This window comes from Desulforhopalus vacuolatus (genome assembly GCF_016918505.1).
GTDB classification, from domain to species: domain Bacteria; phylum Desulfobacterota; class Desulfobulbia; order Desulfobulbales; family Desulfocapsaceae; genus Desulforhopalus; species Desulforhopalus vacuolatus.
In genome coordinates this window covers 1-57,671 of the sequence record NZ_JAFFPZ010000018.1, presented here as the reverse complement: position 1 = coordinate 57,671, position 57,671 = coordinate 1, and the positions used below count along the sequence as shown (strand labels likewise).

38 protein-coding genes and 1 pseudogene (1 of these 39 running past the window's edge) are annotated in these 57,671 nt (G+C 46.3%); 5 read left to right on the top strand and 34 right to left on the bottom strand.

Annotation, left to right across the window (positions count from 1 at the left end):
- The 20 genes and pseudogenes from cas10 to JWG39_RS11310 all read right to left on the bottom strand — a co-directional run.
- A protein-coding gene (gene cas10, locus JWG39_RS11410; protein WP_205219534.1) for a type III-B CRISPR-associated protein Cas10/Cmr2 crosses the window boundary here: on the bottom strand, positions 1-160 show its 5' end (the start). It extends 1,649 nt beyond the left edge of the window; the window shows 160 of its 1,809 coding nt (coding positions 1-160); its start codon is at positions 158-160; its stop codon lies off the left edge, out of view.
- Positions 157-1,425 carry a type III-B CRISPR module RAMP protein Cmr1 gene (cmr1, locus tag JWG39_RS11405; protein ID WP_205219533.1) on the bottom strand — a complete coding sequence of 423 codons (1,269 nt, stop codon included), beginning with the start codon at positions 1,423-1,425 and terminating at the stop codon, positions 157-159. Before cmr1 ends, cas10 begins: the two co-directional genes overlap by 4 nt.
- Before the next feature lie 347 nt (positions 1,426-1,772).
- On the bottom strand, positions 1,773-1,961 hold the full coding sequence (locus JWG39_RS11400; RefSeq protein WP_205219532.1) for a hypothetical protein: 189 nt from the start codon (positions 1,959-1,961) through the stop codon (positions 1,773-1,775).
- Positions 1,962-2,115: 154 nt separating this feature from the next.
- Positions 2,116-2,991 carry a CRISPR system precrRNA processing endoribonuclease RAMP protein Cas6 gene (gene cas6, locus JWG39_RS11395; RefSeq protein WP_205219531.1) on the bottom strand — a complete coding sequence of 292 codons (876 nt, stop codon included), beginning with the start codon at positions 2,989-2,991 and terminating at the stop codon, positions 2,116-2,118.
- A gap of 609 nt (positions 2,992-3,600) precedes the next feature.
- On the bottom strand, positions 3,601-3,942 hold the full coding sequence (locus tag JWG39_RS11390; protein ID WP_205219530.1) for a DUF6951 family protein: 342 nt from the start codon (positions 3,940-3,942) through the stop codon (positions 3,601-3,603).
- Between the two features lie 76 nt (positions 3,943-4,018).
- Positions 4,019-4,873 (bottom strand): pyrrolysine--tRNA(Pyl) ligase large subunit, encoded by an 855-nt coding sequence (gene pylSc, locus JWG39_RS11385; RefSeq protein WP_205219529.1) that lies wholly within the window; start codon positions 4,871-4,873, stop codon positions 4,019-4,021.
- 49 nt (positions 4,874-4,922) lie between these two features.
- Positions 4,923-5,780, bottom strand: a complete 858-nt coding sequence (gene pylD / locus JWG39_RS11380; RefSeq protein ID WP_205219528.1) for a 3-methylornithyl-N6-L-lysine dehydrogenase PylD — start codon at positions 5,778-5,780, stop codon at positions 4,923-4,925.
- Position 5,781: 1 nt separating this feature from the next.
- Entirely contained in the window at positions 5,782-6,969 is a 1,188-nt protein-coding gene (gene pylC, locus JWG39_RS11375; protein ID WP_205219527.1) for a 3-methylornithine--L-lysine ligase PylC, read from the bottom strand.
- Entirely contained in the window at positions 6,903-8,027 is a 1,125-nt protein-coding gene (pylB, locus tag JWG39_RS11370) for a methylornithine synthase PylB (protein ID WP_205219526.1), read from the bottom strand. Before pylB ends, pylC begins: the two co-directional genes overlap by 67 nt.
- A 42-nt stretch (positions 8,028-8,069) precedes the next feature.
- The gene (gene pylSn, locus JWG39_RS17100) at positions 8,070-8,411 is read right to left on the bottom strand and encodes a pyrrolysine--tRNA(Pyl) ligase small subunit (protein ID WP_439099713.1); all 342 of its coding nucleotides are present in this window, start codon (positions 8,409-8,411) and stop codon (positions 8,070-8,072) included.
- A gap of 426 nt (positions 8,412-8,837) precedes the next feature.
- Entirely contained in the window at positions 8,838-9,572 is a 735-nt protein-coding gene (locus JWG39_RS11360) for a sulfite exporter TauE/SafE family protein (protein ID WP_205219525.1), read from the bottom strand.
- 361 nt (positions 9,573-9,933) lie between these two features.
- Positions 9,934-11,127, bottom strand: a complete 1,194-nt coding sequence (gene serC, locus JWG39_RS11355; protein ID WP_205219524.1) for a 3-phosphoserine/phosphohydroxythreonine transaminase — start codon at positions 11,125-11,127, stop codon at positions 9,934-9,936.
- A 176-nt stretch (positions 11,128-11,303) separates the two neighbouring features.
- Complete coding sequence (locus tag JWG39_RS11350; RefSeq protein WP_205219523.1) at positions 11,304-13,172, bottom strand: ASKHA domain-containing protein; 1,869 nt, start codon at positions 13,170-13,172, stop codon at positions 11,304-11,306.
- Positions 13,162-13,932: a DUF1638 domain-containing protein gene (locus tag JWG39_RS11345; RefSeq protein ID WP_205219522.1), complete on the bottom strand. Its 771-nt coding sequence runs from the start codon at positions 13,930-13,932 to the stop codon at positions 13,162-13,164. Before JWG39_RS11345 ends, JWG39_RS11350 begins: the two co-directional genes overlap by 11 nt.
- A gap of 10 nt (positions 13,933-13,942) precedes the next feature.
- Positions 13,943-14,581 (bottom strand): corrinoid protein, encoded by a 639-nt coding sequence (locus tag JWG39_RS11340; protein WP_205219521.1) that lies wholly within the window; start codon positions 14,579-14,581, stop codon positions 13,943-13,945.
- 13 nt (positions 14,582-14,594) lie between these two features.
- Positions 14,595-15,524: a CobW family GTP-binding protein gene (locus JWG39_RS11335; RefSeq protein WP_205219520.1), complete on the bottom strand. Its 930-nt coding sequence runs from the start codon at positions 15,522-15,524 to the stop codon at positions 14,595-14,597.
- Between the two features lie 3 nt (positions 15,525-15,527).
- On the bottom strand, positions 15,528-16,874 hold the full coding sequence (locus JWG39_RS11330; protein ID WP_205219519.1) for a uroporphyrinogen decarboxylase family protein: 1,347 nt from the start codon (positions 16,872-16,874) through the stop codon (positions 15,528-15,530).
- A 416-nt stretch (positions 16,875-17,290) separates the two neighbouring features.
- A pseudogene (gene mttB / locus JWG39_RS16565) lies at positions 17,291-18,775 on the bottom strand ([trimethylamine--corrinoid protein] Co-methyltransferase).
- A 105-nt stretch (positions 18,776-18,880) separates the two neighbouring features.
- Positions 18,881-20,488: a BCCT family transporter gene (locus JWG39_RS11315; RefSeq protein ID WP_205219517.1), complete on the bottom strand. Its 1,608-nt coding sequence runs from the start codon at positions 20,486-20,488 to the stop codon at positions 18,881-18,883.
- 11 nt (positions 20,489-20,499) lie between these two features.
- Entirely contained in the window at positions 20,500-21,963 is a 1,464-nt protein-coding gene (locus JWG39_RS11310) for a trimethylamine methyltransferase family protein (protein ID WP_205219516.1), read from the bottom strand.
- Between the two features lie 254 nt (positions 21,964-22,217).
- On the opposite strand from JWG39_RS11310, the gene JWG39_RS11305 reads away from it, so the two are divergent.
- Positions 22,218-22,442: a hypothetical protein gene (locus JWG39_RS11305; protein ID WP_205219515.1), complete on the top strand. Its 225-nt coding sequence runs from the start codon at positions 22,218-22,220 to the stop codon at positions 22,440-22,442.
- Between the two features lie 174 nt (positions 22,443-22,616).
- Here JWG39_RS11305 and JWG39_RS11300 read toward each other — a convergent pair whose 3' ends face one another.
- The 14 genes from JWG39_RS11300 to JWG39_RS11235 form a co-directional block, all read right to left on the bottom strand.
- Positions 22,617-24,002 carry a sigma-54-dependent transcriptional regulator gene (locus tag JWG39_RS11300; RefSeq protein WP_205219514.1) on the bottom strand — a complete coding sequence of 462 codons (1,386 nt, stop codon included), beginning with the start codon at positions 24,000-24,002 and terminating at the stop codon, positions 22,617-22,619.
- Positions 23,999-26,590, bottom strand: a complete 2,592-nt coding sequence (locus tag JWG39_RS11295) for an ATP-binding protein (protein ID WP_205219513.1) — start codon at positions 26,588-26,590, stop codon at positions 23,999-24,001. Before JWG39_RS11295 ends, JWG39_RS11300 begins: the two co-directional genes overlap by 4 nt.
- A gap of 211 nt (positions 26,591-26,801) precedes the next feature.
- Positions 26,802-29,633, bottom strand: coding sequence for an FAD-binding and (Fe-S)-binding domain-containing protein (locus JWG39_RS11290; protein ID WP_205219512.1), 2,832 nt, complete (start codon positions 29,631-29,633; stop codon positions 26,802-26,804).
- Between the two features lie 635 nt (positions 29,634-30,268).
- Positions 30,269-32,395 carry an EAL domain-containing protein gene (locus JWG39_RS11285; protein ID WP_205219511.1) on the bottom strand — a complete coding sequence of 709 codons (2,127 nt, stop codon included), beginning with the start codon at positions 32,393-32,395 and terminating at the stop codon, positions 30,269-30,271.
- Positions 32,382-35,270 (bottom strand): response regulator, encoded by a 2,889-nt coding sequence (locus JWG39_RS11280; RefSeq protein WP_240192106.1) that lies wholly within the window; start codon positions 35,268-35,270, stop codon positions 32,382-32,384. Before JWG39_RS11280 ends, JWG39_RS11285 begins: the two co-directional genes overlap by 14 nt.
- Positions 35,271-35,281: 11 nt before the next feature.
- Positions 35,282-35,854 (bottom strand): TOL_0243 family YfiR-like periplasmic protein, encoded by a 573-nt coding sequence (locus tag JWG39_RS11275; protein WP_205219509.1) that lies wholly within the window; start codon positions 35,852-35,854, stop codon positions 35,282-35,284.
- Between the two features lie 9 nt (positions 35,855-35,863).
- Positions 35,864-37,897, bottom strand: a complete 2,034-nt coding sequence (locus tag JWG39_RS11270; protein ID WP_205219508.1) for a TonB-dependent receptor plug domain-containing protein — start codon at positions 37,895-37,897, stop codon at positions 35,864-35,866.
- A gap of 265 nt (positions 37,898-38,162) precedes the next feature.
- Positions 38,163-38,342 (bottom strand): hypothetical protein, encoded by a 180-nt coding sequence (locus JWG39_RS11265; protein ID WP_205219507.1) that lies wholly within the window; start codon positions 38,340-38,342, stop codon positions 38,163-38,165.
- Complete coding sequence (locus tag JWG39_RS11260; RefSeq protein WP_205219506.1) at positions 38,339-39,064, bottom strand: DUF6088 family protein; 726 nt, start codon at positions 39,062-39,064, stop codon at positions 38,339-38,341. Before JWG39_RS11260 ends, JWG39_RS11265 begins: the two co-directional genes overlap by 4 nt.
- Before the next feature lie 599 nt (positions 39,065-39,663).
- The gene (locus JWG39_RS11255) at positions 39,664-40,644 is read right to left on the bottom strand and encodes a calcium/sodium antiporter (RefSeq protein ID WP_205219505.1); all 981 of its coding nucleotides are present in this window, start codon (positions 40,642-40,644) and stop codon (positions 39,664-39,666) included.
- Between the two features lie 191 nt (positions 40,645-40,835).
- Positions 40,836-43,553 carry a phospholipase D-like domain-containing anti-phage protein gene (locus JWG39_RS11250; RefSeq protein WP_205219504.1) on the bottom strand — a complete coding sequence of 906 codons (2,718 nt, stop codon included), beginning with the start codon at positions 43,551-43,553 and terminating at the stop codon, positions 40,836-40,838.
- A gap of 3 nt (positions 43,554-43,556) precedes the next feature.
- Positions 43,557-46,571 (bottom strand): anti-phage-associated DUF1156 domain-containing protein, encoded by a 3,015-nt coding sequence (locus tag JWG39_RS11245; RefSeq protein WP_205219503.1) that lies wholly within the window; start codon positions 46,569-46,571, stop codon positions 43,557-43,559.
- A complete protein-coding gene (locus tag JWG39_RS11240) occupies positions 46,571-47,161 on the bottom strand; it encodes an anti-phage-associated DUF3780 domain-containing protein (RefSeq protein WP_205219502.1) in 591 nt (196 codons plus the stop codon). The genes JWG39_RS11245 and JWG39_RS11240 overlap by 1 nt, the downstream gene beginning before the upstream one ends.
- Complete coding sequence (locus JWG39_RS11235) at positions 47,161-50,226, bottom strand: anti-phage-associated DUF499 domain-containing protein (RefSeq protein WP_205219501.1); 3,066 nt, start codon at positions 50,224-50,226, stop codon at positions 47,161-47,163. The genes JWG39_RS11240 and JWG39_RS11235 overlap by 1 nt, the downstream gene beginning before the upstream one ends.
- A gap of 1,257 nt (positions 50,227-51,483) precedes the next feature.
- On the opposite strand from JWG39_RS11235, the gene JWG39_RS11230 reads away from it, so the two are divergent.
- The 4 genes from JWG39_RS11230 to JWG39_RS11215 all read left to right on the top strand — a co-directional run bounded on the left by JWG39_RS11230 (position 51,484) and on the right by JWG39_RS11215 (position 57,533).
- Positions 51,484-51,978 (top strand): PAS domain-containing protein, encoded by a 495-nt coding sequence (locus tag JWG39_RS11230; RefSeq protein ID WP_205219500.1) that lies wholly within the window; start codon positions 51,484-51,486, stop codon positions 51,976-51,978.
- A 344-nt stretch (positions 51,979-52,322) separates the two neighbouring features.
- A complete protein-coding gene (locus JWG39_RS11225; protein WP_205219499.1) occupies positions 52,323-53,504 on the top strand; it encodes an ATP-binding protein in 1,182 nt (393 codons plus the stop codon).
- Positions 53,505-53,532: 28 nt separating this feature from the next.
- The gene (locus tag JWG39_RS11220; protein ID WP_205219498.1) at positions 53,533-56,628 is read left to right on the top strand and encodes a chemotaxis protein CheB; all 3,096 of its coding nucleotides are present in this window, start codon (positions 53,533-53,535) and stop codon (positions 56,626-56,628) included.
- A complete protein-coding gene (locus JWG39_RS11215) occupies positions 56,625-57,533 on the top strand; it encodes an ATPase domain-containing protein (RefSeq protein ID WP_205219497.1) in 909 nt (302 codons plus the stop codon). Before JWG39_RS11220 ends, JWG39_RS11215 begins: the two co-directional genes overlap by 4 nt.
- The last annotated feature ends 138 nt before the right edge of the window (positions 57,534-57,671 follow it).

Genomic DNA, 57,671 nt, shown 5'->3' with positions numbered 1-57,671 from the left:
GATCACAACCTGCGTCGGAAAGGTATTTCGCCACGGCCTTGGAGAGTTCTGAAAGGAGCCAGGAGCCATACCAGAGGTCGCGAAGTTTACGGGCGGAGGCAATAAACTCCTGCACTGGACCAACGGAAATGGAGAGCAGATACTGTTGTTTTTCTCTCATGATTTGGCCTCCTTTACTCCGAGTGCCTTAAAGAGGGCATCATAGGGGTTTTCACCTCTTTCCCGCTCTTTTTTTGCACCCTTCTGCAACCTGTGATTGCACCAGTTTCTCGGGTGTGCATCCTGTGGAATTGCTGAATGTAAAGATTGATTCTGAAACAGTTCCAGATCTGGGATTGTACTGTTGAGCAACAGGCAGACGTTTATATAATTATCTCCACTCAATCTAATAATTTTGAGTATCACGGGAGATGGCCAGCGCGTGCGCGTTTTCCCGCCAACAGGACGCACCTCAAAAGTCCCCTCTGGATCCCCCTTGTTGTCCTTGAATTTATACAGAACAGGCAAACCATAAGCGGCTCGGGGGAAGTATGGCTTTTCAAAGTGAGGTAAATGCTTGTCATATTTCTTTGTAAGAAGTCGAATCCCATCAGCATCTGCCCAGCTCGTTCTGCCAAATTTTTTCTCTTTTGCATCATCCTGACGGAAATTCTTATACTTTTCCAAATACTCTTTCCATATTTTTACAGGATCACTGCCATAGCCAGGAGAGAAAGCAAAACGTCCCTGTGCCAGTAATGGCACGGGAGATTGACCGAAGGCAGGAGAGTTGACAGAAGAACATTTCTCAACAAATTGCCCTATTGCCTCTCCGTCTGAAAATTCTTTCATCACCTCTTCACAGTAAAGAGAACCACAGCCCCGTGTTGTCCGCGCGCCAATACCACCGAAGAGAAGCCACAGTTTCACGCTCATCTCAACCTCCTTTTGCATCTCCTGTGGACAACGGATTTCCAATGAGAAAGAGCAGGATGTAATCAAGGTAAAGGATGGAATCAAAGTAGAGGAGTTTTTATCTTTCTGTCCCTGCAGGGGAAAAAGGACATAACCTGGGAAGTTTTTATAGTCCATCATCCCTTTCTCATCCCTTTCCAGCCTCTTATTGACACTATCAACTTCGGTAATGTTCAAGATAACAGAAGAGGCCTTCCCCTCATTAGAATCCAGGGTAACTGCTCCTCCCCAGATGGCAGCTTCACGCTGCATCAATTCTTCCGGGCTGTTCACCTGCTGCATTGTCCGCCACCAGAAACGCAATTGTCCTTTGACGGAAGGAGTTCGAATTGGATTTGTTTCATCTGGACAAAAACTTTTGACGCCGCCACCCATGACAGGTGTGAGAAGCTGAATTCGATACGGCAGGACAGATTTTTTCTCTCCTGCAAAGGAATTCGGGGCAGGAATTGGAGGGTGTTTTCGTGACATTTTCATCTCCTTGTATGTAATAACTCACCATTCGCGTAAACTGAAAAAATATTCGAAATTACTCAGCTTTCTGAAAAGGAGAGGCTGAATTCAAGTGACATCCACCCCAATTAGTTTCTCACATACGTCATAAGGTGTTTTGAAATTCAGGCATTTTTCGGGCCTGCGGTTAAACCTGTATCTCGCCTTAACAACTTTGTTTCACAGTGATGTCAGTCAGCTTCTGTCTCTTGGGAAAGTATTGCCGTAACAAGCATATCTGCGTCAACATTGACTGCCCCGAACTGTTTTTAAATTCACCAATACAAAGTGGAAATGGATTTATATTCGGAAAACCGCCTGTTTTGTTACCATTTGCACAAGAAAACATGGACATTTTTTGGGCGATCACGAGGGACAAGCAGGATGATAAAATTGATCTCATTGTGGAAACGTTCGTTGTGGGATGAGACGCCCAAATTGAACTTCACCTTGAACCAGGCCTGGAGAAGATTGACGTTGGAGAGGACCAGGGTCATACTAACGCTGCCATTCATGTTCCCTCCCGGTTGTTATGAAAAAGGCTTAACCCCGTTTACAGACCGGGACCTCCCATGACAGTATTTCTTTTTTCCCGTCTTCCGTCCTTCCCGTTTTAATTTTGATTAACTCTTTGTTCTTAAATGTTTTTTCCATGTATTTTCAAAAAGATTACCCCTGTTCTACAATATATTTACCAAAACCAAAGCTGGTTTTACCGCCCACATGGCACCATTCCCCCAGAACGAGATAGGGCCAGAACGGCTCAAAATTTCCGTTATATGTGATATGCCCCTGCAGTCCACTAAATTTCATCCACTGTTTCTGACGGGTGGAATATCTGTTCAATTCCTGCAGAGTGCAGTGGTCCTGATGAAGAGGGATATCCTGTGCCAGGGCGAGCAGTTCCTGCTTATACTTCGGTTCAATAACCGGTCCGTATCCATAAAATACGCCAAGGCTGTTCAGTCGACCGATAATCCTGGCAAACAAGGTGCTGAATGTTGGGGGGGTTAAAAGGATTCTGTCTGCGTTTTTGAGTCGCAACGGGGTTATAAAATGAAACCGCATCTGCTCGCAGCCTGTGTATTCTCTGGAAGCGCCAATAGCCTCACCGGTGAGCAACGCATTCTGCCCGCTACCGCCTGACTGTTGCGGAGGTACTGCTGAGGCAATGCTTAATACGGAAAATTTTCCCCGTCTTTTTCCCAGGCCCATTTCTCCACCGAGGTATTTAAGTGCGTCCAGACAGATGGGGAAGTAGTTGGCCGTATCTCCAATCAGATTCAACTCAAATGAAAATTCATGGCCGGGGATGTATTGACTGGTTGTTTCCAGTGGCGGTAAAAAAAAGTATGGATTGGGACCTGACTGGATTTGGCAGAAACGCTGGTAATAGTATGGTGAGATTTTCTTTAAGGCAAAGCCAAAACCGCCGTGAAGGACAGCACCTTTAAATTTCGGCAGAGGTATTTCTTCAGATGCTCTGCAGCAAATTCGATACTTGGCAAGGCTCAGGTTGCTGATATGCGCGTTGGAGTTTGACAATGAATTTTTACCTGGCTTCATGGAAAAGATCAGAAAAAAACAACACTGCATTCTCGTTAGTATTACTAAAATTTATGAAATCAGCCAGTGTTTTTTATTCTTCCTGTCAGAATGTAATTCATTGACGCAATGGTTTGTTTAAAGCGGGAGGAGTACAGGAAGTGAGCTGCCGGTATGATTTCGTCACTACAATTTGACCGAAAATTACCATGCACAGGTCCCAGAATTATTAAGAGCAGATATAACCGGGATTGGTCCTTCTTAAACGGGGGGAAGGCACAAATTAAGAGGAATTCTATTATAACTGGCAAAAGGGAGGAAAATTCCACACGTATCTGCCACGGCATGGCAAACACGCGGGAAAGGAGGAAAACGAGCCGGAGTGGCTTTTTATTCCTGACCGCAGAGACATTGCAGAACGTCTTGCGAGAGTGAATGAGAGGAAGTGAATTGGGACGGGCGGAGAACCTTGGCGCTGAACAATGGCAGCGAAATCACATTTTTTACTGACCAGAAAACGAAACTGCGTGGATATCTTTTTTGGCGATTACGAATGAGTAATAATTCGTGTTTATCCTCCGACAAAGCGAGGAACGAGACGTCGAGATATCAATCAATAAATGTTATGGCCGCATCTTTGGGCAGTGCCAGACCGACACTTACCTCCAAAGCCTTTAAAATTCCAGCTATAACAGGACACGACACATGGGGAATCATGTTCAGGCTCACATCCAATACCTGGGAATTAAGGGTTCCTGTTTCTCTGTCTTTAAAGAGTTCTGTCATTACATTCAACTCTTTTCCCCCCAGGATCTGATCAATTTTCTTCCAGTTCGGGCATTCAGTATCTAATCTGAAAGATGCCTTGTAATCCGTTAAGTCTTCAGCATGGACTATAGTGTTGAATCCACAAATACCAGCGGATATTTTTACGTTAACAGTTTTATGCATGACACATCTCTTCTTTATGTTTTTGTTGATGCTATCTGATTTGTCAGTCTCAGAGACAGTTCCACAGAGGGAAAAACTATATTTTCAGGTAAATGCCATTAAGATATGAGCTGTTTTTACTCCAGCGGCCAATGGAATCACCATCATTGAGGAGCATCAACAGCCGCTCCATACCGATGCCAAAGCCAACCCAGGTATCATGAATACCCCACTCATGATCCAGGGGATGCGGTCCCATGGCACCGGACGCAATTTCAACATCGTGAGGTCCGCCCACCATATCTACGGTGGTACCATACACTTCAGATTCTTCTAACTCGAACTTGAAAGACGAGAAACCGGCACTCTTCATCACCAGACTTCCCAACTCCCGCAGTCTCGTCTCACGCTCCTCCTCTGGCAACCCCATTTCTACAAGGTTGAGCATGGTAAACTCAGAAGAATGGCTGGCACCGTCACTCTCCTTTCTAAAACAGGAACCTATCTCGAAGAAGCGGATGGGACGCTGCTTCAACCGACTGAAATCCTGCATCAGACTATACAGACTCGGAGCCAGCATGGGCCGCAGACACTTCTTTTTATCTATCCAGAACACCTGTTTATGCAGAGGGTGGTCCATGGTAATAGTCATTTTCTCAAGAGCTTTTGCTGAAATCACTGTAGAAGTCTGCACCTTGACAAAACCCTCTGCAATAAGGCTGTCACTCACCCGGTTGCACAGCTCATCAAGTACGGTTCTTCCTCCTGCAGTCAGCAGCTTTTCAAGATCTGTTTTCGCCTCTTTGACGAGTTTTTTTTCAACATCCTGATACACTCTGTCTCTCTCAGCTGTAGAACTGAATTCACGCTGAAGCAGCTCGTCATCGCTGCCAAGTTGTTTCAGCCGTTGCTGCTGAGTTATACTCCAGACGGCACTCTTATCGTCACTCATAGTCGTTTTATCTCACAATTGTAAAGGGGGGCATCGAACAGCGTGTATTTCAAGAGATTCTGTACTTGAGAAGGCTTACCGCCATGGAGGCAACACCCAGTTCAAGCTTGTCATGGATCACCCGCGTATCAAGAAAACGAAAGCTTTCCGCAGTGATCCCGGGCGGCACACCGGGGATGACCAGGTAAGATGTCTCAGAAAGCTGGTTCTCACAGATCAACTGTGATTCCGGGGTGGCATCAACAATAAAAAGATAGTCTTCGGGCCTGGCCTCTTTATCCACACTGACCCTCGCCCGGCCAGTGCTGTCTGGATCCGCATGGAGAGTCTGGAGTAACTGACGGGCAGATTCTGCTTTACCTGTATCAGTATCATAAAGCACAACACTCCAGCCGAGTTGCAGCAACCGGGTTGCAGCATTACACCCCACCGGGCCACAGCCAATGACAAGTGCCTGGCGATCATTGTTCTGCCGGTTCATAAGGTGCAGGGCTGTAGCGTAAATTCTACCGGTAGCTTCGCTGTTATCAGCCAGGCGGCCACTTTTCATATCATAGCCGATAAAGCGATTGTCATCGGCCATGAAGATTCCATCCACACCCGCCTCAACAGTGTTGGCAAAACCAGTCACATCGGTTGTTTCTGAAACCTCTACGGAGAACCCGAGATACGCAAGGATAGCCGCCACCACATCTGAAAAATTTGAGATAATACCAAGGCCTGCTGTCACTGGTACAACGCCAATTTTATAGTCCGAAGCAAGCTCGCATACACAATCAGGATCTACCCCGCAACATACGCAGGCGATATCCAGCATGCTTCGTCCTGTACAGTCCACCAGATGTTTATCATAAGAGTGCAGCCTGGAATTGATACCGGAAATATCGGAGGAGGAGAGTCTTGTCATATCAACCTGAATTTTTTGTAATTTGAGCTATTTGCGACATGCATTTACGACGGTTCAGGTCAACCTCTTCAGACCTGTTCCCCTTATACACCAGGGTGGCAATCCAGCTGTCACGCTTGTTATCACTGGCGTTGAAATCAGTAATTGCAGTGTGCGCCCCGTAAAAATCTGTTTTCATCTGGAGGTTTTTCCTGTCGGCCAGAATGTGCTCACCCAGGATTTCTACATCGGAACCTGTAACCCTGATGTGTTCAAGAAGGCAAAATCCTCCTTTCACCCGGGGCTCTTTTATCCGACCCTTCACAAAGAGTTCGACCAGTAATTCAACCATATTCACCCCCGTTGCATGAAATACAGCAATCGGTGTCTGACTCGGAAAACGGGCATCAATCTCAAGAATTTTGAGTTCACCTGCGTGCAGGATAACCTCAAGGTCCATAATCCCGTGCAGGTTCAACGCTTCTGCAATGGTGCATATCTGATGTCGGAGTTTCTGCTCATTTTCGCGGGATAGCAGAGGGGGGGCCAGCACTCCGCAGCAGTCATAATCCTTATCCATGTAGAGCTCTGTTACAGGGAGTGCTGCATAGTTGCCCGGCCTGCCGATAACCTCAATGGAGTAGGACGGTCCCTCAAGATACTCTTCAACAACCGGGCTCCCGGAAAAATCTGCAAGCAGCGCTTCCACCCTCTCCCGGTTATCAACTCGTACAACACCTTTGCTCCCGCTGGAGTCATCGGGTTTAATGATAACGGGAACATTACAGTCAGGCCAGTTCTTTGCCCTGGGCAGCTTGAGCTTTTCAAAGAGGGCGTTAGAGCGGATTTTTGAGGATGAAATGCCATAGGCATCAAGATCGAAAACAACAGGAATACCAAGCTCATCACCCCAGCTGCTGATGAGCTTAAGAGTCGTAAGATCTTCCAGAGCGGGAAAAATCAGATGAATCTGACCACAGTCAGCAGGGAAGCTTCCCTGCTGGTTGAAATGGAACCTGACGAAACTGTCGCAGAGCTCTCCTGCAGGAAGATCACTGTTTTTATCGATGAGGAGGGTCTCAAAACCGGCAACTCTGGCAAGATAAAGTATTTCCAGCCCTTGAAGCTTACCGCCAACAACCGCTATGCGCATCTGCGGTTCTCCGAGGCGCTTTTTGCACCAGAACTTCTGCGCCGAGAATCCACCCATGTTTGATATTCCTCATGGCTTGCCATCTCCAGGCCTGCCTCCTTCAATATAGGAAGAATCTGCTCTATACTGCGTCGCGATTCCTCAATATCAAGACTGGCGTTAGCGACTCCTGCAAGCCCCCGGTCAGGCGGAACCACAGAAGTGACCACATTGGCCCCCGCAGCCAGCCGGACAGACAATCCTTTAAGACCATCAACATCCAGGCTTGCGGGAATAAGTACTTCCGGCATGAGAAGGCGCATGAGAGCGATAGTGAGAAATTCCTGATTCGCAGGGGAATTGTCAGCTGCGGGAAGAGTCACCCCTTTACTCTCAACAAACCGCATTGCCCGCACCTGATCAAAGCCCTCACGTTTCATGGCATATAAGGAGTCGATAATATCACTCGGACTTGATCCTGCTCCAAGCAGGATTCCTTCCTCCACCAGCATGCCGTGCTCTCGTGCCACGTTCTTGGCAAGCATCCGTTTTTCAAAGTCCTGTCCAGGCCGTAACTCCTTAAAAAGCACCCTGTTATACGTTTCCTGATAGCAGGCGAACCATTCCATACCCATCCGGGCAAGCTCTGTAAGCTGATTCAGCTCCATAACACCCGGTGAAAGCATGACGGGCAGTTCCGTCCGTTTCTTTACCTGTTCCGCAATTTCAGAAAACCTGGAAAGCCTTGAAGAACCACGGGCAAACATCCACGGATCTTCTCCCATGGTGAGATCAATCAGATGGACTCCGGATTGCTTCATTTCATCCGCTGCCGTGAGTATCTCCTCCATGGTCTTTCTATAGCGGCGAATCTCAGTATTGGTTCTGCGATACTGACAGAAGTGGCAGTCATTTCGACAGTGGGTTGAGAAGTAGAGAAAACCGTAGATAAAGACAGTGTTGCCAAAATATGCCGTCCTCGCCCTTCTTGCAGCAGCAAAGAGGTAATCAATTTCATCCTTTTTGCTTAAACTGAGCAGGAGTTCTACATCTTTCTTCCCCACATCATCATGGGCAGCAAGCCTGTCAATGATGTCGAAACTGAGACTGGTATTTTTTTTTGAAACAGTGAACATAGTAATTCAGCTTCTCCTTTGAAGAGTAACGCAATGACACCTTTATGGGGCAGACACCTTCCCACCCGGGGCGGAATGTGTAAGTGATGATCCCTGATGTCTTTGAAAACTCGTAGAACTGTACTTTTGCAGTTTCCATTCGGGGATTCGACAGGCGGAACAGGGTTTTAAAAACCATTTGTTGCGCAACCATCTTCCGGCCCGGCTGTTGCGTGAATTTTTTTGGTAAAATTCCTTGTTGCAGTGGGTGGTAATTTTGGCCTCTTCACCTCTTATTTCGATCGAACGAATCCCATGCAGGACACCTTTTCGAGATGGCCAGAGTTTTATCTTGTTGAGGACATTAAAGAGTTCGGCCCGTTTTCGATAAAATCTCTTTTTCACCTGCTTTCTCTGCGGAGCTTCCAAAATATGACCCCATTTTAAATCTTTGTAATAGAGTGGCGGAGGGCCCGGGAGTCGCACCCGGCTGCATGGATTTAGAGTCCATGTGATCACGTCCGATCCACCCTCCGTATTACATGCTTTACGTCTGCTTGCTGGAGATGTCCACACAAGCAGCAAGACTCAACTTTTGACTTAAGCATTATCTGTGCCAGATTACAGAAAATATTTCACTGTGAAGAAATCACCTGTAATTCGGGTGATTGAATCTTTTGTTGAGCCTCTTTCGGCTTGAATGGATTGTAAATTTTTTCAAAAATGTGATAAATTTTCAAATATCTTCTTTTTTTGTCTGGTCAGAACTTTCTTTTCCAAAGAGCAAGGGCTCCAGTCGAATATGGAGAAAATACGGTTCCCTTCATTCTTTCATAAGAGAGCGGACCAGGCGATGCGGATTCCCATTGCTGCAAGGGCGATAAAGAGCAACATTCGAAATTTCTGTTCCGACAGTTTTGATGACAGAAGAATCCCAAGTTTGCTGCCAACGATAACAGCGGGAAAGGAACACATCCAGATTTTCATCACGTCTGCCGTCAGCAGACCGGCAGAGGCCTTGGCCGCAACAATAAAAATCCCGGTAACAAGAAAACCCGCACTCAGTATTCCCTTTACAGCCCGTGCGTTACAGCCGCAGTATGCAACATAGGCAGCGAGCGGCGGACCGTTGAAACCAAAAGCCATGCCCAGGGAAGAGGAAAGGATACCCGTGATATACCCCCAGACCGGGTGAATAAGATGCTCTCCTGGTTTAGATTTTTCCAGGAAGAGTGAGTAGAGGGCATAGCAGGCAATAAAAATACCCATGCCGCCTTTCAAACCATTTTCCGGAATAAAGGGGAGAAAAAGTACTGAAAGGAGAATTCCCGGAAGAGCCCCGATAAGAATACCTTTGATGTAACGAAATTCTATATCGTGGCGAAAATCCCAGCCGACCTGGCAGTTGAGAGTGAGGACAATCAGAACGCAGCTCGGGACGGCGAGAGAGAAATCGATAAAAGAAGCAATAAGTGGCATTGCTACCATTGCGGCGCCGAAACCGGCAAGGCCATTTACAAATCCCCCGGTGAACCAGCCCAGCATGACGATGAGTATACTTGTCATTTTTCTAACCTGTATTCCTGAATTCAAGTGATAATTGCACAACCCATTACTTTTCTGATATTCACCCCGGTTAGTTTTTAAAATACTTCAAAGGTGTTTTGAAATTCAGGAATTTTCTGGGTCTGCTGTTACGTTTTCCTGTTGCCTGAGCAACTATTTCACAGTGCTGATAACCAGCTTCTTTTTTTGAGGGACGTTTTACCGTAACAAGCCAGTGGTCTTCTTCTTTTGTCCTCGCTGACTGGCAGAGGAAGACGCGCCAGGATCGTGTTCTCAAACGATACAACGGGGAAAACGCGAGGGAATCCCCGTTGTATCGTTCTGCGGAATCTGGCGTAACGGCTCACCCTGCAAGGGCGAATCACTTCGCCTTATTTTTGTGTACGAACTCTTTCATAAAGTCAGCGAGGTAGACGGCATCATCTTCGGTAACGCCATTATAAAGACTCGCCCTGAGATACTCTCCCACTCCAAAAGGTGTCAGGGTTCGCAACCCGACCATGCCTTTGTTCCAGCTTTCAATGAGAAACTCATTCGTTAATTTTTCGTTTCCCCCATCGATATTGAACGGAATATTCATCCGGCTTCTTAAGGCATGATTATCTACAGGAGTTCCATAAAAGCCGTTGGAGTTATCAATGACATCATAAAGAATTTTACTTTTGGCAATGGAGCGACGCTCATTTTCCACGACACCACCTTCGCGCTCAAGCCAATCCATGAGGAAACCAACGACTTCAATGTTGAAGGTCGCTGCGGTATTCCAGAGATTTTCTGCTTCTGCATTGATAGTATAATTAAAAACTCCAGGGCAAAGAGGAGACGCCTTATCCTCCCCGAGAAGGTCCTTGCGCACGATGGCCACGGTGAGTCCGGGATGACCAATATTTTTTGACGCACAGGCAAAGAGAACCCCGACATTGTTCCCGTGCCAGTTGACAGGCTTCGTTGTAAAGTCGGAGCTTGCATCAACGACGAGAGGAATATGTTTACGTGACTCAGGAAGTACAGGAAGTCTGAACAGTTCAATCCCATTTACAGTCTCATTGGAGCACATATATATATATTTGCTTTCCGGGTCGATATTCTCTTCAGTGAGTTCCGGGAAACTGGTGTACATCCCGGTTTCAGGGTCCCTTCCATCAATTTCGTTAATGGTGCAGTATTTTTCCGCTTCTCCAGCAGCTCTTTTTGTCCACGTACCATTCACAACATAGGTTGCGATGTCTGATTTGTCGTGGCAGAGGTTCAACGGTACCGCAGCAAATTGTCCGTGACCACCACCATGGGCGAAAAGGATCTCGTAGTCATCTGGTATGGCCATAATACGTCTCATAGAAGTAATGGCATGATCAAGTATGCTCAAAAACTCAGGCGACCGATGAGAGAGTGCCAGAGAGGTAAGTCCAGACTTTTGAAAACCTGCAGCAATCTCTTCCTCTACAGCCGTGGGTAAGGAGGTCGGTCCTGGGCTGAAGTTGATAAACTTTTCAGATGTACCAGGTGTCGTGAGGGAGCCAAGGAGGGCCGGGTGGACATTTTCAATATTTTTCATTTTCTTTTTCCGAATAATCTTTATGGGTAAAATCGGGCTCCATATTGAGTCCGGGTAATGATGAAGACAGCTCCTGGATTCAGGCAATAACTTCAACACATTTATATAAGGGAACCTTGAATATGAACGAAATCCAAGCTGTTTCAAGAGACCCATAAAAGGGATAACTTTTTCGCTTATAGAATTTCATCTAAAGCACTCTCAAATACTTTTTCAGGAATCTTTTGCATGTCACGGTGTGGCAATGGTTGTAAGAATTCAGCTTTTTTCTCTTGTTCCGGGAAAACCATTTGATTTATAAACTCATCGGTAAAACCACTATGGGTTGACAGTTCAATATATTGGGTACAGGCTTTAATGTGAGTAACAATACTGCGGGCATCTTTTTCGGTGGCATATCGTATGACTCCACACCCCGCAGCGTTACCAAGAACACGTATTACATGTTCCATCTGAGCTGGAACAAGACCTGCACGAACAGCACTTTCTGGATTCAGAGCATTTCCAAATCCTCCGGCAAGAAATAAGTTCGCAATTTCCTCAGGTGCTATACCAGACTCCTGCAGCAGCGTCTCTATTCCCGCCCGCACGGCAGCTTTTGCAAGCTGAATCTTTCTAATATCGCCCTGACTGAGAAAAACATCGCTCGTTATCGAGAACAGTGCCTGTCCATTTTCACCCCTGGAGATGAAATCTGATAATTCCCCTCCTCCTTCAAGCCTGCCGCCTGCATCAAGATCACCACTTTTTAAAAGGAGTGAGATACAGTCAATAACGGCGGAACCACACAGACCTGCAGGTTTCTCTTTATCAATTGTTGTATATGAAAAACCATCTTTAGTTTTAAAAATGGTGTCAATTGCACCGGGTTGTGCAACCATTCCACAGGAGAGCGTGGCACCTTCGAAACAGGGTCCTGCTGCTGTTGAACAGGCAGAGTATGTATTCTTCCCATCACCCAGTACAATTTCTGCATTTGTGCCAAAATCAACAAGTATAAAAGGCTCTTTTTGTTTATGTGCATCAGCAGCTAAAAGAGATGCAACTATATCTCCACCTACATATGCAGATATTCCGGGCATAAGATATACAGAGGCCTGGGAATCTATTTTCAGTTCACTGGCATGGCACTCAAGGGAGTCAAGGGTAACAGGTATAAAAGGTGCTTTGCCGATGTGCTCAGCGGGGAAACCACAGAGGAAGTGAATCATGCTGGTATTGCCGGTAATGGCAATGACAGTGGGGTCAGCAGCTTCCATGCCCCGGGCAGACAGCATCGATATAAGGGTATCTTTAATCCGGTTTATCTGCCTGACGATTGTGGCTTGAATTTGTGCGATACCGTCAGCTCCTCCACCTGTGCTGTGTTCGATACGAGAGATAACATCGGCACCAAATACTCCCTGATCATTTTGTTCACCATAGACCTCAAGTACGGCCTCTGATGTAAGATCCATAATCATGGCTGCCACAGTAGTGGTCCCTATATCGACAGCAAGAAGTGTATGCTGACAGTTTGTACGAAACCCGCAAACGATCCCTTCTTTGAGAAGAGCATATCCTGTTTCGTTTGACCGCAGGAAAGAGGGTAAACCAGCCTGTTGCTCCAGGGTGAGTTGATACGAGCGGGCACTGCATGATTCCAGCAGATTCTGCACATCCGTTTTCTGATTTTCAATCGTCGATTTCTTTATTGCAAATTCTTTAAGCTCAATCAAAGGCAAGAAATCGTAGCTGGTATTGGCAAATGCTGTGAGTACTTTAGTTTTCGCCTGCGGTGGTATGGAGAGACAAAGACTCTTTTGAGCCAGGGTGTAGCAGGCCAGGCGCAAACCGCTCTCAATGGCGGCGGGAGCCAGGCGTTTACACTCTTCAGCAGTAGGGATGGTATCTGTATATATTAAACATTTCCCACAGGTTCCAGAACCTCCACAGGGCAGCTCAAGGAGTTGATGCTCCCGTAAGACTTTACTGATCGGCACACCCGCTTCAGCCTCGATCAGATATTCGCCCTTGTCATTGGTAACTTTGATTTCAACAAGCATTGGATGATAACCTCTCGGTGACTATGGTCCCCTCTCCCGTCAGTCGGGCTGTATAACCGGGGTGGATATGCAAAAAAAGATCAGTATTCTTACCGCCTTGAAGCAGTGCCCGCAGGTAATTGTCCGACCCTGCACATTCTGAGAAGGGAAGTTCCGCTTCCTTTGCAAAACAACGCGCTTCATCTTCAAAAAAGCCAGAGGGCTTCTCGGCCCTCACTTCCATTTCAGCAATTTGTGGCCACCTGATGAGCCTGACTGTCTGATAATGCTTGAGCCAGCCGAGCTGTTCCTGCATCAGGTAGTGAGCGTTATCTTCTCCGTATTTCTCTAAATACTCGTTGTATTTGGCTTCCTTGTTGCGCAGCAACTCTGAATGGGCATAACAGACCCATCCGGGAGTCTGCCAGTATGTCTGGCCATTTAAAGAAAAATCACTGGCGGCATCCTGTGTGATACCAAGCAGGAGAGGAATACAGTCGTGTACCCTGGGCAGGACCAGGGTTGCCTTTGTGCTGTGAATCTCTGTCAACCCCTGACCGCATAAACCATAGCCCAGCAAAATGGTGAATTCATCCTGCCTTCTGGCCTCCTGCTCAAGGACAAAATCCTGTATGGTCTCACGGAGTTTATCGGGACGCTCATGGAGTCCCTGTTCCATAAAATACGCGACCGGAGGAGTTTCCATCTGTGAGGCGATCAGCTCTATTTCATGCCGAAACACCTCACAGGAAACAATTATGGTATTATTCTGAGAATTCACGTGGGTGCCTTCAGGCTGCTTTCATGAGTTCCAGCGCCTTTTCAGCCGCCATGGTAGCGTCGGGGGCGTAACCGTCAGCGCCAATAGCATCACAGTATGCCTGATTTACAGGGGCACCACCCACCATAATCTTCGCTTTGCCAGCCAGTGGACTTTCGGCAAGCAGGCTGACCACGTCTTTCATGTGTACCATTGTGGTAGTGAGAAGCGCTGCACAGGCGATAATATCAGCGTTATGTTCTATTGCTGCTTCAATGTACTTTTCCGGAGGAACATTGTTGCCGAGATTAATAACCTTAAGACCCTTACTCTCCATCATCATGGCAACCAGGTTTTTGCCGATATCATGCAGGTCATCCTTTATCGTGCCAATGACAACGGTTCCCCTGTCGGCAGCATCAGAAGCACTCAGTAAAGGACGAAGGACATCGGTTCCTGCACCCATGGCCCGGGCGGCAATCAGTACCTCGGGAATAAAGATATCGTTATTTTTAAAACGCTCACCGATGACGTCCATACCAGGCATAAGGCCGTTATCAAGGACGTCTTGAGGCGTCATTCCTTCATCCAGCGCCTTTTGGACCAGCGCGGCGGTTTCAGCACTCTTTCCTTTTTGCAGCATTTCAGACATCTCAGTTAATACACTCATGATCATTGCTCCTTTATAGAGATATTAATTTCTGTTTCAACAGTGTTTGCCTGATCTCTGTCCCTGTCCCGGTATTGCAAATAACCGTAAGCGGTGCAGGAGCAGCTTCAGTTTTTCTTTTCTCAAACCCCTTGCCGGTGTCAGAGATAAATACAAAGCCGTTTTCTTCGGGCAGGTACCCCTTCACCCTGAGGATATCGGCATTTTTAGTTAAGGCATCCAGCAGATTATTGATTCCGGAAGGGGCAGCCTTAATGGCAAAGCTGTCCGGTCTGTTTTCAAAGGTGTTAAAACCTAACGAGTCGTTTACCTTTTCCAGCTTTTCACTCTGAAGGCCACCGGACATATCCAGGCAGTTCAGGGCCTCATTACAATCCAGATCGTGCTCATAGATCGGTGCCCCAATGTTCAGAGAACGGACGTAAGCACGGGCAGCATCCAAATCTGCCTTGTCACTTATATCGGCCTTGGTAAGAAGAATGACATCTGCCGCCTTCACCTGCCGGGGAATTACCTGCAGTACATGCGAAAGTTTCAAGCTCTTTATCGGATCAAAAAGACTCAGCACCACCGGTTCTTCAAAATCATCCCCGAGCCTGGCCATCCACATAAGTGAACGCATGCCGGCAGGATCAGACATTCCCGATGCTTCGATGATCAGCAGCTCGGCATCGGTATCTGCCATGGCGATAAGTGCCTTGACAAAGGATTCTTTCAAGCAGGAGCAGAAGACAGAACCACCTGATAATTCCACCAGTCGATCCCTGACCCCACTTTTTTCGATATCAGAAATATCAAGAAGAGTAGAGTCCACAGGTACTTCCCCAAAATCATTGAGAATAACTGCCAGCTTCAGATGCTGGTACCGCTTCAGGAGCAGACTGAGAAAACTGGTTTTTCCGCTGCCCAGGAAACCGGAAAGTATGATGAGTTTCTTTTTCATTTTTTATTTCTTCGCTGCCAGAATTTCTTCTTTTAAGATATCCACCGGAGGAATGAGTGAGACATGGCGAATCTCACCATTGACCAGGATGGACGGCATATTTTTCAGACCAACTTTGTTGGCAAAGGCGAGGGTTTCTTTGTACATGATGGAGCGTTCAACCACCTTCACGTCAATGCCAATATCCTTTGCCGCATCGTTGGCTGCTGCAACCATGTAACCACAGGCTGCACAGGTCTTGGAATCGATGGTAACCACTTCAACGAGGACGTGGTCGAGGTTGTCATAGTCTGGCAGTTCAATCTCTGGAAGGTCATCAATGGCAACGTAATTCTCAAGGGCAATTTTAACCGCCTCAGGATTATGAACCGCCTGACCGACAGCGATGAGGTTCTCTGCCGGTGCATCAAAAGGCACATCACAGCCTGGTGCGAGGATGAAATTTTTCTTGCCGAGGTTATCCATCAACACGAGGGCCGCTTTCTGATTATCCTGCTGGGTACCAAGCAGCATATCAATGGTAAGCTGCATGTTTCCAGACATGGTGATGTCGTACTTGTCGGTAATTTTCTTAGCTTCTACAATGTCAACGTTCTCATCGATGGCAATACAGCCCGGTTTGGTCTTACACATCGGCTCCATGTTTTTGGTGGCATCACCGCAAACAAAAAACGAAGAAGGCATATTGATCTCTTTCATGGCAGCAAAGAAGGTACTGAAGGGTTCAGCCAGGAAGGTCTCGAACATCTCCGGGGAAATCTGGGAAACCAGCGGATCAACCGCTGCAATAATATCGCAACCCGCTTCAACGTACATTTTAGCCAGTTCCCTGACCTGCACTTCACAGTAGTTGATCAGCTCTTTTACTTTATCTTCACTGTCATACATATCCATGAAGATGCTGGTTCCGCGAAGGTGGGAAGCCAGAGTAAACGGACCGCAAACCAGACCGTACATGGCAATATTCGGTCTTGCTTCCTTAAAGCGTTTCATAGCCTCTACAATGAGAGGAATACGGCCATCGGTCTCTTTGAGTACCTGGGTGGGTATTTCAAACTCCACACTGAGGGGATGGCTTGAGACAGTGGGGGGGCTGTTCTTATACCAGGTGAGTTCACAGCCGAGAATCTCAGCTTCAACCTGCAGGTCAAATATGGCTGGCATGCCATCAGGCGTATACTGCTTTTCGGCTTCAATCAGGCACTCGTAGAGTTTATCTGCACTTTTGAACAGTTCTTCGGCGGTATAGCCTTTTAAGTTCGCAATTTGTGCACCCGTGTATGGCACCCATGGAGTTCTTTCGACTGTCTTTCCTTCAAGTACATCAAATATAAGTTGCTTACCGCGCATGTTACTCACTCCTGTATCAGGTGCAAAAGATCGTTAAATACACCTGCTAATAATTTTAACTCTCTACAGAGCAAGAGCAGATGTCTGCTCTCACCTATAAAATAATTCTCTATCTACTGCATTTGCTTGAAAGGCATCGCATCCCTGATAGAGCAGATTTGAACGCGACATCTGCCGAAGTCTTTGAGCAACTGCCATGAAGGGCACCTGAAAAATAAGGAACAGGAACCCTTCATTTTTTCTTTCAACCAGTACTCTGCAAAAAATTCTTTGCAGAGTATCAAGGTGAAGAGATTGTGAACAAGGGGCGGTCTACTGTACGTAGCGGACCGCCTGGTTTGTTGGATAGAAACAAAGGGGTTTCAGGTCTTCTTCCAGGTCCCTGCCATGGCCGGAACACCTGATTACCGAGAGTTCTATTTTCTCTTGTTCATCTCTTCAGCTTCAGCCGTTGCATCTTCAACAATGGTGCGCAGAGCAGACGTTGCTTCAGCTGTCAGCGGCTGTGGTTTATGGTTGGCGAGAATATCAGCAGCTTTTTCAGCAGCTCTCTCAGCCATGCTTTTTCCACCTTTGGCCAACCAGCCCTGATAGTTGTTCCGGTCAATAATGTGCGGGGCGGAAGGTAAGGTTCGCATGTATTTCATAGTGTGTTCCTGCATCAGATGATCTCCGCCGATACCTACCGACTTGATCGATTCCAGTGCAAGGGTCTCATCACTTACGTGAATTCCCTGCATAACCTTTCTTACCATCTTAAAAATATCATTATCCAACACCAATTGGGCGTAGCTGAAAATGAGTCCCGAGTCCAACATCCCGGCACCATATATCAGGTTCGAGCCACTATTGGCGGCACACATTGCAGTAAGCGTCTTTTCATGACCTGCCTGTGCGTCTGGTATTTTTGAATCCGTCTATCCACCTGCCGAGAAACTCGGCAGCATATACTTTTGAGCCATGACGGGAGCGGCCGCATTAAGCATACCGCACTCAGGTGAACCAACAGGGGTTCCCATCAGCTTGAGATCAAACATAAGAGAAGAACATCCGTAAATTACCGGTGCTCCCTTGCAGGTGAGCTGATGAAGCACAATACCTGCAAGAATCTCACAGTTGTGTACCACAAGAGAACCGGCCAGAGTGATCGGACCAGATGCCCCTGCCATAACCATGGAAATAAGGTTACATGGGACGCCTGCTCTTGCAGCGGTCATAATGCCGGTGCAGCAGGGTTCATCAAGGCTGAGCGGGCTTGTAGGGGAGCAGTTAATTGTACAGATGGGCCTCTCCCGAAGCGCATCTTCTCCACCTGCGATGGCCTGGGCCATTTTGATGATCTTGCCTGCACGCCAGCCATTTCCGGGGCCGTACACCGTATGTTTGGAAGTGTTTGCAAAGACGATCTCAGCTTCCCAGACAGGTGCCACATACTCTGGAGCATCTCCTGCGGTCAGTGAGCGTTCACAGACATTTACTTCCTCCATGGCGTCTGCGAGACGAGCGGCCTGGCCTACATCATGAAGTTTAGAAGAGCGGACAGTACCGTCCGTGTCCATGACACTTACACCCTGACCGAAGGTACAGAAGTTGACACGCTTACCTCCCAGAAACACATCATTTTTGGGATCGCGTCCGTACTGAACAATATTCGGCGGTGCCGAACGGATACAATCCTCTACAAGATATGCCGGGAATTTAACGGTTTTCGTTTTCCGGTCAACAATTGCGCCAGCCCCATCAAGGATATCCAGAGCTTCGTCGTCACCAACGTGCAGCCCTGTCGTCCTCATAATCTCGAGGGTAGCCAGGTGAATCCTCTCGAATTCATCATCTCCGATTACCGAAAAGCCAAAGCCCGCGGTATTGGCAATCTCGGAGAATATCGATCTTGATTCCATCGTATTACCTACTATTTTGGGTTATGGGTTGAACGACAGACTCCCTGCCGCGTTGAAAAACTTTATGAAACTCAGTCGGATGAACGTCTGTCCGAAACAAATTTATTATGCTTTCTCTCTCACACTTACCGGCACTGCAGCAACCTCAGAACCTTCCGGCTCAGCGAAGCTCACTTTATAAACAAGAGCAGCAGATTTTTGCCCATGGGCAGCTTTCAGATCTTTGATGAAGAAGTATCCGGCAGCGAACATAATAAACATCAGAGGAAATGCCGTGAGTACAGCTACAGCCTGCAATGGCTTGAGCCCACCGACAAACATAAGGCTGATTGCCGCTCCACCGTTGATGACAGACCAGAACATGCGGTTCCACCTGGCGGGCTCTCTGCCTACGGGCAGTTCTCTGGTAGAAATCGTTGCAAGAACATAGGAGGCAGAATCAAGAGTCGTTGTACAAAAAATGAACATAAGAACAATGAACAGCGGCATCATTATGTGACCTGCAGGCAGCATGGAAATCAGGGAGGCTATAGTCTTTGCGGGACCGCTGGCCTCCATCATTGTGGTCATGGAAACGTCACCGAACAGTTCCACGTGGAGACCGTAGCCGCCAAATACTCCGAAAAACACTGCACATCCGATTGGTCCCCAAACGAGCGGGGCAATGGCCATTTCTCTCAGGGTTCTGCCCTTTGAAATTTTCGCAAGGAAGACACCAACAAAAGGCGCGGCACCAAGCCACCATGCCCAGAAGAAAATCGTCCACCCCTGAGGCCAGCCACCACCTCCGATGGGATCAGTGTTAAGTGCCATCCGGATACAATTTTGAAAGATCAGGCCGATACTGTTGGTGAAGGTGTTAAGGATAAAGGAGGTGGGGCCTGCAAAAAGCACAAATCCCATGGCAACAACGGCAATAATAAGGTTGATATTACTCAGTCGTTTTATTCCCTTATCCAGGCCGAAATAGCAGGAAGCACAGAACATACAGGTCCAGATAGCGACCACAGAGACATCCATGGAGAATCCTGGTTCGGTTCCCATAAATTTAGCGATGGTGGCCGACAGCATGGGGGTTCCAAGGCCGAGCACTGTTACTACGTTACCGAGGATTGCAACCATGACGAGCAGGTCAACAACGGTACCAAGCCAGGTATATCTGCCCAGATGGCCTTCAAAGGCTGAGCCGATACTGAGACGTTTACTTTTTCTGTTATAATAAGAATATGCAATGGGCACCGCGAAGATACAGGTGATTGCCCAGGGGACAATACCCCAGTGATAGATTCCGTAGGCAGCAGCCCATTCCCTTGCCTTAACAGTACCGGCTTCAAGATCAAAAGGAGGAGCTGCCAGATAATATGTAGGCTCAATAAATGACCAGTAGATCAGTCCGGTACCGATACCACAGCAAAAAAGCATGGCAATCCAGGAGATATTACTGAACTCAGGCCGATCATCTTTCCCGCCCAGGCGGACATCTTTATAGGGACCAAAAACCAGCCAGAGAAGAAAGATTACGGAGGCCACCCCAAAGACAAGGAACATCCATCCCAATGGACCGGTAAAAAACTTTCTTATGTTTGTCAGTGTTTCCAGAGCCTGATCCTGATACATAACTATCGGAATGCAGGTCAACAGTGTTACGACCAAAGCTGAAATAAACAGCGTCGGTTCGACTTTAAGCGGCATCTTTTTGTGCATCGAATTCATCTTTTCCTCCTTTAACTGCTTTTTATGGAACACCCCAGATCAACATCCGGAGCGACTCTCCTGGCAAATGCCACCAGCTCTTGCTCTACTGCTGGATCCAGCATGGAATCCGGAGCTTCAGACAGCATTGCTTTATAAATAGAGGAGGCCCGGACAGCGGCATCCATTTTGCCCTTCTCTTCCCATTTTTCGTAATGATCCCAACTCGAGACCAGCGGCTGCCAGTTATCCCGGCAGTGCATCAGAGTGTCAGGGTGATAGAGAAAGTTTCCACCTGGGCCTGTCTGTTCAATCGCTTCAGTGGCCAGATCCCCATTTACCCCCTCAAACCCTTTCATAATAGTGAGAACCCTCGAAATCATTTCCTGATCAAGGATAAATTTCTCATAGGAGTTGGTCATTATTGAATCGAGCACCCCAAGGCACTCATTGATTATGGAAACCCCGCTCATCATGCATAAAGACAGATTTTGCATGGTTTCTAAACCGGCCTGAACATCCACAACTTTGGCGTCGGTAAGCCCTGCCATGGTCCGTGTGGGCAACCTGTAGAGATCTCTTGCAAGCTGTACATTGGCGATATTAATGAGATTGGACTCGGGTGATCCTGTGACGTACTGACCAGACTTCATGTCAGGGACTGCCGATGCGGGAGCATAGATAAACGGTGTCCCGGGGTTCACAAGCTGGGTAAGCACAAGCCCGGCAAGTATTTCAGCATTTTGCAGAACACACGTTCCCCTGAGACTCATTGGTGCTGAGACTCCTGCCATGGCACATGATAAAACAGCTACAGGTTGCCTGTGTTCGGCATAGGTCATGAGTGTCTCAAGCTCAACCTCTCTGAAAACCAGCGGGCTTAAAGGGTTGATGCTTACATATATTGCCGCATGATCTTCGAGGAAGCCTGGCTGCCCTTCAGCTATCTCTACCATGCGAAACATTGTTTCAACCTCCTGTCTGCTACCCGGGTTGGAACGAAGGGGTTTATCTGTATTCTTCAGGGTTTCAAACAGTATGCGAAGATAGGCCGTTTTACCGTCCACATCAGATGGTACGACGGGGATCCCTCCATTAATGGAGCAGACATCACTTGCCTGGGACAGCTTGATAAAATTGACAAGATCATCGATACCACCAATCCTGCGCCCCCGATCAAGACTCTGGGCATAAATGCAACCGTTACAGGGTTCGACAAGAGTATGAGCCTGCCCTTCCCCGATGGTAACGGACTGATCACCATTACGGCCGTGGAGCATAAATGCTGAAGGAGCAGATTCAATTGATGTCTCAATCAAATTCCTGTTGATCCTGACTCGACTTCCCTCAACAGCAGCCCCTCTCGCTTTAAATACGTTGAGAGCAGATTCAGACTGAAACTCCACACCAACGGTTTCCAGAACCTTGACGGCAGCTTCATGAATCTCTTCGAGTTCATGCTTGTCCTGCATTTGAATAAACCGCGATGAAACCATTTTCTCTCCTTCAAATTGTATCTTGCCTGTGAGTCTTGATATCCATGTACTGTCCCCTCTACTGCAAAGGCTGTGCCATAAAGTGAACGAAACCAAAATATCTGATCAAGAAGAGATTAATACCATGCAGAAACAACATTTAAAGGGATGTGGAGAACTGCCTGCTGAAGCGTACGGTCAGGCGGAGATAACGAGAAGTATAATTGAAATTCTCTCACATAATTGAAATTTTATCACAAAGAAAAGGATCCGCTATGAGATCTATTAAAATGTATAAACAGTGGTTTATGAGACTACCACAGCTGGCAGGACTCTCCTGGACAGAGCTGCACGAACAAATATACAAATTGAAAAATAGTTACATTTTTGATTTTATTTTAGCCGCAGGAAAACAAGTAAGCTTCCAAAAATGTGACGAAATTTTAATTTTGCATTCAGCACTTTTAAGGCGTCTAAAAGATATTTATTTCCTGGAGTGAGGTTGACTCTAAGCCTGGGTTGGCAAAAGAGAGGCGGGTTGAACCCGGTACTAAAGGAGGAAAGAAGGGAGACGGGAGACGGGAAAATGCAAATGGTATAAGGGAACTGTGGCTCTTTCTTTCAACATCAGGTCAGCGTTGAAGCATCAACATCCGTTGATGACAGTACAGGAGTTACTCGTCAGATAATTTTTTCAACTGGTAACGAAAGGTGTGGTGTTTAAGACCCAGCAATTTGGCAGCCTGGGTTTCATTCCCTTTAGCCATTTCCATAGCTTTTTTGAAATAGAACCTGTCCAGGGAGAGGCGAATCTCTGTCAGGTTGATCCCTGTCGGAGGGAGGGGCGGAAATCTCGTGTCGTCAACATCTTCATTGACGTGTCCCCGCTCAATTTTTTCAAGATCCAGATCTTCAGGTGTCAACAATGAACCCCTGGCTGTGAGCACTCCACGCTCCATCATATTTTTAAGTTCCCGAACATTTCCACTCCAGGTATAGAGCTTCAGGAGTTCTATTGCCCGCTCACTGATCCCTGTGAGGCCTTTATCAAATTTGTCATTAAAAAGCTGGAAAAAATATCTGCCCAGCAAGACTGTATCTTCCTGCCGCTCGTTGAGTGACGGAACGTTAATTTTGATAACGCCCAGCCGGAAATAGAGATCTTTCCTGAAGTCATTGCTGGAGATCATCTCGTCCAGATCTTTATTGGTGGCCGAGATAACCCGTGTTTTTATCATCAGTTTTTCTGTGCCACCCACCTTGTAAAATTCTCCGTTTTCCATGAACCGGAGGAGCTTGGCCTGTGCTGAAAGATCCAGATCTCCAACTTCATCGAGAAAGAGGGACCCCCCGTCAGCCGCTTCGATGAGTCCCCTTTTACCCGTTACAGATGCACCGGAAAATGCTCCAGGCTCATATCCAAACAGTTCACTTTCTATTAAATCTTTTGGGATTGCAGCACAGTTGACAGTAACCAGAGGCCCCTTGAAATTGGGACTTTTGTGATGAATAGTGGACGCGATCAGCTCCTTGCCGGTACCTGTGTCTCCAAGGATCAGGATGGGGGTGTCCGGGCTTTTGGCTACCATGTCGATATACTCCATGATGTCATGGATGGCACGACTCTCTCCGATAAAACAGGGCAGGTTTTCCCTGATTTGCTTTTCCTGGAGTAGAGCTATCTCTTTTCTCAACCGAATCGTCTCAAGGGCATTGGAGATTGACAAGTTGAGAGCATCCATGTGAATCGGCTTGACAATGTAATCGTAAGCCCCTTTTTTCATACAGGAGATAACCAGCTTAATATCTTCGTATGCTGTTATCATAATGACCAGAACATTACTTTTCAGGGCTTTGAATCTGGGAAGAGCTTCACTCCCTTTCAGTCCGGGCAGCTCGATGTCCAGCAAAATTAAATCTGGAAGAGTCTCAGTAAAAGCATCAAGTGCATCCTCAGCTGTTTCAAAAGCCAAAACAGTGTAGTCATCTTCAAGGTCAGAGGTTATCCCCTCCCTTATGACTGATTCATCGTCCACAATAAAAATCGTATAATCTATCATGATTGCCTGGTTGGTGGGGGTTGCTGGCGACAGTTGCTGTTTTGACAGAGGGGAAGCTCAATGACGAAACGGGCACCGCCTTCTGAACTTTTTTTTACGTTTATCCTGCCGTTATGATCGGTAATGATCCTGTTGCAGAGAGCGAGACCGATACCCGTTGAGTAATTTTTAGTCGTATAAAAAGGTTCAAATATATTTTCCATGATATCTACAGGCACTCCAGGTCCGGTGTCCTCTATAAAGATCTGGACATGATCCTTGTCTGAAGATGTCGAAATTCTAATATATTTAGGGTCTTTTTGACCATCCATGGCATCGACACTGTTATTAATCATGTTAAGCACCACTTCTTCAACAAGGTTATGTTCAGCATCACAGAGAGGCAACTTCTCACTTAAATTTGCAGTAAGAGTTACACCATATTTTTTCATGCTCATTTCTGCTAATTTGGCAGCTTCCATCACCGGTTTATTGATATCTATTTTTACGAATTTTGGTTCGATGGGTTTTGCAAAATCAATGACCCGTTTAACGACTGACTCCATTTTTTCAGAAGCAGCCCGGATACCTTCTATTGCCGGACCTATCTTGTGATATTTTTCCGGGTTGGCAAGGCCCTTTTCTATGGAATGAAGGTATATATTGATACCAGACAGCGGATTTCGCACTTCGTGGCCTATCCCGGCGGAAATTCTGCCAAGGGTTGCCATTTTATCACGGACGGTGAGCAGATGTTCAAGTTCCCGTGCCCTGGTTCGGTCAATAGTGGTGAGGAGAAATGCACTATCGTCCCGGTAGTTAATAGGAGTGATGAGGGTGGTAACCCATTTAAGGTTTTCTTTGGTTCGCTTTTTTAGTGAGGTATAAAATTTGTAATCCAGTTCCTGTTTATCCGGTTTTCCATTCAGAATACTCTCAAAGAAGTTTTCTACACTCTCTTTGTACTCAGCGTGAATGTGATCATAGGTAACAGTTGGACCAAGGTTGATCGCTCCCGCCAGCTGAACCTTTTTTGTATTGCGATAGACGACCCGCCCGTTCTGGATAATAGTGATCCCGTTGGGAGAATTTTCAACAATATCCCGTAAATTTTTTTCGCTCCGAGCCAGAACCTGTTCCTCCTGCTTTCTCTGGAGGCAACGCCATAATCCCTGAGTAAGAAGATTGAGTTGACGCAGATCTGAGGTATCATAATTCTCGGACTTGTTCCCCACTCCAGCGACAACAACGATCTGGTCCCCTTTGAATATGGGCACGTTCATATATCGAATCAAGGTCTTTCGACACTCTTCAGGCAACCCCTTCATTGCAGGATTGGATTTCGGATAACAATTGGAGATAACAGGTTCTTTTTTGAGAACCGCTTTGCCCCATAATCCCCGGGTTTCAGCGGGAAATCCGGTGGTGGTGGCAGTGACTGGCTGTTTCTGAGAAGCCGAACCTCCGGACCTGACGGAGTAGATCATGCCCGCCTGGTCATCAAAAGCAAGATATCCGAACTGACTCTTGGTCAACTGAATCATCTGCTCAAAGGCAAACTCAATGATCTCTTGAATAGAGTCGTTTGGCCTTTCATTGAGCTGAAGCAGAGCATCCATACGCATTTCATTGAATCTGAGCTCTTCCGTTCGATGCCGAACCTTGCGCTGCAGAGTTCGGTTCCATGTTATCACCGTACCAATAAGTACAGAGACAATCATAAAAACGAGAGAAACAAACAACCAGAACGTGTGGTTTTTGTAAAACGGGGGAGCTTCCAGATGCAACCATTTGGAGTAGATAGCCTTATGCTCAGCCTCACTGATATCAGCAAGTGTTTTGTCTATAATTGAGGCAAAAAGTGGCCAGTCATTTCGAATTGCAATGCCGAGATCAAGTTCAAAGCCGGTGTCACCGGCCAGGTGCAAATTGGTGATTTTTTCTTTCTCAATACCATAGAGAGCGCCAGGTATTTCGGTGATCAGGGCGTCCAGTTCACCAAAGGAAACCCTGGTGAGTCCTTCCTTATTGGTCCCTACGTCTACAATTGTAAGTGCAGGGTAGGATTCACGGACAAAAGCCCCAACTGCGTAGTCCCTTGGTACGCCAATACGCATTCCGACCATCTGTTTCAGGGAGAGTTGCTGCTTCATCTCTTTTCTGACAATAATGGTAGTATTGATATGTAAATAGGGGTTCGACCAGATCATAAATTTACGTCGGTCTGGTGTCGCCTGAACTGCGGGGATAACATCAATTTCTTTACTTTTTGCTCTGGCCAGAGTTTCGCTCCATGAACGATTTCGGACAATCTTGAATTTGATCCCCAGTCGCTTTTCAATAAGCCCTATGTAATCGGCCGCCAGACCACTGTATTCTCCGTTTTCATCAAAAAACTCAATTGGTTCCCAGGCAGGATCTCCACTTAAGCGGATTTCATCTGTATGCTCCAATAACCAGGCTCTTTCCTCAGGAGTGAGGTGCAGATCGGTCCCGGCTTCCACTGTCAGCGGTGCACAGGCCAGAGCAACCCAGATAAGGCAGACAATAAACCAGACTCTGCCAACGATGATTTTTGATGATGGCGACATAGGTAGAGATAATATCATACTGTTTTGGTTCAGCGTGAATTGGAGAATCCCTCAGACAAAGATTACTGGGACACTGAATCGTTCTAAGAGTAGAATTTCATGTGAAATCTTTACTGCAAAATGTATCGCACTTATTATACCAATGGCCATCAAACAGGGCGCTTGATGGCCATTGGAGTAAATCACCATGTAGTGGTCCCCGTTTTCACGGGGAACACTGCTCTCTGTTTTACTCAACCCTGGTGGTGACTTCATCTACCAGGTACATGATCGACATATAAGGAATGCCGAGTTGCTCTGTACAGCCGATCTCACAGGTGCGGCTGTTTGAATATCCGGCCACTGGGTGCTCTTTTTTGATCACAGGAACCGCTGTTCTCAGTCCATGAGCGTTGAGATCGGGCAGGTAAAAACCTTTATCTCCGGCAAATCCGCAACAGTTTACATCAGGGGGCAAGACCACCTTTTCTGCACACATAGAGGCAACCTCTTCCAAAATTGCGGTAAGCCCCATTTTTTTGGTTGAGCAGGTCGCATGAATGGCTACGGTCTGCTGCTTGGGAGTAAAGTGCAGCTTCTCTAACAAGAATTTATGCACAAATTCAGCGGGTTCGTAGAGTTTCAGTCTGCTGTCCATAACCTTGCGCATTCGATATAAACAAGGAGATGTATCACAGAGCACCGGATATTTTCCCTGCTCAGAAGCGATAAGCAGCGCCGCTTCCAGCTCGCTGGACTTCATGTCCGCTGTTTCCATAAAACCTTTTGACTCCCAGGGAGTACCGCAACAGAGATTTTTCATCCCTTTAGGAAAAATGATACCATAGCCAGCTTTCTCCAGCACCCGAATGGTCACCTCTGGTATAGAGTCAGTCACCGGGTCATCTTTAGCCGGTCCCATGGCCCGGGCAATGCAGGACGGGAAATAGACAACTTTGAGTTCAGCCTGCGGATTTATCGGAGTCTCTTTTGGAGAAGAGACGCCATGCGGCATGGCAGGTGTCCACTGTGGCAGGCGATTGCCGCTTACAGAACGTGCGGTACTGCATATTTTTCCAAAAGTCTTCGTACCCAGGAGCCGATGCAGTCCTCCGACCATCCCGAGTGCAAGAGAAGCGCCGCTACAGACCAGGTCCAGGTGCTCTCCGGTAAATTTGCCTGCTTTTTTCCCAAACGCACTGCGATTTGCGGCTCGTATCTGCTTAATATATTTCCCGGTATCAATGGAGACAGGGCATGACGTCTGGCAAAGACCGTCACCTGCGCAGCTCTCCTCCCCCTGGAAAACAAAACCTTTCTCAAGTTCAGCAAGACGTTCAGGATTTTCTCCACTTTCTTTCAGTCTCGTGATCTCTCTCTGCACCACAATCCGCTGGCGGGCAGAGAGGCTGAAATGGTTTGACATGCAGTTCACTTCACAGAAACCACATTCAATACACTTGTCAATCAAAGGGTCGCACTGAGGCAGGGGTTTGAAGTTTTTTAAATAGCACTCGGGGTCCTCGTTAATGATAACACCCGGATTGAGGATAGTATCCGGATCAAAGAGGTTCTTGACTTCACACATCAGAGCGTAGCCTTTTTCACCCCATTCTTTTTTGACAAACGGTGCCATATTCCGCCCGGTGCCATGTTCCGCCTTTAACGAACCGTCGTATTTATCGACAGTCATATTGATAACGGCGTGCATCATTGCCTCGTAACGCTTCACCTCTTTTGGGTTGCTGAAATCCTGGTTGATGATGAAATGGAAATTTCCTTCAAGGGCATGGCCGTAAATGACGGCGTCATCGTAACCATGCTCAACCATGATATCCTGCAGATCCTTCGTCGCTTCAGGCAGGGTTTCCATGTGGTAGGCGACGTCTTCAATAATACAGGTCGTACCGATTTCCCGCAGGCCGCCGACAGCAGGAAAGACCCCTTTACGGATATTCCACAACTGTGCGTTTATAAAGGGGTCGGAACTGAATTCGACAGGCCGAAGTGTTGTAAAGTCCTTCAGAATATCTTTGATTTGGACAATATTGCCAGCGAGGGTATCTTCATCTGAAGCCATCGTCTCCATGAGGACCGCAGTGGTTGTTTCATCAAAATCTTTGATGAAGCCCGGAATGCCCTCCTGGTTCTCGACCGATTTCAATGCCCGTCGATCAAGGAGTTCTGCGCCATCTACCGGTCCTTTTTTGAGCGCTACTGTTGCCTGGCATGCAGTCATGATGTCCGGGAAATAGACCATGGAACTTGCCTTGCATTTGTACATGGGCACAGAACGCATCACCACCTCGGAGATGAATGCCAGTGCGCCTTCCGAACCGATCATCAGGTTGATGATAATATGGAAGGGGTCATCGTAGTCAATGAAAGGATTAATGGAAAATCCGGTGGTGTTTTTGATGGAATATTTTTTTCTTATTCGAGCGGCAAAGGCCTCATCTGCACGTACCCTGTCGCGAATTTCCTCAATTTTTTCCACAAATCCAGGCCGGGCACGTTGAAACGATTCACGGCTGTCAGCATCTGCGGTATCAAGAAGGGTCCCGTCTGCGAAAATAATTTTAGCCGATTCAATGGTCTGATAGGCATTTTCATGGGTGCCGCAGTTCATACCAGAGGCGTTGTTAATAATGATGCCTCCAACCATTGCGGAGTTAATGGAGGCAGGGTCCGGACCAAATTTCCGATCATAGGGGGCGAGAATGCGATTCACCTTTGCCCCGACAATTCCAGGCTGCAGGCGGATTTTTTGTCCATCCTCCAATACTTCGTAGTCTTCCCACCCTTCATTTGCCATAAGCAAAATAGAATCGGAGATGGCCTGACCGGAAAGAGAGGTCCCTGCGGCTTTGAAGGTTACCGGAAGTTTTCGAGACGACGCTTCACGCAGACAAAGCTGCATCTCTTTTTCATTTGCAACCCGAACCACGACCTGCGGCTCCAGACGGTAAAAGCCACCGTCCGTGCCATAAGCCAGGCGACGAAGCGTATCTGTAAAAATTCTTTTTTTGGGTATACGAGTTGATATTGCCTTTACAAAATTTTGATATTCAACGTTGATCATGGTCATCCTCTTAGTAAAAATATGGAATGATTCTCCGCATGTTGCGGTGTGCTAAAAGGTTTTGAGAGTATTCATCGTAATCACCGGCTCTGTGATTTTTTCTTTTCCTGCATATACTTGAATGGCTGTAATTGCGACCATATTCACGTATGACAATACGTTAAATCGTCCGCCGTTATACAACAATAAGCATGATTTTTTCCTCTGGTATTTCTTGTTTTTACTTCAAAACAGAAAAAAACGGAGATTACCGGCGGTGTGATAGAGCGGCGGTGTAATACTATTTACATTTTGTATTGACCAGAGAATGCGGTCACGTGGACATCTTTTTTGGCGATTACGAATGGAGAATAATTCGTGTTTATCCTTGTTTATCCTTGTTTATCCGTGTTTATCCGTGGTTGCTTTTACAGTTTGTAACCACGAATGGACACGAATTTTCACTAATACTAATTTATGGTATAAGACTGCTAATTGCTCGTCTCTACGGAAATCTTTTGCTTTTTCCTGCCTCGCGTCTCCTTTCTCCCTTTTCCCGCCCCGGCCTTTGAATCCACCAATACAAAATGGAAATGAGCTCATTACCTGACGGATTACTCATTCAGCTTTCCTTTTTTGATTCGGCCAGTTTCTTGTTATAAAAAGCCTCTGGCCAAAAAATTTGTGAAATCTTTTACAGGAACCGGAGGGCTGAAATAATAGCCCTGGGCTTGATCACATCCATATCGTTTCAGCAGGTCGAATTGTTCCTTTGTTTCAATTCCCTCAGCTATAATCGTTTTGCCCAAACTGTGGCCCAGGGCAATAATGGCCTTGATAATAATACGATTATCCCTTTGCACGATGCTTCCCATTATGAACGAACGATCAATTTTGAGTGTATTCACGGGGAAAGAGGTCAGGTAACTCAATGAAGAAAAACCGGTTCCGAAATCGTCCAGGGCAATGCTGATATTCATATCCCTGATCTGCTGAAATATCTGCATGGTCTCATCATCATCCTGCATCAGAACATTTTCAGTAATTTCCAGTTCAAGTTTTTTTGAATCAAACTTCACGGTTTCCAGCGCTTTTTTGATGTCCTGGATAATATCCTGAGTGGCAAGTTTATATCCGGAAAGGTTCATGGCGACACGGATAGAGTTCAAACCAGCTTTTGTCCATTTGTCGTTCTGCCTGGATGCCTCCTTAAGCACCCATTTATTAATGTCGATTATCAGGCCGGTTTCTTCTGCAAGGGGGATAAATTTATCGGGTGGAATCATCCCTTTGTCTGGATGCATCCATCGAATAAGGGCTTCTGCCCCAACAATTTTCCGGTCAGCAAAAGTAATCTGGGGCTGGTAGTAAAGGACAAATTCGTCACGGACAAGAGCCTTCTTAAGATCCCTCTCCATGGAAAACCGCTCTACAGCTGCCCGGTTAAGGGATTCCATATAAAATTGATACGTATTCTTTCCCCGGTCTTTTGCATAATACATTGCGGAATTGGCATTTTTCAATAATGTTTCAGATGTCGAACCATCGTCAGGAAAGACACTGATGCCGATACTGGCGGTCACTGATACATCTTTTTCTTCAATACTCCAGGTCGCGGGAATCGCATTAAAAATACGCTGGGCAATTATGGCCGAATGTTCAGGATTTTTGATATCGGAAAGCAAAATTGTGAATTCATCGCCCCCGAGTCTCGCAATCATTAAACCTGATTCATCCTTGTCATGTCGTGCAGCAGTATCTGTTTTTCGAATACACGATTTGAGTGTCTCTGCCACTGCCTTTAACAGTAAATCCCCGATATGATGTCCGAAATTGTCATTTATTCTTTTAAACTGGTCAATATCAAGAAAAAGCAAGGCAAATTTTTGATCATTGCGGGTTGCATTTTCAATTTGCATATCCAGGCGGTTCATAAACAGCATTCGATTCGCTAAACCGGTTAATCCGTCATAAAAGGCGAGGAAACGAATTCTTTCTTCTGCCTGTTTCAATTGGGATAAATCCTGCACAACGCCCAGCATTATTTCGGGAACGCCATTCTCGTCGACAAAAACTTCCCCTTGATTCAAAATATACTTTTGCGTGCCATTTAAATCTATTATCTGGTAATTCAGGCTGAAATCTTCTTTATCTTTTACAGCATTGCTGAGAGTTTCTTTAACCATGCCCTGGTCGCTGGCAATGATGGACTCAAAGAAACCATCAAAGGTCAACGGTTTGTCCATGGCGTTCAACCCCAGGAGAGAACAGGCTTCGGGGGAACAGCAAAAGGCATTGTTTACCAGATCAATCTGCCAGTTACCCAGTTTGGCAAGCTTCTGGGTCTTAAGCAATCGATTCTCGCTTAAATACAATTCCCGAAAGGCCTGACCGGCCCTGAGCATATATTTTGCGCGGTAGCCCAGCATTATCCAGTTGATCGGTTTTGTAATAAAATCATTTGCCCCGACTTCAAACGCCCGGACGGTTGATTCGATATCATCCATTCCAGTAACGATGAGAATCTGAGGATATTTTCCTCCGGGGAGCTCGCGAATGGCTGTACATACTTCAAAGCCGTCCATCTCCGGCATAACGACATCCAGCAAAATAAGATCCGGTTTTTTGGATTTAAAAAGAGAGAGAGCGATGCAACCGTTTTCCGCCTCAATGACATCAAAGTTGACTTTGGCAAGTGCTGCCCCCATGGTTAAACGTAAAGAAAAATCATCGTCCACAACCAGGGCCAGGGGATTTTTCGAAGTATGGCTATTGCAAATCATGTAAAAATAACTCCATTTTTAAACATTCGTTAACCTTAACAAACTCATTTTCAATTAATGTGATCATCTCAGAAGCATCTTCAAGGTGGTTAAATCTGCACTTTTCTTCAAGCGATTTACCCATTTCAGATAATTTTGCCGCACCGACATTGGCACTGCTTGATTTAAGGCTGTGGGCATTTCTTTGCAACACTTCAATATCCTTTGCATCCAGTGATTTTCGCAGTTGTGATATCAAAACCGTTGAACTTTCCAGGTAAACTTTAATAACTTTATCAAAGATACTGGACTCTCCTTCAATTTGTAGATTCTGAATCGCAAGAAGCATGCTTCGGTCAATAGAATCTGAACCACTTCCCTGTTCACTGGCCAATTTCATTCCCGGGAAATCTTTAGAACCAGCAACATTGTCGCCATCTCCTCCTGCCGGAGACCAGACTTTAAGGAGAGCCAGAATCTGACTTTTTAAAAAAGGTTTGCTCAGGTAATCATCCATCCCGGCTGTCAAACATTTTTTTCTGTCCCCTTTAAGGGCATTTGCGGTTAATGCGATAATTGGAATATTTTTCTCCACACCATTTTCTTTTTCAAATTTCCGAATAGCTGCCGTGGCCTGGTAACCGTCCAGCACAGGCATTTGACAATCCATAAAAACAAGATCATAGGGTGTCTTTGATACGGCTTCAACTGCTTCACTGCCGTTTGAAACAATATCTACCCTGCACCCAAAAATTCTGAGCATGGCAGCTGTAACATTTTGATTTATCAGATTATCTTCCGCAATAAGGACATGAATATCAAAAACCTGCGTATCTTGATCAATCCCGGTCGAATTGCTCATCTCGTCAGATATCTTTTTAGGATGATCACCAAGAACCCTGATCACTGCAGCGTACAACTCTGATTGCGGAACCGGTTTGCTCAGAGACGCTGAGATACCATTTTTTTTCGCTTTGGCAGCATCATTGCCCGTCCCCGCCGATGTCAGCATGATCAACCGGGTGTCGGCAATTGCCGGATCCGCCTTTATCTTCTGAGCCACCTCCATCCCACCCATACCCGGCATATCCTTGTCAAGAAGTACCAGATCAAAGGGTTCTCCTTTTTGCCGGGCCAAACGCAGTTCCTCTACCCCTTTAGCACCGCAATTGCTGCTCTTATGTGCCATTCCCCATGAGATGGTTTGGCGTTTGAGAATTTCCCGGGTTGTCAGATTATCATCAATAACAAGAACCCGAAACCCTTTTAATCTGGCGGTGTTAAGTCGGTATTTTTTTCTTTCCGCTTCCGGACTGGCTGCAAAATCCACCGTAAAGGAAAAGGTAGACCCTTTCCCAGGCTCACTTTCACAGCGCAGTTCCCCGCCCATTAACGCAACAATTTCCTTGGAAATGACCAGCCCGAGACCGGTCCCCCCATACTTACGGGTCGTCGACCCATCTGCCTGGGAAAAGGGACTGAAAAGCCGTTGAAGGTCCTGCTGACAGATGCCGATCCCTGTGTCCCGGATCGAGACATGCAGCTTCACTCGATTCTGATTAGAAACGGTCGTGGCGACCTGAACAACGACCTCGCCCTGCTTTGTAAATTTAATTGCATTGCCGACAAGGTTGGTAAGAACCTGCCGGAAGCGGGTCGGATCTCCGTTCAAGAAAATGCAGGTTTCCTGTGGAATAAGAACAGCCAGTTCAAGCCGTTTTGCATGGACACGGGAGGCCAGCATCTGCATCACATCATCAAGGAGTATTTGCAGATTAAAATTTATGTTTTCAAGTTCAAGCTTGCTCGCCTCGATTTTCGAAAAATCAAGAATATCATTGATGATTGCCAGGAGAGAACAACCCGAACTCTGAATGGCTTTAGAAAACCGGTGTTGCTCCTCGGTGAGAGTTGTTTCCATCAGCAATTCCGCCATTCCCAGGACACCGTTCATCGGTGTACGGATTTCATGGCTCATGTTTGCCAGAAACTGGGATTTTGCACGGTTGGCTTCTTCGGCAGTTTTTCTGGCCTTTTCCAGGGTGACAACCATAGCTTCCAGCTCATTTTTTGCCATGGAAAGATCTGCCGTGCGTAATTCAACCCGTTTTTCCAAATCAGCACTGTACATTTTCAGGTCTTCATCCCGGGCATGGATCTCACCGATCATATCATTGAAACAGTCAATCAATATTCCGAACTCATCTTTGCCCTGTTTTTTTACCCGCACATCATAATTTCTTTTTAGTGTCACCTTTTTTATGGATTGCATTAATTCAAGCAGGGGTCGTGTAAAAATTTTCTGACTCCTCGTAGATAAAAGAAGCACGACCATCAGCGTAATGACCACGATGAAAGCAACAACGATATAATAGGCATGAAGCCGGTTGCGAACCTGCCGCATATCATCGACCAGATGAATCGAGCCAACCAATATATTTTGTGCAAAAACCGGTCGGAGAATATGTATGTATCCCTTGAACAGGTAAGATACGAAGCCTTCTTCCTGTAATTGCCTGGAAATATTCTCTCGGGCAGGATACGCGGCGTGGAAATCGGCAATCAAAAGATCTGCATCAACACCCTTCTGGTTATATTTACTGTAGGTGTCACCGTTTTTATCATACAGAATAGCCGCTGCAATTTCAGGTTTTGCCGCCAGTGAATGCAAGGTTTCCGCCGCAGCCTGCTCATCATTAAAAGCCATGGCTGCCGCACTGTTCAGGGCCACCACATCGGCGATGGAACACAGCTCACCCACAAGATTTTTCTGGGCATTCCATTTTTCGTTGATCATCAGCCCGGTTGATACCAGCAACAGGGTAACTCCCGCCGTCAGGCTGAGAAGAAGAAACAGCTTGGTTCGAATGGAGAGATTCACCCACCGCCACTTCATTGGATCCCTGCTCATTTCTCACCCACAAGAATAGCCAGTTTTAAAAGGCGAGAACTCAGTTTTAAATGATTTTTTCGGGCAATGATCACGTTGATTTCAAAATGCAATCGTCCTGTTCTGCTGAAAAAATTAATAATCCCCCCATCATTGATAAACGCCTTTGTTTCACCGATCGTTAACACGGGTTTATCCTTTACGGCTGCAAGTATGTCAAGGAGGAGGACAGGATCAACCCCTTTACCGATAAACATCATATCACACTGCCCGACATCTTTGCTCTTATGCATAAAATGCACATCAAGTGTTCGGTCATTGATCTTTTTACCGTTAAGTTCCTGGAAAGCAGATTTAATGGTCTTATTGCCCAAAACGCAGAGTGTGAAAGGCTCGGCCGGACTGGCAAAGGATTCTTCCGGCCACTGGGTATATCTGGCAAAGTTGAGCACAAATGCAGCTTTTACCGCATACTCATCCATACCTGGACTCACCGCATTGGCAATTGCAGAAATCGAGAGAAGCATCAACAAAACAGCAAGACCGTAGACCCGCTTCAAGCGTTTGACCAGTTCTTTGTCTTTTTTCATCAAAGTTTCCTAGAACTGGAAGGTTATTTTTCCGTAAACACCCCGTTCAACCTCAGTGGGCAGGGTAAAACTTTCCTGCACAAACTCCAGATGTCTGCTTTCCAGTAAATTCTGTCCGACCAGGGACAGCTCCCACTTGTCATTGGGACGCCAGGCCAGGCAAATATCAAGAGTGAAGTAATCATCGATCTCAAACAGATTATCAGCTGCAGCGGTAGATAAGGCGCTTGTATTATCGACATACCGAAACCAGATATCCACATCCAGATCTTCCCGAGGGGTAAAGGCCGAACGCAAGGATGCCTGATATGTGGGCTCCTGGCCCACCTGCCATCCATCTTCCATATCACTGACAAGGTAACTGCAGGCCAGATCCAGCTTCAACCACCAGGCGGCCTGCCAGGTTCCTGACACCTCTGCACCGTAGGAATGGGCTGAAAAATTGTTGTTAAAATAAAGGTTTTTCTCGATGTATGTTCCTCGATTTACATAATCTCCTGCCTCAACGGTCCGAGCCTTGTCATAATTGTTGTAAAAAGTTGTAACATCGAGGGAAAAGGCTTGATTCGGCACAAAACGATAACCCAGTTCATAGGCGGTCAGTTTTTCCGATGCGTATTCAGACGTTCCCACAGTATTGATGACGACAGGCAAACCAGATGAGGCACTTGAAGGCGGAATAACTTTATTGAGAACAATTCCATCACTCTCCCCCCGAGACGGGGTTCTCACCGCACGGGACACTGATGTCCACAACCGATGGTACGGACACGGTTTCCAGAGCAGCCGGAGGCCTGGCTGCACCTCATAGCCGGTGTAATCATTATGTTCAAATTTTGACCCGAGGGTCAGCCGCAAGTAATCTTGCACCAGCGAGATTTCATCCTGGATAAAAGCACTGTAAAGGTCGTCTCCCTGGCTTTCAGGTATTATTGAAAAAACTGGATTATTGACAAAATCATCGTCGGTATGACGATATCGGATGCCCCAGACAAGGTCATGGCGGTTGCCTGGTGAAAATCGATGCTGGAAATCAAGATCAAAGCTGTTTCGTCGTTCATGGACAAAGGCTTCTTCTCTTTCTGTCCAGTCGTAATAGGCTTGCAGCGTAAATCCCGAGGTAGAAGATAAGATGGACTGCCAGCTCGCCACCAGATTGCCCCCCGACACCTCGGTATCGTCATCAACGTATATACGGTAGGGAGCTGCCACAGAAGGGAGAATTATCTGCTGGTTGATATCCCCCTGGTAGATATCACCCTGGAGGTTAACGCTGTCATTGGCGTTTAAATTTGACTCCCAGCGAAATCCTCCCTGGCGCATATCCCAGTCGTCACCGGCATCATCCCCCCTGGAAATTTTGAATTCATCTTCTTTAAATCCTTTGGCGTATATGCGTCCCCAGGTATTCTCTCCCAGAGAAGTACCATACCGGGTACTGGCAAAGGCCGGTTCATTAATACCGCCACCCACACTTGCCAGACCGCCCAGGGTATCCTCGGCATGTTTGGTTATGATATTGATGACACCGTTGACCGCATTGGCACCCCAGAGGGTGGCACCGGGTCCCCGGATGACCTCAATGCGCTCCACATCTTCCAGCATCACGTTTTGCACTTCCCAGTAAACACCGGAAAAAGACGACGTATAAACACTGCGCCCGTCAATAAGTACCAGGAGTTTATCTCCAAAACGGCTGGCGGTACCACGGCTGTTAACCGCCCATTTATTTGAATCGATACGGGCCACAGTCAATCCTGGTACCATGCGCAGGGCATCGGGTATGTTGGTAACCCCGGAATGCTTTAAATCTTCGTTCGTAATAACAAAAATGGCTGCAGCACTGTCTGAAAGGGATTGCTCTTTTTTACTGACCGAAGTTACCTTAACGCCCATCAGATCTTCCAGACTCAACCCGGTCAAGTCCAATTGTTCAGCAAAAAGAGGTAACGGGTTGAAAACAAAAAGCACACCCACTAAAACATGCAGGAGTTTGATTAAACTCTTAGATGCAAGGCATGTATTGAAGTCCAATTTGTACATCAACACTTCCCCCGTTCGTAAATTCCATAATGGACAATCATTCTGCTGTGGCCTTCTCTCAGGTGAAGATTAAATTTTAATTGAAAAACAGGATAAAATGACTACAGAGTTGTTGTCAAGAGAGTTTACAGGAAACAACCGCCGGTGTGTCACCATCAGTGTTTTTTATCGTCCCTGAAAGACACGTGGAAAAATTAAGTTCAGCTAATGATAATTATTAACCCGGAGGGTATTGAAGTTTGGAATTATACGTCAAGTATGATTATTACGGTGTTGCACTTATTGTACTCATCCAGCTTTGCTCCCCAATAGAATCATGGAAGACAGCATGTAATGCAGATGTCACCCAGTAATCCTTCTCGATAAATATCTCTGGAATACTCAACATCTCTGACGTTGCAGTTACTGCCTGTCGAAAAAGACGTTTGTCTTCATGCAGTCTCATTTGATACTCCACTCGGACGCTGAAGAAAATACACCAGAAACCCCTGGAATTTTATAGATTGTGATGGGGTTTAACGATTTCCTCAGCTTCTCTGTAAGGCTTATTTTGCCCAAACTATCCAAGATAGCCCCAAGTAGAGCTCTGGTTGAAGGGGGATATTTTAATGCAAGCCGAACCAATACCTCCAACTCTTTTTCAGATAACTTTGACATTAAGCTCTGTATAACCTTACAGCTCTGATCTATTTTCGAGTCAGGTATTCTTTTTATAAAACGCAAGACATCAAGTAACTGCAGGAGTGGAATATTTTCTTTCGTGATTGTATTTTTCTGTTTTACAAAAGAAATACTATATTTTCCACGCTTCATTGAGGAACGAACTTCATTCTTTCCAATCTGGATGGTACTACTCACCTGAGTTGTCAAACCCATCGTATTGTAGATACTAAGACCAGTTATATATCCCTCAATCCGCCCATCACGTTCAAGTAAATCCTTGACGACTTGATATTGATTCGGTGGAAGTTCTCCAAAAGGAGATTGTTCTGGCTTATAATATTTACCCTTAGCAAGTTTTGCGATTTCTCCAGACGCAGCAAGTCTATTCAAAGCTTTAATCAAGCCCTCCCTGCTCTCTACCATGTCGACAAAATCATTAAAGGTAAAGACATAGCCTCTGGAGAATCTAGCTACCCTGGACCTTATTATATCAGATATATTCATAATAAAAAGAATAACACCACAAACGGTGAATGTCCAGTTTTTAGCACTATAAACTGGACAATTGGTTGGTCATTCGTTGGTGTTGGTGCAGGTGAATTTTTACACCAAACAAAACAAGATCATCTGCCTCCGCATCGGTGGTAAGTGGTCGGCGATCAGCTGGCAGAGTGGATTACTCAAGATGCTGTTATTTATCGACAAATAACATGCTTCACCCGTGACAGTTTAGTCCATCCCGGTGAAATAGAGTTGTATACGCAGTGATTCCGTTCAATTTGGCGGGGTCAAAGGCTCATAGAACTTAAGAGACCTATAAAAGACATGACATTCAATCTGAAACGGCGATGCCCAGCCTTCTAATGTGGCTACACTATCCCGGACACACAAATTCAGGTATAAGGGTACCTGGAAACAGCCTGCATTCGTTCATATTCGAGGCACAGGAGGAAATGTATTACCACCATGATTGATAACGGAGTCTGGCGCTTACCTGGAGTCTGGCGCTTACCTGAAGCCTGGCGTTTACCTGAAGCCTGGCGTTTACCTCCGAGGATAAACGTAACTCTAACGAAGAAGAGAGACGATTATTCAAGATCCCCTCATGTCGAAACCTTCAATACGGTGCTGATCAACCAGGCTGTATATGCGATATATACCAGCAAAAGAGCCGTTCCTTCGCAACGATTTATACGCCCCTGACGCCCTCTGAATCCATAACCGATCAAGAAAAGTGAAATGGTCAACGCTCCCATAACAACCATGTCCCGCGAGAGTGTTTCTGGCTCAACTGCAAAAGGATGAATCAATCCGGCAATACCGACAACGGCCAGTGTGTTGAACAGGTTTGATCCGAGCACATTTCCTAAAGCGATATCGTGCTCACCCTTACGGGCAGCGATGATAGATGACGCCAGCTCCGGCAGGGACGTACCAACCGCAACAATCGTCAAACCTGTAATCAGGTCGCTTACACCGAAAATCTGAGCAATTTCAACCGCACCCCATACGAGGATGCGCGAACTGACAATGAGCAGCAGCAACCCGGTAACAAGCCAGAAAACGGCCCGTTTAATCGGCATCTCTCTTTCAGCAGTTTCAGACTCAACCTCTTTCGCCAGTGTATCGCTCTTTCGCGTCATCCCCTGAACAATGGTCCATGCCATCAGGCCACCAAATAGCAGCAACAGGATAACAGCATCAAGCCGTGATAAATCAAGATCTGCAAGAAGGACAACAGTAAGAATGGTCACAAGCGTCAGTACAGGCAGCTCCCTGCGCAAGACTGTCGAGTGAACCATGATCGGATTGATCAGGGCGGACGCCCCGAGGATCAGGGCAATGTTGCAAATATTTGAACCGTAGGCGTTCCCAATGGCAATTCCGCCCTTCCCATCAATTGATGCCAAAGCGGAAACGATCATTTCAGGTGCAGAGGTCCCGAACCCCACGATCACCATACCAATCAATAACGGCGGCATGCCGAAATGACGTGCAGTAACAGCTGAACCTTCCACAAAACGGTCTGCACTCCAGACAAGCAGAAGCAAACCGGTAATCAAAGCCAAAATTGCGGTTAACATGATTTATTCCCTGCTCTCATTCGAGCGCTCCTTATGCAATTTGTAACCACGAATAGACACGAATTTTCAAGAACATGGTTAGAAAATAATACGTTTCCACTTCAATTTTAAGTCTGGCGCTTACCTCCGAGGATAATTTTTTGACTGTACAAAGAAGATAGACGATTATTCAAGGTCTCCATCAATCCATTTCACCAGGGCTCACTCAGTTTGCTGACAATATCGCGGCGGGATAAGACGGAGGCGCAACGTTCCCATAAATGATCTTCAGGATCTATGGTTTCACGGTATTTTACAGAAAAAGCGTCCTGAGCTTTTTTCCTTTCATGCATGTATTCATTCATTCGTTTTTTCAGCGCTTCCTCATCATCAATCCATTCATCATCGATGGTGTCCGGGATGCTGCCAAAGATATCATACGTATTATGCAGGCGTTCAGACAAGACGTTGTAGACTTTTTCATCCTGAGTTTCGCTGTAGACAAGATTGAGCATATCGACACTCTTACGGGTCTGCCCGAACCTCTTAATACGCCCCAGTCTCTGCTCAAGGCGGGATGGATTCCATGGCAGATCGATGTTAATCAAAGTTCCTAACGTCTGGAGATTTAATCCTTCGCACGCTGCATCCGTTGCCACAACCAGTCTGATCTCATGCGTTCTCACGGCAGCCTTGATGACTTCACGGTCGACGCGGTTAAACTGTTCGCCTCGAAAGAGTCCGCTTTTTCCAACACCGGCATATACAGAGACAACCTCGCCCTTGAATGATTTTGCCAGCTCTCCTGCTATCCATTCTACCGTGTCATAGTACTGGCTGAAGATGATGCACCCGTGTTCCATCCAGGTTTTTCCATCCGTCCTGAATTCGGTTAAGAACCACTTCACCGTGTTAAGTTTAGAATCAACGGCTTCGGCACGTGAAAGTTGGGTCTCTATTTCTTTGAGACAGGAAACTTCCGCAGGAGTCATTTCAGAAAGGATATGTTCAACTTCTTCAATACGATCCTCGTCCTCATTCGAGATGGAATGTTTGAGCATCTTCTGTGCGGTTTTCAGACCGGATGCAAAACTGGAACATATCCTTTGCAACATCAACGACTTCATGAACCCGCCCACTTTGGTTCGGGATTGCAGCAGTGTGCTAAACTTTTCCGCCTGCTCATAGGCTACCTGGAACGGTGTATTGGTTGGTAGTCCTAATCCAACAAAACGCGACTGGTACTGTGCACGATTTCGGGGAACGGGATGTGTGTTTACCCCAACTTTTTCCAACAGGCCATCATCCTCAAGCTGCTTCCGTTTTCTCAAAACGGTGTGCCGCAACACCGGATTGTTTTCCTTGAAGAACCCGGGGATAAGACACTCGGAAAGCCACATTTCCTGAATCATGTACCCCAGGTCTTCAAACCGATAGCCACAAAAAAATGACGCAGCGTCAATCGATAAAGAATCACGAATCTGCTGAACAATATAATGCTCATTTGCAGGCGGAAAAGGATTGCGTAACCACCGCCAGACCTCTTGCTCAGATGTGACCTGATTTTTACCTGTTATCAGTGGAATTGCCTGTTCATGATCCTGCCACGGAGACAAGGCATCTCCGAGAACGAACTCCGCACCACTGTTGAGAATACCCAAAAGATCCCACAGCTCACGAACAGCTGTCTGAATCGGGGTTGCAGTTCCTAAAATCAAATGCCGTGTACGCCTGCCGATGTGCTGCATAAAGGAGAGAAGGTTGTTAGGCTCAGATGTTGTATTGCCATGACCGCCTTTGACACGGGCCTTATGCGCCTCATCGAGGATGACCATACCGAATTTGTTTTTGAGCAGCATCCCCGCTTCTTTGATAAAAACGCCTTTTTTACATTGATGCAGAATCAGGCCGGTTGAAATTATGGCAATTTTGTAAGGGCATTTTTTAATCGATGAAGCATCTCCTCGTGGTGAAAGAATCTGCCCCTCGACCCCAAGCCACACCTTCTTTTGAGAAGACCAGACAGTTGTGGGAATACCCAGTTTATCTATCATCTCAATCTGCCACTGAAGAGTTAACGTGGAAGGTGCCAAAATAAGCACAGGACCATCCCCAAGCAGAGCACTCACCAGCGCACTGGTTGCCATTGAAAATGTTTTCCCTACACCAACCTCATCGGCCAGTAACAGCCGGGCTTTCCCGTATATTTCTCGATGTTCAAGAAACATTGCGACGAAGGAGCGCTGCCACGGCTGCAGCTGCTCTCCACCTCTATATATGGGAGATTCCGCCATGGCGGCGGCCGGAACTTCTTCCGGCTTCAGAACTTCTACAGAGACTTCCCGGCGGTTCGCTACACGATTGATTTCCGCCAAAATGGCTTCCGGGAGAGGCACACCTTCATTCCATAACGCCCAAAACTCTGTTTCTACCCAGTCGGCACTCGCTTCATCGTCATCCTGCCACACCAGCTCATAATTGTGCGCAAAGGCACTCTTTGATTCGTTTACGGAACCGACAAACGATTTACGGCTTCCATCCGGATAGTGAAGAGATCCAGCCTTACCATGCAGGAACAGGCGTTCTTTCGGCACAACGCGTATTTCCACATTACCGGACCGCAACAACTGATCGAGGATCTGATACCGCTCCTTTTTCAGGAGTGCTTCAGCTGCGACATCCACTTCATTCCAACGTTCTTTTAACGCCGTATTTCGCCCGGCAGCCACCTGAAAATCTGCCAGATCCAGTTCGGAATTACAGATGATTTTCACCTCTGGAATTTGAGCAATTTCTTCACCAACCAGCTCGAAAACGGAACTCCTGAAATAGCCAGCGATACGGAAATATTTGGATGCCCCCTTGAGTGACGCAGCCAGAAATTCCGTATCCAGTCTTTCCGTTCGAGATGAAAAACGCCGAAGAGCCATCGCTTACAACCTCTGATTCCTGAGAGCTTCCGCGAGCACGCGAGCGCAGCTTGCTTCCACGTCGGGTTTGAATGCTTTTGTTGTTTTCAGACCTTCCCGTTTTTCTGCAAGATAGTCTGCCATTTTTGCCAGCAGGGGTTTGTTCGGAAGATAGTTCGGGCAGTTTTCCATCAGATGGAGCAGCACATCCTCCACCTCGACTTCTTTGGAGAGCTCAAACAAGGCATAGAGCAAGGCGCGGAGCGGCGTCCCCGCAATCTCCGCATCCCCGGACATCAGAGCGCCTTTACATTCAGTCGACAGCTTCAGGCGCGCCGAGTTGGCCTTCGACGCATCACTCATCAACTGGTCAAAATGATACACCTTGAAGGCTTTGGCAAAGTTCTGATAATTATCCAGCGTTTTGCCCCCCTGATGCTCCATCTCCGCCATCTTCAGGTAAAATCGTTCCACCGGCTCCAGTTTCTGCCATTCTCCTTTTTCAAAACCGACGGGAACAAGAAACTGTACGGCGGTCTGCACTGCAAATTCAATCAGCTCATCAACAAATGTCTTTTGGCCTTTTTGGCGAGGAGCCTCTGCTTCCCTGACCATGTCCTTGCCGTCAATGCGGGAATAGGCGGTTAAGACCTTCAGCGCGGCGGCATAACCGGCCATCTGCAGGTCGGCATCGGTATAGAGCCCTTCCGAACCGTGATCACGCACCTGTTTATCCAGGCCAATCAGCGATTCCACCTGCTCTTTAACCGCCTCTTCAATCTCCCAGCCCAGATCATCACGGAAGGTTTCCAATTCCTCATGTCGCTTACGCAGAATCAGAATGATGGTGCCTTTCACGTTGGAACCCTGGCGCAAGGCTGAATCGGTTTCAGTCACCACATACCAGGCTGCCGTCACCCGCAGACCGCTGGCCCAGATAATGTTGGCCATATCGGCCCAAATGGATCCGCTCTGGTGGGTAAACATCAGCACTTGAATACCATTGTCCGGCATCTTTTGTGCCATCTTGCGATAGGCTGCCACCATGCCCTGACGGAAGCCTTCGTCTTCGCCTTTGATGGCTATTGAGCGACGGCTGTCCCACGTCCAGTGGGCGAATTCTTTGGGTGGATTTTTGCGAAGCCAGGCGATGAAGAATTCGGTTATCTCTTCATATTTGACTGCATCGCCGTAGGGTGGGTCGGTTATGTAGATGTCGTTTTCAACTTCGATATCTTGGGCTAAATTCGAATAAACACATGTTTTCGTTTGCAATGGGAAGTTTTTATAATTTGGAAAGATTGGCTTTAAAATATTATAAAACGCCCTGGATCCGTAGTTGTATAAAGTGTTCAGGGCTTGGTTGTAGAAAACTTGATGCGTGTTATTTACCCCTGGAGAGCCATCCCATGAGCATAATCGCGAATTCCAGTTTGCAGCTTGACTGATCCCCAGCTTAGTATATGCTTCAGTAGCATAACGATTAAAAAAACAAATGAGCAGGAGTTGCCTCGAATTAAATAAATGATGCCAATAGGTCCAGCCGCGCTCTCGAATAGGCTGGTTAGTATTATAGCCTTTCTCAATCATCATATCGGGGACATAACCCTTTTCCTGCCAGTGTTTCAGGTGGTCTCCCACATAATCGATGACCTTCTGTTCCCGAGCCAAATCATCATCGGTTACGGAACGGAATTCATAATCAAACCTTTTCCCATTTGGTTTCTGCTTCATCCACTGCACGCAGTAGAGACGTTCTTGAAAAATATCATCTGGACGGGGGATAAAATCGCTCTTGTCCCACAGTCGGAGCCGATTGCGGTTCTTTTTGCCCTCTTTATAGTCCCCGCGAATCGATTTGATGCTTACACGGTATTGCGTAATTCCATCCGGGGAATGAACCAAATCGCCTTTTTGTAGCGTACCCGTTTGGGCGGCTTTAACCTCTTCGGAGGAAGCGACATAACAGATATCGATGTCGTAGCGCTTTTCAGCAGGAACCGGGATCAGTTTAGCGACCACGTGGTATCCTTTGCTGATAATCAAACTGGGTATTACAGGAACCAGCCACCCTGATTCCGGGCATTTGACTTCGACGCAGTAGAGATAAACCTTCGCTCGCCACTCGTTGCCATCGGTTTCAATATCCAGTGCATCAATTTCAGTCTGCACCTGTTCCGCCAATTGCTTTTGCGCAGCATTAATTTCCACCCTTTTTTCTGGAGAGGCTCCAACAATGTTAAAAGCTCCCCACGTCAACGTACAGGCAATCGGATTCAAATCAGAGGCATAGACATCGCACCCCAGGCGAGCGGCTTCAAAGGGAATTTGCCCGGACCCGGAAAAGACGTCCGCCACCTTGGGACGACGGCCAAAACGGGCGATGCCCATCTGCTCTACCAGTTCCGGCATGGAGTGGGCGGTCGTGCCCAGATGTTGGTTGACGCGTTGCCAGATATGATCAAACAGCGGATCGCCCAGCTCTTCAGGACGTTTTGCCCTGGCCACATTTTTCTGATAGCAAGGAAAGGGTAAGGCTTTCGCTTCAAGGTTCAGGCGATCTATTTCGGAAACCGACTCCTCCCAGAGCAGCCTGGGAAAAACGGTGTGCATCTGCCCGGCGTGCATCACTTCAACCGGATAATCCCTGATGTCGAACGGCGTCTGCTCCGGCAGCTCGACCTCTTCTCTGGTGGTAAACCAGCAGGCGGTATCGAGGCCTTTCAGTCGGCGGGCAATGGCCTCTGGCGTAATCCGTCCAAGCCGTTTGGCCAGCGCAATACCATCCATGCCCATCAGGAGTTCGAAAATCTCTAAATCCTTGAGCGGATCATCCGTGGTGGGCAGCAGGGAGCCAAGAATACAGGCTTTATTGAGAATCAGCGGTTTACGCCCTTTCCAATAGCTGCCCAATGCAGTGAGGGACTTTCCTTGATTTGCCATTTGCTCTTTATAGCTTTCAGAGGATATTTTCTGCACCGGAAAAAGATGTTCAATCAGTGCCGGTTTGTCTTTCCATGCGAATGGTTCCAATGCCATCAGAGATCTCCTTTTTCTACAAAATCAAACAAGGACGGGGTCTCTTGTTGTTCGGATTTCTTTTGTTTTGTTTTGGCTTTTTTTTTGAGCGCCAGCTTAATATTTGTCCCATCCGATAACGCGCAGTAGAGTGCTTTGCGCCAGCCGCGTTGCATCTGATGATCCAGTCCTGCCTCCGAGGCGGTTTTGCTGTAGAGCCACCACCGTTCTTCGGGACGCAATGCCAGCCATTTCTGGCAAATCATGGGGCATTCGGCAGGCGATGCATGTTCTGCCGCCCATCCGAGTACACAGAGCTCCCGCCCCAGAAAGCGATCAAGTTTCACCGTTCCGGTGCTCCAGCTGCCAGTGCTTTGTTTTTTGATTTTCAGACGGGCGTTAAAATCGCGGCGGGCATCATCTCTGACCTTGGTCCACAGTTCGCGCGCCAGAATCAATCGGCATTCAACGGTTTCTCTTCGAGCTTCATCCCCATCGAAGCCAAAATCTTCATAGATAGAGACGGCTTCGCGGGGCGCAACGGGAATCTCCACATAAAAGTGGTGCATTCCGAAGGCGGCAGACGCGCCAAAATCAACAGTTTTGTCCATTATTGCTCAACCTCTCCCTGAGCGATTTCAATGCCGAGCTGCCTGGCAAATTGCTCCAGGTCAAATCCGGTCGGTGTGTAAGCTTTCTTGAAGCTCATCACGACCGGGGCATCCGGACTGAGCAGCGTTTGTAAATGCGCCAGCTCTGTTTCAAGAAACGCGGCATCGATCTTCATTTCCCCCAGCGACAGATGAATGACCTGCGGAGAAGATCCCACCATCAAGGTCACCTGCTCAAATTCAATGTTTTTTTCTTTCGCCATCTTCAGCCCTTTATACGTTTTGGAAGAGCTGTCGAGGCGTTTAGGTGATGCGCTATACCATGTTGCAGGAGTTTCTTTTACAATGTGTACTTCTTTTGATCCGGATTTTGAAAAGGTGAAGCTGTTCTTTTTTTCCAGGCCATCACATTCCGCAAAGACATGGACGGTGATTTCTTGATCATAAATCTGAATCGGTCTGGTGTACTCCGTTCCATTCCTGGGCTCAGAGCCGTCCAGTGTATATTTGATGGACCCTTTCGGTGCGACAAAGAGTTCTATGGTGCGGGCAACTTCATCAAATCGGTTGCGCACGGTTAAGTGGTTTGTCCATGTTGCAGGCGTTCCCGTGAGGTTTTTACCAGTAGGATCAACGGCTAAGAACTGAACGCGCAGCGCGTTGGTGGCCAGCATGTTGTCACTGAGCACAGGGCTTTTTTCACTCACTTCTGCATCTTCGCTATAATGGATGCGCGGGCTGTTGCCTGCGTTTACCACATCAATTTTAAGACGTACGGTACCGGAATCATCCGAACCAGAGTCTTCACTGATGAGAACCTCGGTTTTTTTGGGTTTTGGATTTTTGGTGATATAACCATTTCCCAAATCTTCCCAGACGCCACGTTGACAGGCTTCGATGGCAAGCTGGTCAAAGCCACGACTCGGCAGCCACGGCATCTGCGTTTTCTGCTTCATTTTATCAAGCAGATCAGTTTTACGCACTTCATCCTGAGCCCCAAAAAGCAGGGATTCCGATCGGGCGCGGAGGGCATCAAAGTTTTCAGCAATTTGCGTGTAGAGTTTAATGGGGTCCGCAGCCAGTGTTTTCACCACCTGTCGCTCACCATTGAAGGGCTCATTGGAAGGGTATGTACTGTCCAGCGCTTTGGAACGGAGCACATCTTCGCCTCGGTTGGAGCCGGGGAAGAGCAGCTTATCAAAAACAGAAAGTACGGTGGTTTGGAAGTCCTGCTCATACTGCGCCTTCTTTTCGTCGAGCTCTTTACGCTGCGGGTGTGAGGCCGCAATTTCGTGGTCCGCTTTGGTCACGGCATAGACATGCTTTGCGGCTTTTTCGATGCTGGCAATGGATGATTTGTCTCCCGTTAAAACCAGCACATTATTTTTATTCACTACTCCTTTGAAAAAATTGGTGACCACGCCGGGAGGCGTTTTCCCATCCGGACTAATGATCAGAAGTGCCCGCCCGGTCTTCAGGACCGCGTCCGCCTCATCCATTTCCGGTAGCGGAAGTACTTTTTCATAGGCCTCTCTGGTGACGGGTTTGTACATCTCCTGCAGGCGGAGACGAATGAGTTCATCCACCTTGTTTTGTGGAGCCTTGTCGGCATAGCCCTGCAGCTTTTTGGTTAAATTTTCCTGATGGCTGAAATAGGTACGTCCCTCCTGGGTTTGATGCAGGTACCATGCGGCTTTTTGCAGCTCAGTAAAGGCGTTTCGATAATCACTTCCCTGATGGTTGGGGTCGATCAGGCATTCCAGCATTTCACTTTCGGTAAGGCCTCTTACGGAATGAACGGCAGTAGAGAGGCTGGCCGTCAACAGCAGAGTGCCAACCTGTTTGGCATAGTGGTTGCCACTGTCAATATCAATAATCTGCGCATGGGCGCTATCGGTGGAATCCCATAAGTCACGTGCAATTACATCACGCATCTCAGAAATTTCAGCCAGCTTTTCACGGACCTCAGAAATCGACAAATCAAAATGCTGCGCGCCAATCAGGTAAACATCTTCCTTGTCCTCCCAGACAGATTTCAGAAGGCGGGAAACCAGCTCCATCAGACCACGTGTTTGTTTGAACTTTTCGTTCTCCTTGAAGAGAGCAACGATGCTTTTAAAGCTGGGGTGGAAAGGATACGTTGATTCAATGTCGTTGGCCAGAGCTTCGGCACTTCGCTCAACGGTTTTGGCCTTCGCCGCTTCGGCCAATCTGGCAGCATAGACGGATGCCACATCAGCAATTTCACTGTTATCCGGCAAGGATAAAAAAAGGCGCTTACGCAGAATCTCATAGATTTCATTCGATTCCAGGTTAACCGGGGTAATGGAGATCTCGGCGCGACCCAGTTCCTGGGTGGCATCATCCAGCGCACGTTGAATTAATTTGCCCCCGGTGTCATAGGCGGCTTCCAAATCCGACACGACAATAGCGACATTTTTCTTTTTCTGCGCGGCTGTCAGCATATTGGAAAAGGCCCGGGTGATGACGTCGGCAATGGTGCCATGGCCTAAAACCTGCGTGCTGTAATAATGAAAATAGGGAGGCATCTCATCCAAAAGGATCAAAACGGGTTCTTCTCCATCGAAGAGCGTTACCCACGCCTTTTCATCCGGTGCCTTCGCACCAGACTCCCAATATTCTTTAAAGAGACTCTCTTTGCCTAACTGACGGGCAATCTCACCCCAAAAATAGGTGTCAGGATTATTGCGTCCATTAAAGGCCGCAATTTTCGCTGAACCAAAATCAGATTGGTACGGGATCGAACCTGTTTGTGCCTCGCGGAGTGCTGAATCCTTTGCCAGGAGACCAAAACCAACCATCAAGTGTGTTTTACCTCCACCCATAGCCTGTTTCAGGTGAAACACGGTATCGTTAGATTTACCGGCAAGACGCGCCATCCCCTTCGAAAGGAGAGTTTTCATTCCGTCCGTAATGAACGTTTTCTTGTAATATTCCTGCCCATTGGTGTCGTTGATGATTTGATCAAGTTGCTCGATTTGATCACCCACATTGATTTCAAGGGCATTGGGCTGTAATTGGCACGCACTGCGAATGGTTTTCATTTAAACTCCTGATTCTGTTATTTTCCTTCAGTCACTTCGCCAGCTTTTCCTTTGCGGACCCAGGTCGGTAGGTATCGACCTCATCTTTCTTAAATTTCCACAAACGGCCAATTTTATGGCCAGGCATGACTTTTTCGCCTCCATCATTCTTTTGAGGGCAGCCTAAAGGTTCACCAGGGAGTTTACCTGAAAGTCTCCCAGACGGGCATAATCCTGTAGAGAAAAAGAAAACCCGCCTTCCCGGAGAGTTACTCCAGAGAGGCGGGTTGTCTTTTTTTAAATGGTGGAGGCGGGGAAGTCGAACTCAGGCCTCGCTGACCGTCTCTAATGAGCTGAATTTGTGTGCCACTATCCTTTATCGCTGCTCTCGTGTGGATAAAGGTTATGGAGAAGAGATACTCCCTCCAGATATTGCTTGCAACAGCTTAAGCTCTCAGATGAATCTTGAGAGGAAGCGTGACTGCACCTTGTCTAAATCGGCGATGATGAGATCACCTCGACCAGGTTCTCTCCCCGGTGTCAGGATATTTTCTCTTCAAAAAATCAGCAGTTTTTCCAAATTTGGTAATAAATAATTGTTTTTACGTGGAATGAACCGCAACACCCCCGGTTTGTGACCGCTGAAATCATGTTGAGCGAGAAGCACCTGGCATTGATGTCAACAACTGGTGTTTATGCTCTCGAGACGCAGTCATGTGTATGTTGACAATCGTTCCTGATACCGGTTTCATCATCCCCAATAGATTTCCAGCATCATCCCTTTTGACGAGCTTATGGGTACCTTGAATAATCTTGTATTTCGCCCATCTTCTTCGTTACAGTCAAAAATTTATCCTCGCAGGTAAACGCCAGACTCCGATATCGAATATATAGCTCCGGTAAATTTTCTCCTGTGCCTTGAATATGAACAAAACACAGATATTCCCGGCGTAAAACATTGTAAATATTTGTAATTGTTATTATGAACCCTTCACAGCTTACGAAAGACAACCACAACCTATCGATATTACAATAAAAAACCAAAAAAAACATCCTGTAAGATCAAACAGTTAGAAACTGGCTTCGTAAACTTTCCTGGTCTTTAGCAATGATTTCAAAACATTAGGTCATTTTGCTCCGGAAACTGCTGAACGAAATACAAAATTATTCAAGGCATCCATAAGTTGCATAATAATGAAAGACCGTGGTACAATTTTGTCAGAAAAAGTATCGTTGACTTGAGTCTTCTAAACATCCATTATCACTCACAGAGAAAACATGGACTTACGTAAAAAGGCTGAAAAAAGATTAAAAGAGAAGAAAGGGATACAAAAAACATTTTCTCGTAGAGATTTTGATGAAGTGGTCCATGAACTTTATGTCCATCAAATTGAACTTGAAATGCAAAATGAAAGTTTGAAGCAGGCTCAATTAAAAATTGAAGAATCCTGCGATGAATACCTGCAACTCTTTGATAAAGCCCCGGTCGGCTATGTTAATTTGAACGTAGATGGATATATAAATAAAGTAAATGATACATTTGCGCAGATGTTAGACCGACCCAAAATTGACGTAGTTAACCGAAGTTTCGTTGAGTTTATGCTCACTGAAGTGAGTGATTTATTTCATGTTCATTTAGTTGAGTCGCTTAAGAAAAATTCATTTGGTGATATTGAAATTAGATTCAAAAGGGTGGACGGCTCTTTTATATCGGGGCTTGTGCATGGTGAAATAACTACAGCGGGCGCACTCCCATTTTCCCGGCTATCATGAGCCTGTTATCCATAAACATAAAAAGCAACAATATCAGCCCAGAAGAGATCTTGTTTTGAAAAATAACACAAAATAAGCAAGTTAGAGCAATTGAGAAGCACGCCATTCCCATTTCCCGGGCAGGCTAAACCTAGCAAAATTGAGGGTTTTAGCTAATTTATGTCTGAAAATTTCATCTGGTTGAGGCGTAATGAGAGTTCATCTTAAAATCATACTGAAATTATTTACTGTATAACTATTTGATTTTTTGTTCATTTAGTGAGTTTCAGCGGACAGCTCTTATTGACCGGGAAAATGGGAATGCGCCCACTACAGCACCTGATAATGAAACTGTCATCTACCGGATGGCTGTCATAGATAACAGCGAAGCTAAAAAGCTCAAAGAAGAACTCCTTCAAGCCCATAAAATGCAGGCTGTTGGCTTACTTGCGGGTGGCATTTCCCACGAAATTAACAATATGTTGGCAGTTGTCATTGGATACACCGAGCTCGCTCAAGAGGCAATGACAGAGAACACGGTGGTTGAAGAAGATCTGAATGAGGTACTTTTGGCTGCAGGACGCATAAAAACACTCGTCAAGCAACTCCTGACATTTAGCCGGAAATCGGACAGAAATGTTGCAACCATCAATTTATCCCAGGCGATTCAGGAAGCCCTCAAAGTTCAGAGAAACACGATCCCTGTATCCATCTCAATAAAACAGGATATTCAAAGTGATCGTCTCAACGTCTTTGCCGATCAGGTTGAAATAAATCAAATTATCTTGAACCTCTTTTCAAATAGCATCCATGCCATGCAGGAAAATGGCACCATCCTGTTGGCTCTTAAACAGGTGACGCTCAAAAAGACTGATAGTGACAGGCCTCGAGACCTTGTCCCCGGGGACTATGCAATTCTCTCCTTTTGCGATACTGGGGAAGGGATGAAGGAGACAACTCGACAACAAATATTTGATCCTTTCTTTACAACCAGGCCAGTCGGAAAAGGAACCGGAATGGGGTTATCCATTGTCCACGGTATCATGCAGAACTACCGGGGAGCCATAACCGTTGACAGTATCGTAAATAAAGGAACCACCTTTAAACTTTATTTTCCCATCTCGCAAGAAGTGGTGGCAGACAGAAGTAACAATATTTGCGAATCGGTTCCCACCGGAACGGAATGTATCCTCTATGTTGATGATGAGCAACAAATAGTTGAGATCGGCAGAAGAATTCTCGAGGGTCTGGGATATTCAGTTGTATCTTTGACGAGTGGAATGGATGCATTGAACTGTTTTTTCGCAGATCCGGACAAGTTTGATCTCGTTATCAGTGATCAGATTATGCCCGATATCTCAGGCTTGGAGTTAATCCAAAAGATCCATCTTCACAGAAAGCACCTTCCGGTAATACTCTGTACCGGATATAGTACTCAAGTAGATGAAAATAAGGCAAGATTAATGGACATATCATTTATAATGAAACCTTTCGTGCTCCATGAACTCGCTCAATTAGTCAGAAAAGTTCTCGATACAAAGATCTAATTCAGCCGCCTTCCGTGGAAATATCACAATGACAAAGAAAAAAACAAACAGAGCAAAGAAAAGTCTCTCAACTGCTGAGACAACAGATGCAGGCGAACATCTTACGGGAGAGATAATGGATGATAACTCGTCCCAAAGCACGCAACAGCATATTCCCATTGTTGGGATAGGAGCTTCTGCAGGTGGTCTTGATGCCTTTAAGCAACTTTTTGAAGCTATGCCGAGTGATACAGGCATGGCCTTTGTCTTAATCCAGCATCTGGATCCGACCCACAAGAGTCTGATGGTGGATTTGTTAAGCCGTCATACAGCCATGAAGGTCGTTCAGGTCGAAAATCGTATGCCTGTGGAGAGCAACTATGTCTACATGATTCCGCCTAATTATGATCTGGCGATCCGTAATGGTGAACTCTATATTACCCCACCAGCCCAGAAACGCGGGCTCCGGATGCCAATCAATTTCTTTTTTTCGTCCCTTGCTGAAGATCAAAGGGAACGAGCGGTATGTATCATACTTTCAGGAACAGGCAGTGACGGTACCCTGGGCCTCAAAGCGATCAAAAGTTACGGTGGAATGGCCATGGCTCAGTCTCCGAATACCGCCCAGTATGATGGTATGCCGGTGAGTGCCATCTCAACCGGAGCTGTTGATTATGTTCTGCCTGTCAATGAAATGCCAGAAGCTATTTTAAAATATATCAATCATTCCTATGTTCGTGGCCGATGGCCTGGAACAGATATGACAAATGATACCAATAATCAGGACCTCAACAATGTACTGGCCATTCTACACGCACAGCTGGGACATAACTTTCATCACTACAAAAAAAACACCCTTACGCGTAGAGTCCAAAGAAGAATGGGTCTCAAACAAATCGAAAGGATGTTGGACTATGTAACATTTTTAAGAGACAATCCTGCAGAAATAGAAGAGCTTTTCAATGACATGCTCATAGGTGTTACCCACTTTTTTCGTGACCGTGAATGCTGGGAGCTCCTGGATGAGATACTGATAACATCTCTGGTGCGCCAGTCCAGCCCGGAAACCAGCCTGCGTGTGTGGGTAGCTGGATGTTCCACCGGTGAAGAAGCCTATACTATGGCTATGCTTCTCATGGAAAATTTCAACAAGCTTAACAAGAAGGCAAATTTTCAGGTATTTGCAACTGATATTGACATCAAAGCCTTAGAGCATGCCCGCAGCGGCAGGTACCCACAAAGTATTGCCACTGATCTCTCGCCTGACCGGCTTAATCGTTTTTTTGTAAACAAAGATGATTATTATTATGTATCCAAACAACTACGTGATAAAATTATTTTTTCTGAACAGAACCTCATCAGTGATCCACCTTTTTCAAAACTTGATTTAATCAGCTGTCGTAATCTGTTGATTTATCTTGAGGCCGAGGTGCAGGACAAGGTTATTGAACTCTTTCATTTTGCTCTGCGTCCTGGTGGACATCTGCTGCTTGGTAACTCAGAAACCATTGGCCATCATATTGACCTCTTCGAAACTCTCTCGAAAAAATGGCGTTTTTTTCAACGCATTGATTCTGCCCAGCCGCAAAGGGCAAGTTTCCCTATCCTTCCAGGCAGGCTGCAAAATCGACCTGCGTTCTATGCTCTTGAGCCCACCGTGAGGGCGATCAAGCCTGTGGAGCTTGTTAACACGGCCCTTTTGGATCACTATGCACCAACCACAGTACTTATCAACCGTAAAAAAGAAATTCTTTATCATTTTGGCGAAACAGTGAAATATCTTCGGTATCCCACCGGGGAGCCGACCAGCGATCTTTTTGCGGTCATCCGGGATGGATTGGTCACAAAGTTGCGTGGAGCGATCTATAAATGTGTTCAAAATGATGAAGACATCATTGTTTCCGATGCAAGGCTCAAACGCAACGGTAAATATGTGAAAATTAGTTTTTCAGTAATATCCCTTACACAGTACAAGGGAGGAACGGGGCTCTTTCTTATCTGTTTTGAAGAAGGGATAAAGAAGAGTGGCTCTTCAGTTGAACAAGTGGTCTCTGGTGAGACAGAAGAGCCCATTGTCCAACAACTGGAATATGAACTCTCATCAACCAAAGAAGATCTGCAAAATACCATAGAAGAGCTGGAAACATCCAATGAAGAATTAAAGGCCTCCAATGAAGAGGTTATGTCCATGAACGAGGAGTTGCAATCTTCAAACGAAGAACTGGAGACCTCAAAAGAAGAGTTGCAGTCACTTAATGAAGAGCTAAATACCGTAAACAGTGAGTTACAGGACAAGGTATCTATTCTCGTAACAACCAATAATGATCTCAACAATTTGATTAACAGTACCAGTGTCGCGGCGATCTTTTTAAGTACCAGGTTTCATATTAATTTTTTTTCTCCCACTGCAAAAAAACTGTTTAACCTCATCGCTTCAGATATAGGTCGTTCATTGGATGATATCACCCCACATTTTTCTGATCCTGACCTCCATCATGACAGTGAAATGGTGCTGGAGACTTTGCGGATTAAGGAAAAAGAGATTAAGACCGAATCAGGTGAATGGTTTCACCGTAAAATCCTGCCCTATCGCACCTCTGATAATCGTATCGAAGGTATTGTGTTGACCTTCGAAAATATTACCAGATTGAAGAAAAACCAGTTTGAAATAGTGGCGATGGTAGACGAACAGACCAGGGTACTACGGAAGAAAAGTGAGATGTTGATGAGTATTTTTTCATCAATCCATGTCATGAGTGTTCATCTTGACGATAAGTATACTGTCCTGGCAGCCAATGATCTGTTTATTAAGCGCCATAAACTTGATGCTGCCAATGTTGTCGGCATGAAACTTTTTTCTCTTGCACCAATCTCAAAAGATGAGAAAAACATCATTGCAAGAGCTCTCACAACTGGTGAAGAACATTTTATTTTTGCAAGTGAACGCACGGCAGATAAACTTGGGGATGACTGTAGGCTGTATGACTGGGTGATCAAACCATTAAAAAACAATGAAGGTAAAACGGTGGAGATTTTATTATCCATTATAGATGTTACTGAACGGGAAAGAGAAATTGCAAAAGCCAAAAAACAGCAGGATCAATCAATGCACACGACAGATAACACCACTCAGGAGAAGTCATGAAAGCTGCTCGTTCTCAATCTATAAAAGAAAATCTTCCTAAGGTTCCAACACATATAAAAGGCCTGGACGAAATATTACAGGGTGGATTGCCAGAAAATCATGTTTCCCTCATTGTTGGTGGACCGGGTAGTGGTAAGTCTATCCTGGGAATGCAATTTCTTTACAATGAAGCGCAAGAAGGAAATAGTGGTATTTTCATAACCTTTGAAGAAAAGGCTGAAACTATACGTCATAATTCCATGCTGCTGGGTTTTGACCTGACTGAGGTTGAGGAAAACAACACGCTTTATATCATGGAGGCACAGCTGGACCCATCTGTTATTATATCAGGGGAGTTTGACATTGAGGGTTTACTTGTCATGGTAGGTGCGCTTGCAAAAAAAATGGGTGCCACACGCATAGTGGTGGATGCAATTGATGTCCTGTTGCAGCACTTTAACGATAGTTACCTGGAGCGAAAGTCTCTTTATATCCTTCATAAATGGTTGCTTGATCACAACATGACAGCGGTGATGACTGTAAAAACGGCAGACCATGTCAATAATGTTTCACACTATCAGTTTCTCGATTATTTGACCAATTGTGTTATTCAGTTGCGAAGTGAGGTCGTCAACAGAGTTTCTACTTCTCTGTTGCGGGTGGTCAAATATCGTGGCTCAGATTTCAGCCATAATGAATTTCCATATATTATAAAACCAGGTGGAATTTTTATTCATGCAATCCCCTCTGTGAAAATGCAGAATACTGCTCTCGGGAAAATTATTTCAAGTGGACACCCTACCCTTGATGAATTGTTGGGAGGAGGGTATCGACAAAGCTCTTGCGTCAGCGATTCCCGGGCACCCCTGAAACCCAGCAATAGCGTAGTTTTTAAAAAAAGTCTTCGTAAACATTTCAGAAGTTAAGGTAAAATTTTCCTTGACATATCGATGCGATTGTAATCGTCTTTTTGTAAGCAATATTAAAACCTTACAAGGAGGCTGCAATGTCCCGTCACATAAAAGAAACTATAAAAAGCCACAGACGAAAAATGGCCCAAACTG

What these genes read in the sequence shown, in the direction of transcription:
- JWG39_RS11255 (WP_205219505.1), bottom strand. Translation starts at nt 40,644, where the DNA reads ATGTTAACCGCAATTTTGGCTTTGATTACCGGTTTGCTTCTGCTTGTC.
- JWG39_RS11270 (WP_205219508.1), bottom strand. Translation starts at nt 37,897, where the DNA reads ATGTACAAATTGGACTTCAATACATGCCTTGCATCTAAGAGTTTAATC.
- JWG39_RS11400 (WP_205219532.1), bottom strand. Translation starts at nt 1,961, where the DNA reads ATGAATGGCAGCGTTAGTATGACCCTGGTCCTCTCCAACGTCAATCTT.
- JWG39_RS11280 (WP_240192106.1), bottom strand. Translation starts at nt 35,270, where the DNA reads ATGAAGTGGCGGTGGGTGAATCTCTCCATTCGAACCAAGCTGTTTCTT.
- JWG39_RS11260 (WP_205219506.1), bottom strand. Translation starts at nt 39,064, where the DNA reads ATGAATATATCTGATATAATAAGGTCCAGGGTAGCTAGATTCTCCAGA.
- JWG39_RS11290 (WP_205219512.1), bottom strand. Translation starts at nt 29,633, where the DNA reads ATGATCAACGTTGAATATCAAAATTTTGTAAAGGCAATATCAACTCGT.
- JWG39_RS11220 (WP_205219498.1), top strand. Translation starts at nt 53,533, where the DNA reads ATGACAAAGAAAAAAACAAACAGAGCAAAGAAAAGTCTCTCAACTGCT.
- JWG39_RS11240 (WP_205219502.1), bottom strand. Translation starts at nt 47,161, where the DNA reads ATGGACAAAACTGTTGATTTTGGCGCGTCTGCCGCCTTCGGAATGCAC.
- JWG39_RS11235 (WP_205219501.1), bottom strand. Translation starts at nt 50,226, where the DNA reads ATGAAAACCATTCGCAGTGCGTGCCAATTACAGCCCAATGCCCTTGAA.
- JWG39_RS11265 (WP_205219507.1), bottom strand. Translation starts at nt 38,342, where the DNA reads ATGAGACTGCATGAAGACAAACGTCTTTTTCGACAGGCAGTAACTGCA.
- serC (WP_205219524.1), bottom strand. Translation starts at nt 11,127, where the DNA reads ATGAAAAATATTGAAAATGTCCACCCGGCCCTCCTTGGCTCCCTCACG.
- JWG39_RS11230 (WP_205219500.1), top strand. Translation starts at nt 51,484, where the DNA reads ATGGACTTACGTAAAAAGGCTGAAAAAAGATTAAAAGAGAAGAAAGGG.
- JWG39_RS11350 (WP_205219523.1), bottom strand. Translation starts at nt 13,172, where the DNA reads ATGCTTGTTGAAATCAAAGTTACCAATGACAAGGGCGAATATCTGATC.
- pylC (WP_205219527.1), bottom strand. Translation starts at nt 6,969, where the DNA reads ATGGGTGGATTCTCGGCGCAGAAGTTCTGGTGCAAAAAGCGCCTCGGA.
- JWG39_RS11305 (WP_205219515.1), top strand. Translation starts at nt 22,218, where the DNA reads ATGAGATCTATTAAAATGTATAAACAGTGGTTTATGAGACTACCACAG.
- JWG39_RS11295 (WP_205219513.1), bottom strand. Translation starts at nt 26,590, where the DNA reads ATGATATTATCTCTACCTATGTCGCCATCATCAAAAATCATCGTTGGC.
- JWG39_RS11285 (WP_205219511.1), bottom strand. Translation starts at nt 32,395, where the DNA reads ATGATTTGCAATAGCCATACTTCGAAAAATCCCCTGGCCCTGGTTGTG.
- pylSc (WP_205219529.1), bottom strand. Translation starts at nt 4,873, where the DNA reads ATGAGTGACGATAAGAGTGCCGTCTGGAGTATAACTCAGCAGCAACGG.
- pylD (WP_205219528.1), bottom strand. Translation starts at nt 5,780, where the DNA reads ATGACAAGACTCTCCTCCTCCGATATTTCCGGTATCAATTCCAGGCTG.
- cmr1 (WP_205219533.1), bottom strand. Translation starts at nt 1,425, where the DNA reads ATGTCACGAAAACACCCTCCAATTCCTGCCCCGAATTCCTTTGCAGGA.
- JWG39_RS11330 (WP_205219519.1), bottom strand. Translation starts at nt 16,874, where the DNA reads ATGCGCGGTAAGCAACTTATATTTGATGTACTTGAAGGAAAGACAGTC.
- pylB (WP_205219526.1), bottom strand. Translation starts at nt 8,027, where the DNA reads ATGTTCACTGTTTCAAAAAAAAATACCAGTCTCAGTTTCGACATCATT.
- JWG39_RS11250 (WP_205219504.1), bottom strand. Translation starts at nt 43,553, where the DNA reads ATGGCTCTTCGGCGTTTTTCATCTCGAACGGAAAGACTGGATACGGAA.
- JWG39_RS11340 (WP_205219521.1), bottom strand. Translation starts at nt 14,581, where the DNA reads ATGAGTGTATTAACTGAGATGTCTGAAATGCTGCAAAAAGGAAAGAGT.
- JWG39_RS11245 (WP_205219503.1), bottom strand. Translation starts at nt 46,571, where the DNA reads ATGGCATTGGAACCATTCGCATGGAAAGACAAACCGGCACTGATTGAA.
- JWG39_RS11225 (WP_205219499.1), top strand. Translation starts at nt 52,323, where the DNA reads ATGGCTGTCATAGATAACAGCGAAGCTAAAAAGCTCAAAGAAGAACTC.
- JWG39_RS11300 (WP_205219514.1), bottom strand. Translation starts at nt 24,002, where the DNA reads ATGATAGATTATACGATTTTTATTGTGGACGATGAATCAGTCATAAGG.
- JWG39_RS11275 (WP_205219509.1), bottom strand. Translation starts at nt 35,854, where the DNA reads ATGAAAAAAGACAAAGAACTGGTCAAACGCTTGAAGCGGGTCTACGGT.
- JWG39_RS11315 (WP_205219517.1), bottom strand. Translation starts at nt 20,488, where the DNA reads ATGAATTCGATGCACAAAAAGATGCCGCTTAAAGTCGAACCGACGCTG.
- JWG39_RS11360 (WP_205219525.1), bottom strand. Translation starts at nt 9,572, where the DNA reads ATGACAAGTATACTCATCGTCATGCTGGGCTGGTTCACCGGGGGATTT.
- JWG39_RS11215 (WP_205219497.1), top strand. Translation starts at nt 56,625, where the DNA reads ATGAAAGCTGCTCGTTCTCAATCTATAAAAGAAAATCTTCCTAAGGTT.
- JWG39_RS11390 (WP_205219530.1), bottom strand. Translation starts at nt 3,942, where the DNA reads ATGCATAAAACTGTTAACGTAAAAATATCCGCTGGTATTTGTGGATTC.
- JWG39_RS11335 (WP_205219520.1), bottom strand. Translation starts at nt 15,524, where the DNA reads ATGAAAAAGAAACTCATCATACTTTCCGGTTTCCTGGGCAGCGGAAAA.
- JWG39_RS11310 (WP_205219516.1), bottom strand. Translation starts at nt 21,963, where the DNA reads ATGGTTTCATCGCGGTTTATTCAAATGCAGGACAAGCATGAACTCGAA.